This window comes from Kribbella sp. NPDC051770 (assembly GCF_040681455.1).
Taxonomy (GTDB): Bacteria; Actinomycetota; Actinomycetes; order Propionibacteriales; family Kribbellaceae; genus Kribbella.
In genome coordinates, this window is sequence record NZ_JBFAYT010000001.1 from 865,250 (window position 1) to 919,348 (window position 54,099).

Below are 54,099 nucleotides of genomic sequence, written 5' to 3' on the forward strand. Positions count from 1 at the left end.
CCCGCTGGTCACGGCCGCGGGCAAGCTCCTCGCCCGGCCCGCCGGATCCCCATTGCTTCCCCCATGGACCCGGCCCGAGTGGTACGACGACGCCCTGGCCTGGATCGACGAGCAGGTCGAGCACACCGGACCGCTGCAGCAAGTCCGCTCCTGGGGCCTCTCGAACGTGTTCCGGGTGCCGGAAGGCGTGTATTTCAAGGCGATCACGCACTCCTCGACCGTCGTCCCCGACCACGCCGACGCCCGCCCGCTGCTCTTCGCCCACGAGCCCGCCTTCCTCCAGCGCCTGTCCGCCGAACGCCCCGGTCTCGTCGTCGAACCGCTCGCCGTCGACGAGAAGCGCGCCTGGATGCTGCTCCCCGACCTCGGCGAACCGCTCGCGGTCCAGGACGACCTCGACCAGTGGTCGACCGCGATCCGCACCCACGCCCAGCTGCAGCGCAGCTACGTCGACTCCCCCGACGCCCTGCTCGCAATGAGCTGCACCGATCGCCGACTCAACCAGCTCGAAGCGGCGATCGACGACGTCCTCGGCGCGAACGAGCTGACCGCCGACCTCACCCCCGCCGAACGCGACCAGCTCGCCACTCGCGGCCCCGCACTGCGCGAGGCGATCGCCGAGCTCGCGGCGATCGGCGTACCGGAGACTCTCCTGCACGGCGATCTGCACCCGCGGAACATCGCCGTCCAGGACGGCCGGGCGCTCGCCTTCGACTGGACCGACGCGTGCCTCTCGCACCCGTTCCTGGATCTCGTCACCTTCGTCGAGGGCCGGTCACCGCACTCGCGCGATCCGCAGGTGCTGGACGCTTATCTCACCGCGTGGCTCGACTACGCGCCGATGCCTGCGCTGCGCCGCGCGCTCGAGCTGGCGAACGAGATCGGCGCGCTGCACCAGGCGGTCACCTACCTGCACCTGGTCGACAACCTCTCCGGCCCGAGCCGCGCGTCGATGCGCTCCGGCGGCGTCTGGTGGCTGCGCAAGATCGCGACCGGCGAGCGGCCCGGATAGGTTGGCCGTATGACCCTGCAGATGCGCCCGCTCGGCTCCTCCGGTATCGACGTCAGCACCATCGGGCTGGGGGCGTGGCAGCTCGGCCGGTCGTCGAGCTGGCCGACCGGGCCGGACCCGGACGAGGCGGTCCGGATCGTGCACGCCGCACTGGATGCCGGGATCAACTTCATCGACACCGCCCCGGCGTACGCCGACGGGCAGAGCGAGCTCAACGTCGGTACGGCGCTGCAGAGCGTCCCGCGTGAGCAGGTCGTGCTCTGCACCAAGGTCGGCCCGACGCACGACGGGCGCACCGACTGGTCGGTCGGCGCGATCGCGACGTCGGTCGAGGGCAGCGCGCGCCGGATGGGCGTCGAGCACATCGACGTCGTGGTCCTGCACAGCCCGCCGCCCGAGGTGCTGACCAGCGCCGAGCACTACGCCGCTCTGGAAACCCTGCGGAACAAGGGATTGATCCGCGCGTTCGGCGCGTCCGTCGACTGGGACGCCGACGTCCGGACGGTCCTGGCCACCGACTCCCAGGCCGCTGAGGTTCGGATGTCCGCGCTCTTCCAGGAGACCTGGCCGAGTGTCGCCGAGGCGCCCGCCCACGGCGTCGGCGTGATCGTCAAGGTCCCGCTGGAGTCCGGATGGCTCTCCGGCCGGTACGACGCCGGCAGCACGTTCGACGACGTCCGGTCGCGCTGGTCCGCCGAGGACGTCGCGCTGCGCGCCGGCCTGGTCGACGAGCTGCGCGAGCTGCTGCCGTCGGGCGTCAGCCTGGTCGACGCGGCGGTCCAGTTCCTGCTCGCCAACGACGGTGTCTCCACGGTGATCCCCGGCACCCGCTCGGTCGACCACCTGGAGACCAGCATCGACTCGGCGGCCAACCCGCTCCCCGCAGAGACCGTCGAGGCGATCCGCGCTTGGTACGCGAACCGCCTCGGCAACCAGCACTTGGACTGGTAGTTACTTCAGCAGCAGCTTCCCCAGGCGCCGGGAGGCGACGTACATCCCTGCGGTGCCCATCGCGATCAGGTAGAGCGCGTTGATCAGCAGGGTCCAGCTCACCGTGCCCGTGGTCAGCGCGCGTTCCAGCGCGACGCCCTGGTACAGCGGGGTGATCTCGACCAGCCAGCGGATCGCGCCGGGGTAGGTCTCGATCGGGTAGAACGTCGCCGAGAACAGGAACATCGGCATCGTCGCCAGCTGGACGAACTCGAAGTCCTGCCAGCTGCGCATGAACGTCGTCATCGCCATCCCGGCGCCGGCGAACGCGTACCCGATCAGGACCGAGGCGGGCAGCGCGAGCAGCGCCCACCACGACTCGACCAGGCCCATGATCAGCATCACCACGATGAACGCGGCCGAGTAGCAGGCGCCGCGCAGCAGCGCCCAGGTCACTTCGCCGGTCGCGACGTCCCACGGCCGCAGCGGTGTCGCCAGCATCGAGTCGTACAGCCGGGCGTACTTCATCCGGAAGAAGATGTTGTACGTCGAGTCGAAGATCGCGCCGTTCATCGCCGAGCTGGCCAGCATCGCCGGCGCCACGAACGCGGCGTACCCGATCGCGGTCCCGTCGGCCAGCGTGAAGTCGCCGACCAGCTGCGCGACGCCGATCCCGATCGAGAGCAGGTAGAAGACCGGCTCGAAGAAGCCGGAGACGAACACGATCCAGGACCGCTTGTAGACCAGGAAGTTGCGCTCGACCAGGTGCCGGCCGCTGCCGAGGCGGACCGGCAGCGGGAGCACGCGCGCGGTGAGAGTGGCCATCAGCTGATCAACCTCCGGGTCAGGCCGCGGACCGCGAACCACGTACCGACGACGAACCACGCGGCCAGGTAGGCCAAGTTGCCGAGGGCGGCGAGCGGGTCGACCGTGCCGAGGCTCAGGTCACGCGACAGCTCGACGCCGTGCCACAGCGGGCTCAGGTAGGCCAGCCACTCGATCCAGTTCGGCAGTTGGGAGACCGGGAAGAACGCGCCCGAGAACAGGAACGCCGGGACCACGCCGAACCGGAAGATCATCGCGAAACCGGAGTCGTTCTCCAGCCGGGTCGCGACCGCGCAGACCGGCGCGGACGCGGCCATCCCGACCAGCAGCGCGACCGGCAGCGCGAACAGCCCCCAGGCCGTCGCCAGCCCACCGAACGCCGCGATCACCACCAGGAACACCGTGCACGTGGTCAGCACCCGGAAGCCGACGAACGCCAACTGCCCGTACATCACGTCGGCCGGCCGCAACGGCGTCGCGATCATCGAGAAGTAGAACTTCTGCCACTTGATCCCGCCCATCACCGGGTACGTCGACTCGCCGACCGCGATCTGCAGCGCGGTCGCGGCGAGCAGGCCGGGCGCGATGAACTGCAGGTAGCTGATCCCGCCGAGCGCGCCGGACCCGTTGTCGTCGACGAACGAACCGAGCCCGATCCCCATCGCGGCCAGGTAGAGCAGCGGCAGCAGGAAGCTGCTGACCAGGCTGCCCTTCCAGGTCCGTTTGTAGACCGTCGCCCAGTAGTCGAACTGACGGCGGCCGTTCTCCACGACGACGCTCATCAGTCGACCAGCGTCCGGCCGGTCAGCCGCAGGAACACGTCCTCGAGCGTCGACCGCCGCACCAGTACGGCGGCCGGCTGCAGCCCGCGCTCGTGCACCGCGGCGACCGCGCGCTCACCGTCGTCGGTGTAGAGCAGCAGCCGGTCGGGCAGCACCTCGATCCGCTGCGCGAGGTCCACGACCTTCTCGGCCAGCGCGTCGTGGTCGGACGACATCACCTCGGGCCCGAACCGCAGCTCGGTCACCTCACGGGTCGAGTAGTCCCGGATCAGCTCGGCCGGCGACCCCTCGGCCGCGATCAGGCCGGCGTCCATCACGACCAGCCGGTCGCAGAGCTGCTCCGCCTCGTCCATGTAGTGCGTGGTGATGATCAGGGTGACGCCGGCCTGCTTGAGCCGGAACAGCTTGTCCCACAGCAGGTGCCGGGCCTGCGGGTCGAGGCCGGTGGTCGGCTCGTCGAGCAGCAGCAGGTCGGGTTTGCTGACCAGGGACCGGGCGATCGTCAGCCGCCGCTTCATCCCGCCGGACAGCTCGTCGACCTTCACCTTGGCCTTGTCGGTCAGCGCGACGAACTCCAGCAGCTCGTCGGCGCGCTCCCGGCAGTCGGCGCGGCTGAGGCCGAAGTACCGGCCGTAGACGGTCAGGTTCTCGTGCACGGACAGCTCGGTGTCGAGCGTGTCGTCCTGCGGGCAGACCCCGAGCCGGGCCCGGATCGCCGGCCCGTCGGTCGCCGGGTCCATCCCGAGGATCCGCAGCTCCCCGCCGCTGACCGGCGAGACCGCCCCGATCATCCGCATCGTCGAGGACTTGCCCGCGCCGTTCGGCCCGAGGAACCCGAACGCCTCCCCCTGCAGCACGTCCAGGTCGATCCCGCGCACCGCCTCGAAACCGCCGTACGCCTTGGTCAGCCCACGCGCGTGGACCAGGGACTCCCGCTGCTCACTCACACCGCCGACCCTAGACGCCCGCACCGACAAACTTCTTGTCGATTTGCCCCCACGCCGTCCGCCGCGCCGATCGCGGAGGGTGACCGCACACTGACTGTTAGGACCCGTCCGTCCGTTCTGCCTGGGGAGGCCTCGTGAAGTTCCGCCGTACGTCGTTCCTGCTCGCCCTCAGCACCGCCCTCGTCGCCCTGACCGCGTCACCCGCGTCCGCCGCATCGATCGTCGCCAGCGGCTTCGAGACACCTCGCCTGACCGTCGAGTTCAAAGGCTTCGGCCCCGGCCAGCAGCTCGACGGCTGGACCGTGACGTCCGGAGGCGTCGACCTGACCACCGACTGGCAGGACGCCGAGGGCCGCCAGTCCCTCGACCTGAACGGCTCGAGCCCGGGCGCGATCGCGCGCACGTTCGCCACGCAACTGCTGACGACGTACAAGGTGACCTACGCCCTGGCCGGGAACACCGAAGGCCCGCCGGCCCTGAAGTCCGGCCGCGTCGCGGTGAACGGCCAGGAGCTCGACACGTTCACCTTCGACATCGCCGGCAAGTCCAACGCGAACATGGGTTGGACCTACCGCACCTTCTACTTCACCAACCTGCTGGACAGCACGGCGACGCTGGAGTTCGCGAGCACGTCGCTGCAGGCCTGGGGCCCGGTGATCGACGACGTCAAGGTCGACAGCTGTCTACTGGTGCTCTGCCCGGCTTCGGCCTCGCAGGTCAACCGGATCAGCTGACACCGGTACGCCGGTCAGCCGCGGCCGGCGTACGGCATCCCCGCCGCCATCACCGTGAGGGTGGGGACCGCGACCGAGGTGGGGAGCAGGGCGACCCGGGCGACGAAGTCCGCGACGATGCGCGGGTCGAAGGTCGGCTCGACGGCGGTCGTGCCGTCGGGCTGGAGGGCGCCCTGCTCCATCCGCTCGGTCATCGCGGTGGCCGCGTTGCCGATGTCGATCTGGCCGGCGGTGATGCCGTGCGAGCGGCCTTCGAGCTCGAGACCCTTGGTCAGGCCGCTGACCGCGTGCTTGGACGCCGTGTAGGCGATGGCGTGCGGCCTCGGGACGTGGGCCGAGATCGAGCCGTTGTTGATGATCCGGCCGCCCTTGGGGTCCTGCCGCAGCATCAGCGCGAACGCCGCCTGGGCGCACAGGAACGAACCGGTCAGGTTGGTGTCGACGACGGCCCGCCAGTCGTCCTCGCCGACCTCCTCGACCGGTGCCGCCGGCATCCCGGTCCCGGCGTTGTTCACCAGGACGTCGATCCGCGACAGGCTCGCGAAGAACTCCCGGACCGCCGCGCCGTCGGTCACGTCGAGCACCGCCGTCCGGACCTCGCCGACCCCGGCGTCCCCGACCGCGTCGATCTCCTCGGCCGCCGCCGCGGTCTCGCGCAGCTTGGCCTCGGTCCGCCCGGTCACCGTCACCTGGAACCCGGCCGCGGCCAGCGCCAGCGCCATCTCCCGCCCGAGCCCGGACCCACCGCCGGTGACCACCGCGATCTTCTGCATGCCCGTCCCCAATCCGTTCGGTGACCGCCAGACTACGGGCGGTTAATCGTTGGCGATTCACCGGACATCCTAGGAAACTCATTTGCATGCATCACGCATGCATGTATATGCTTGCACCATGCATGTAAATGACGGGTACGTCCCGCAGACCCCGGTCGAGGGGGTCCTGCACGCGTTCACCCGGATCGGGCGGCGGCTGAAGGCCAAGCAGCCCGGTGACTCGCTCGACCAGAGCGCCCACCTGGTGCTCTTCGTCCTGCGGTGCAACGGCGCGCTGCGGCTGTCCGACCTGGCCAACAAGATGGAGATCGACGCCTCCACCGCCAGCCGGCACGTCCGCTCGCTGGAGCAGGCCGGGCTGGTCCAGCGCTCGGCCGACCCCGACGACGGCCGCGCCTTCCGGGTCGAGCTGACCGCCGAGGGCACCGCCTCCTGGGAGGAGAACGCGCGCCGCCGGATGGCGCTCCTCACCCAGGCCATGGAGGGCTGGTCCGAGCAGGACATCAAGAACTTCGAGCAGTTGATGACGCGGTTCGCCGACGGCGTCGCGAACCTCACCGACGCACGCGACGACAACTCCTGGGCCGACAAGGGCTGGGCCGCCGCCGCGCGACTGAACACCGAACAGAACGTGGAGAGCACCAGATGAGCACCACCGAGCCCGCCGTCAGCGGCGGAGCCCCGCCCGATCCGAACACCCCGAGCTACCTGTCCCACAAGCAGATCCTGGTGGTTCTCGGCGGCCTGATGGCCGGCATGTTCCTGGCCGCGCTCGACCAGAGCATCGTCGGGACCGCGCTGCCGCAGATCGTCAGCGAGTTCAACAGCCTGGACAAGCTGTCCTGGGTGGTCACGGCGTACCTGCTGACCTCGACCGCCTCCACCCCGCTGTGGGGCAAGATCTCCGACCTGTACGGCCGCCGCCCGCTGTTCATCGCGGCGATCGTCACCTTCCTGGCCGGCTCCGTGCTGGCCGCGCTGGCGCAGAACATCGAGATGCTGATCGGCTTCCGGGCCGTCCAGGGCCTCGGCGCCGGTGGTCTGATGTCGCTGGCCTTCGCCACCATCGGCGACGTGATCCCGCCGCGCGAGCGCGGCAAGTACATGGGGTACTTCGGTGCCGTCTTCGGCCTCTCCTCGGTGGCCGGCCCGCTGCTCGGCGGTCTGCTCACCGACGGTCCGGGCTGGCGCTGGATCTTCTGGATCAACCTGCCGATCGGCCTGGTTGCCCTGGGCATCGTCGGTGCCGTGCTGAAGCTCCCGCACGTGAAGCGTTCGCACAAGATCGACTACCTGGGCGCCGCTGTGGTCACCGCCGCGGTCACCACGCTGCTGCTGGCCGTCTCCTGGAGCGGCCCGGACAACGGCTGGGGCTCGGCCACGACGATCGGCCTGCTGGTCGCGGCCGTCGTGCTCGCCGTCGCCTTCGTCTTCGTCGAACTGCGGGTCGCCGAGCCGATCATCCCGATGGACCTGTTCAAGGGCCGGATCTTCTCCGGGTACGCCGGGTTCGCGTTCCTGCTCGGTTTCGCGATGTTCGGTGCGCTGATCTTCCTGCCGCTGTACCTGCAGGCGGTCAAGGACCTGTCGCCGACCAGGTCGGGCCTGGCGCTGCTGCCGATGATCGTCGGCATCTTCAGCGCCTCGATCCCGAGCGGTCAGCTGATGAGCCGGACCGGTCGCTACAAGATCTACCCGATCATCTCCGCGGTCCTGGTCGGCGGCGCGATGGTGCTGCTGTCCACGCTGAGCATGACCACGCCGTACTGGCAGCTCGCGATCTACATGTTCGTGATGGGTTCCGGCCTGGGCCTGTCGATGCAGATCACCGTCACCGCGGCGCAGAACAGCGTGCCCCGCAAGCACATGGGCACCGCGACCTCGACGATGACGTTCTTCCGCTCGATGGGTGGCGCGATCGGTACCGCCGTGTACGGCGCGGTGCTGACCAGCCGGCTCACCGACCACCTCGGCGACATCGTCCCGAGCTCGGCGCAGAACATGGTCGGCATGCTGGCCAAGGCGGCCAACAGCGTCCAGGCCCTGCACGCGCTGAAGGAGCCGATGAAGGGCTGGGCGCTGCTCGGCCTGGTCGAGGCGATGGGCGACGTCTTCCTGGTCTCGCTGCCGTTCCTGGCGATCGCCCTGGTGGTCGCGATCATCACCCCGGAGCAGCGCCTGGCCGGCCGCGACGAAGCCCCGAAGGACGGCGAGGAGCCGAACCTCGAGGCCTCCGCAGCCGCCGCCATGCACTGACCTGCGCAGTACGCCGAACGGCCGCCCCTGGGATCCCCGGGGCGGCCGTTCGTTCGTTCAAGTCAGCGCGGCTGCTGGCCCCCGCGCAAGTAGTCAGTCATCGGCGACTGGACCGTCGGCCACCGGCCGCCGCCGTACCGGTCTGCGCGGAATCGGCCGTGGCGGCTCCGGATCGACATCGTTGCCCGCGAGATGGTTGACGATCGTGTTCAGCACCGCCGCCGTCGGCACCGCGATCAGCGCACCGACGATCCCTGCCACGACCACCCCGGTGGCGATCGCCAGGATGACCGCGAGCGGGTGCACGCTCACCGCCCGGCCGAGCAGGAACGGCTGCAGGACGTGCGCCTCCAGCTGCTGCACGCCGATCACCACCGCGAGCATGATGATCGCGACCAGCGGGCCCTTGGCAACGAGCGCGACCAGGACGGCGACGATGCCGCTGACCAGCGCGCCCACGACCGGGACGAAGGCGCCGACGAAGACCAGGATTCCGATCGCGCTCACCAGCGGCAGCCCGAGGATCGCGGCCCCGAGCGCGATACCGATCGCGTCCACCGCGGCCACGATGATCGTCGCCCGCACGAACGCGGTCAGCGAGACCCACGCCTTCCGGCCGGACGAGTCCGCCTTCTCGCGGGCCTGGCGCGGGAACAGCCGGACCAGCCAGGCCCAGATCTGCTCGCCCTGGTACAGGAAGAAGAACAGCGAGAACAGCGCGATGAACAGGCCCGCGACGACGTGCGTGGCCGTCGTACCGACCTCGGCGGCGCGCTGGCCGATCGCGCCGCCGGACATCACGGTGTCGCGGAGCCGGTTGAGCGCGTCGGTGATGTCGGCGTCGGTGACGTTGAGGTTGATCCGGGCCAGGTCGCGCAGCTTCTGCACACCCTCGCCGACCTGGGTCGACAGGTTCTCGAACTGGGTCGCGATCTGCGCCCCGACCAGCGTCAGCAGGCCGGCCACGAGCACGATCGTGAAGACCACCGTGATCCCGGCCGCGGGCCCGCGGGCGAGCTTCGCCTTCTGCAGCGCGTTGGTGATCGGGATCAGCAGCGCGGTGAGCAGGATCCCGACGGTCACCGGGACGACGACCTCGGACAGGTAGCGCATCGCGTACGCGATCACCAGGACCGCCGCGACCACGACCAGGAACCGCCACGCCCAGGCGCTGGCGATCTGCATCCCCGGCGTCACCCCGGTGTCGACGCGGCCACGGCTCGACGAGACCGTCAGGTGATCCTCCGCGGCAGCCGGTACGACGGTGTCGCTGACCCCCTCGGCGACGTCGTTGTCGGCGACCGGACTCGGCTCGTCCCGACCCACCTCCGGTACGTCGGACCGCTCCTGCTCCGGCTTGTCCGGTTCGCTCATGGCACCTCCCCAGGGCTCGTCCCTGACCCTAGTGCCCGGTGGCGACCGATCCATGTAGGTCGGCGCCGATCCCGCGCGCCAGTCCCTCGGCAGCCACCGGATCCACCTCGGCGAGCAGCCCGACGCCCGCGAGTACGTAGTCCTTGTCGACACAGACCTTGGCGGTCGTCGGGACCAGCCAGCCCTCCTCCTGCGCGTTCCGCCCGACGGCTCCGAGGATCCGCTCGGCCACCTCGGGCCGGTTGTGCCGCAGCACTCCCCCGGACCCGACCAGCAGATCGACCTCCCGCAAGTCCTTCCCCGAGCGCTCGATCACCCGCCCTCCCGAGCTGAACACGACGCGCTGCCGCCCCGCGTGCCGCCGGAGCGCGACCGTCGCCGCGATGGTCGCCAGCTGCTCGTCGTACGCCGCCTCCTGCGCGGTGTCGGGTAGGTACGCCGGGTTCGCCCGTCGCCGCTCCGCCGCCTCGGCCAGCCCCGCATCCGCCGCCTCGGCAGCCGCCGCGGGCTTGGCGCTCGCTGCTGCTTCCACCAGCCCGGCCGCCACACCGGCTTCCACCACCGGAACCGCACTCCACCGCATCCCCAGATCCCCCTCGACCGTGCGCGTCACCGGATGCGTCGCGACCACCTCACGCCCCAGGTTCGCGTCCTCCGGGTCGAGCTCGATCACCGAGTGCACGTCCGTGGTCGCCCCGCCGATGTCCACCACCGCGACATCCCCGTGCAACCCCGCCAGCACCTCGACACCCCGCAGTACGACGTCAGGCGTCGCCGCCCGCACCATCCGCGCGAACGCCGGATCCTTCGACAGGTTCTTCCCGCCGATCACGTGCGCCAGGAACATCTCCCGGATCGCCGCCCGCGCCGAGTCCGGCGCGAACACCCCGATCTCCGGCACCACGTTGTCCGCCAGCACCGCCGGCACCCCACCGTCAGCCAGCAGCCCGGCCACCTCGTCCCGCGCCTCAACGTTGCCCGCAGCAACCACCGGCTTGCGCCACTTGTACTTCGCCAGCACCCCCGCCGCACCGGTCAGCACCGCCGAGTTTCCCCCGTCGGTCCCACCCAGCAACAACACCACATCAGGCTTCTCACCCCTGAGCGCCTTCACCGACGAGGCAGTCAGCCCCCCACTGACAACCGCCACCACCCGCCCCCCACTGGACAACGCAACCCGCCGCCCAGCCTCAGCAGTCACCAACTCCTCGTTCCCCACCACAGCAATCCGCAGCCCACCCCCAGCCGACGAGCAAGCCAACACCTCAGCCCGCTCGACGCCCCGATCAACCGCCAGCAGCTGCTCCCGACAAGCCATCCACCCATCGAGCACATCAGTCTCAACAGTCGTCCGATACTCAGCCCGCCCAACCAGCTCTCCAGACCCCGCGTCCACAGCAATCGCCTTGGTAAACGTCGACCCGAAGTCCACCGCCAACAGCAAACCCACGCCGACTACCGCCCCTCACCGACAACGCGCCACGCCACCAACAACCGCACGTCAGCTACCGCAGAGCGCGTCCCATCACCAGCAGCCCCACACCGGCTACCGCGCTCCACCACAGCGCATCCCGCCACCAACAACCCCACGGCCCCTACCGCCTTCCGCTTTTCTCCGGCCGCAGCGGCCTCAGCCCCCACGACCTCCCCGGCCGCATCCCCGCCGGCCTTAACCCACCGCAGAAACACCAACGCGACCCGCCACCAGCAAGGCAACGGGTCGCGCGGCACTCAAAGCAATCACCCCATGGCGCGGTCAAGATCCTGCAGCAGATCGTCGACAGTCTCGATCCCCACGCTCAGCCGGATCAGATCCGCCGGCACCTCCAGCGGCGTACCGGCGACCGAAGCATGCGTCATCTTCCCCGGGTGCTCGATCAGCGACTCGACACCACCCAGCGACTCACCGAGCGTGAAGACCTCCGCCTTGTTGCAGATGTCCAGCGCGTGCTGTTCGCCGCCGGTGACCCGGAACGACACGATCCCGCCGTACCGCTTCATCTGCTTCGCCGCGGTGTCGTGGCCCGGGTGACCCTCGACGCCCGGGTACAGCACCGACGTCACCGCCGAGTGCCGCTGCAGGAACTCCACGACCTTCTCGGCGTTGTCGCTGTGCCGGTCCATCCGCACACCGAGCGTCTTGATCCCGCGCAGCACCAGCCACGCGTCGAACGGCCCCGCGACAGCGCCGATCGCGTTCTGGTGGAAGGCGATCTTGTCCGCCAGCTCCGCGTCGCGCACGATCAGCGCGCCGCCGACGACGTCGGAGTGACCGCCCATGTACTTCGTGGTCGAGTGCACGACCACGTCGGCGCCGAGCTCCAGCGGCTGCTGCAGGTACGGCGAGGCGAAGGTGTTGTCGACGACCAGCAGCGCGCCGGCGTCGTGGGCGATCTGCGCGACGATCGCGATGTCGGCGACGTTCAGCAGCGGGTTGGTCGGGGTCTCCAGCCAGACCACCTTGGTCTTGCCGGGGCGGATCGCGGCCCGGATCGCCTCCGGGTGGGTGACCGCGGCCGGGGTCATCTCGACGCCCCAGTTCCCAAGCACCTTGGAGAACAGCCGGAAGGTGCCGCCGTACGCGTCGTCGGGGAAGACCACGTGGTCACCGGGCACGCACAGCGACCGGATCAGCGTGTCCTCGGCGGCCAGCCCGCTGGCGAACGCGAACCCGCGCTTCCCACCCTCGATCGCGGCCAGACACTCCTCCAGCGCGCTCCGGGTCGGGTTCGCCGACCGGGAGTACTCGTAGCCGTTCCGCAGCCCGCCGACACCGTCCTGCTTGTAGGTGCTGGTCGCGTAGATCGGCGGTACGACGGCACCGGTCGTCGGGTCGGGCTCGTTCCCCGCGTGAATGGCAAGCGTCTCGAAGCCGTAGGGCTGGTTCATGTCCACCGAACCAATGTACGGCGTGGTTCTATCCGTTCCCGAATCGTGCCATCGGTGCTGTGGACAACTTTGCCGTCAGATGCACCTCGGCCTGCCTGTGGACAACGCCGTGCGTTGACCCCGAAATGCACCTAAATTTGCTCAGGCTGAGCGAAAGGGATCCGGGATGAACACGCAGGACAGGCCGCTGGACGAGGACGACCTGGCGATGGCCGACCTCGCCGAGGTGCGGGACTGGACCGCCGTCGCCGGGCCGGACAGCGACGACACCGGGCCGGCCGTGGTGACCGCGCTGGTCAACCGGGTGATGGCGGCCACCGGCTGGGTGCCGTGGGACCTGGAGCCGGGCGAGACGATCGACGACTCGGCGGCGTCCTGGGGGTTCACCACCCGGCGCGGTACGACGATGATCGTGTTCGACGGCCTGGTCTTCGCCGACTGCCGCAACTCGGGCTGGTCGGCGTACCAGATCGGGCCGGACGACATCGCCGACGCCGAGGACGGCCTCGACGCGCACTGGCCGGACCATCTCGCGCTGGCCCGCAAGCATTGGGGTGAGCCGGACTACGTCGGTGACGAGTCCAGCCCCGACTTCCTGGACGCGTGGGGACCGGGCGCGGGCGCGGACCGGCGGCACCTGGCCGTCTGGGCCCGGCCGGGCGCGCAGCTGCACCTGTTCAGCAACAAGCCGACCAAAGACCCGCTGACTCCGGCGGTGGGCGTCAACTACGCGGTCTACATCGACTAGGAGATCCGATGAGCACACCGAACGAGGGACTGCAGCCCTGGACTCCCGGGGACGCGGCGGACGCCGCCCGCAAGTTGTCGGCGCTGAACCCCACCCAGCAGCAGGCGCTGGGGCGCGTGATCCAGGCCGCGGAGGCCATCGGACCGATCATCAACAACGTGGGACGCGCGATCCGCGTCGTCCGGAACACGATGACCCGGCTCAGCCAGCTCGCGCAGCGGCTCACCCGCACCGACCGCGCGCTCACTCCGCCGGAGCAGACCCAGTCGCAGGGCGGCCGGCACCGCGCCGAGTCCTCCGGGCTGAGCCTGCCGACGCGTGAGGCCGTCACCCAGGCCCGCGACACCGCGCTCGGGCTGGCGCGTGACGCCACCATGGCGACCGTACGGGCCACCGGCCGCGGGCTCGCCGCCGCGGGCCGTGGGCTCGCGGCGACCGGCCGCTGGGCCTGGTCGAAGGGCCGCGAGGGCCTGAGCGCCGCCGGCCAGTACGCCGAGGTTCAGGCGAACCGGGCCGACCAGTGGCTCGACCAGAAGCTGCAGCCGATCGCCGACAAGATCGACGAGAAGCTCGCGCCGATCGACGCCTGGGCGGACAAGACCTACGAGGCGGGCGCGGCCTGGGCCTCGGAGAACTACAACAAGGTGTCGACCGCGGTGAACCACCAGATCAGCAAGGGCGCCGCCCGGGCGAGCGCCGTACTGGCCGGTCTCGCCGCGAACCGGATGGACCCGACCGCCCGCGGCCAGCTCACCTCGCCGGACCAGAAGCTGCAGAAGCGCGAGACGCTGCTCGCGCAGAAGGCCGCCGAGTACTTCACCGCCCCCGAGAGCCAGCAGCCCGCCAAGGCCGCCGAGCTCGCGGCGTTCGTCCAGGCAGCGTACGCCAACCAGCAGAGCGGCCCGCAGCAGGGCGCGCCGGCCAACCGCGACGTGGAAGCCTCCCAGGCGATGTCCGCGGCCCTCACCGGGATCGCCCCACCCGGCAACCGCGCCGAGGGCGCCGAACAGGGCAACCAGTCCCCCGACCAACCAGGCACCGGCCGCCACCGCGCCCAGCCCGGCCAGGCCGCGAAGGATCCGGGCAAGGAAGTCTGATCCTGTGAAAGCACCGCCGAGGAGACTCGGCGGTGCTTTTTCATGGGCTCAGGAAGGGATATTGCCTCTTCCCGAGAGCACTGCGGTCGCCGCCTCCAGCAGCGTCTCGCGGATCTCCGTGTCGCTCAGCTGCGCCGGCTCCAGCCCGGATGACAGCACCGCGCCCACCACCTCCACCGCGGCCGCAGCCAGCACCCGGTCCTTCGGCTGCGGCTCCGGACCCGCCAGCCACAGCTGGAAGTTCCGGCTGCGCGCGATCAGCACGTCCAGGTCGTCGCCGAACGCCGCCAGCACCGCCGCGATGTCGCGCAGCACCGTCGGGCCGGTCCCCCGGTGCTTGATCACCACTTCCAGGTACGTCGTCAGCAGCTCCTGCTCGGCGGCCAGCGACCACGGGGTCGCCTCGACCCGCAGGAACACCGCGTTCATGTCGTCGAAGAACGTCCCGATGATCGCCTTCAGCAGGTCCTGCTTCGACGAGTAGTGGTAGTACAGCGACGCCTTGGTGATCCCCACCTGCTCGGCGATCTCGCGCAGGCTGGTCTTCTCGTACCCCTGCCCGCTGAACAGCTCGAGCGCCGCCCGGTGGATCTCGCCCTTGGTGTCGCGGGCTCTCGTCTCGTGCTGCATGTCACCTACTTTCTCATTTTACCTACCTACCGTGCGGCAGGTAGTCTACCAACCGACCGGCAGGTAGAGCCCGTACGACGGCGTACGGCAGAAGGGGGTCGTCGTGTTCAACCGACTCGGGCGGTTCGTCGTCCGCAACCCGTGGAAGGTGATCGCCGCCTGGGTGATCGCGGCGGTCGCCGTGCTCGCCTTCGCGCCGACACTCGCCGACGTCACCAGCAAGGACCAGGCCAGCTTCCTGCCCGACTCCTACGAGTCGGTCCAGGCGCAGAAGCTGGCCGCCGACGCGTTCGGCCAGACCAACGACGCGACCGCGAGCATCGTGGTCAAGCGCAGCGGCGGCGGCGAGCTGTCTGCGGCCGACCAGGCCGAGGTGACCGGTCTCGCGAAGGCGATCACCGACGCGAAGATCGAGCGCGTCACGGCCGCGGTCACCGGTCCGCAGGCGCTCTCGCCGAACAAGCAGGTCCAGCTCGTCAGCGTCGGCCTGAAGGGCCTCGCCGACGACCAGGCCGTGCTCGACGCCGTCCAGAAGGTTCGCGATGTCGCCGGCCCGGCGCTCGCCGACAGCGGCCTGGCGTACGGCGTGACCGGCGACGCAGCGCTGTTCCTGGACAACCAGGACGCCTTCGAGAACGCGTTCGTCGTGGTCGGCATCGCGACGCTGGTGCTGATCGTCGGCCTGCTGCTGTTCATCTACCGCAGTCCGGTCGCGGCGCTGCTGCCGATCCTGACCGTCGGCCTGGTCAGCGCGATCGCGCCCGGTCTGATCGCGCTCGCCGCGAAGGCGTTCGACCTGCAGGTCACCCAGGACCTGCAGACCATCCTGACCGTCGTCCTGTACGGCGTCGGCACCGACTACATCCTGTTCCTGCTCTTCCGGTACCGCGAGCGCCTGCGCGCCGGCGAAGAGCCGAAGCAGGCGCTGATCACCGCTGCCGGCCGGGTCGCCGAGGTGATCGTCTCCGCGGCCGGCGCGATCGTGGTCTCGTTCAGCGCGCTGCTGCTGGCCGTGTTCGGCGGGTTCAAGAGCCTCGGCCCGGGCCTCGCGATCGCGGTCGTGGTGATGGCCTTCGCCGCGATCACGCTGATCCCGGCGGTCGTCTCGCTGCTCGGCCCGAAGGTGTTCTGGCCGTCGAAGTCGTGGCAGCACACGCCGAAGGGCGCGACCTTCAAGCGGCTCGGCCGGTTCACCGCGAAGCGTCCGGCCCTGGTCGCGACGATCTCCGGCGGCATCATGGTCGCGCTCGCCCTCGGCACGCTGGGGATGAAGATCGACTACGACGCGTTCGCGCAGCTCCCGGCCGACACCGAGTCGGCGCGGGCGATCAAGGACCTGCAGACCGGCTTCCCGGCGGGCGCGCTGAACCCGACGACCGTGTACGTGAAGAGCACCGACGGCAGCCCGCTCGACCCGGCCGAGCTCACGGCGTACGCCGGCAAGCTCGCACAGGTCGACGGGGTCGGCGCCGTCCTGCCCGCCGCGGCCGACGGTTCGCCGGCGCTGCTCAGCAAGGACAAGACCGTTGCCCAGATCAACGTCGTGCTCGACGGCGCACCGTACGCCGCGGAGTCGCTCGATCTGGTCGACGGCGCCCTGAAGGACGCGGCGCACGCCGAGGCTCCGGCCGGTACGACGACGCTGCTCGGCGGCGTTTCGTCGTCGTACACGGACATCCGGGACGCCAACAGCCGCGACCTCTCGGTGATCTTCCCGGTCGCCGGCGGTCTGATCGCGGTCATCCTGGCGCTGCTGCTTCGCAGCCTGCTGGCGCCGCTGGTGCTGATGATCGCGGTGGTGCTGAGCTTCTTCAGCACGACCGGCGCCACGGTCCTGGTCTTTCAGGGCGCCGCCGGACACGCGGGCGTCTCGTTCTCGCTGCCGATCATGCTCTACCTGTTCGTCGTTGCCATCGGCACCGACTACAACATCCTGATGATCGCCCGGCTGCGCGAGGAGGCCGAGCAGGGCACCGATCCACGGACCGCGGCCGACCTCGCGATCGAGCACGGCGGCCCGTCGGTCGCCGCGGCCGGGCTGATCCTGGCCGGCACCTTCTCCTCGCTGATGCTGGCCGGGATGGCGCTGCTCACCGAGATGGGCTTCTCGGTCGCCGTCGGGATCGCGATCTCGGCGTTCGTGATGTCGATCTTCCTGGTCCCGAGCGTCACCGCGCTGCTCGGCCCGAAGGCCTGGTGGCCGCGGAAGCTGACGAAGCGCGAGCCGGTGACCGAGGACCGGGAGCTCGAACCGGTCGGGTGAGTTGGAGAGAGAGCTGCAGGCTGAGGGGTCCTGCACAGTGCGGCCCGGACCGTTCGCGGTCCGGGCCTCGCTGCGCTTATTCGGTGTCGGCGCGCGGCGGTCGGCTGCTAGAACACCGGTATGGCGGAGCGCAGCATTGTCGTGGTCGGTGCCGGGATCGTCGGGGCCTCGCTCGCTTATCACCTGAGCGGACAGGGTCGGCCGGTCACGCTGATCGACTCGGGTCTACCTGGATCAGGCGTTACCCGCGCGTCGTTCGCGTGGATCGGGCGGCCGGCGACCAGCGATCGGCCCTCGGCGCCACTGCGGTACCTCGCGGTCGACGAGTACCGGCGGCTGGAGGCGGAGCTGCCCGCCCTGGCGATCCGCTGGACCGGATCGCTGGTCTGGGACGGCTTCGACGACTCCCCCGGGCCGCTCACGGGCGACGCGCGGGCGCTGGAGCCGAACCTGATCGATCCGCCGGCCGAAGCGGCTCACCATCCCGACGACGCGGCGCTCGATCCGGTCGCGGCGGCCGAGGTGATGGTCGCCGCCGCGCGTGAGCGAGGCGCGAAGGTGCTGGTCGGTACGACGGTGACCGCGCTCGAACAGCACGCGGGAAGGGTGACCGGCGTACGGACCACCGCCGCGACGATCCCCGCCGACACCGTCGTACTGGCGGCCGGCACCGACAGTGTCGCACTGTGCGCGGGGGTCGGCGTCGAGCTGCCGGTCGAGCCTTCGCCCGCCGTCCTCGTGCGGTTGCGCGCGAAGCCCGGCGTGGTCCGGGCGATCGTGGCGACGCCGGCGCTGGAGGCCAGGCAGCTGGACGACGGGACCGTCCTCGCCCCCACGGTCTACTCAGGTGAGGCCGATCAGGCCGCGCTGCACGCGACCGCGCAGCGCGTACGGGATCGCTTCGCCGCGTTCTTCACCGGCGCCGGCGACGCTGAGGTGATCTCCGTCGAGGTCGGCTGGCGCCCGATGCCCGTGGACGACGAGCCGATCATCGGTGCACCGGCCGGCACCGAAGGCCTGTACGTCGCCGTGATGCACTCGGGGATCACCCTGGCCGCCGCAGCCGGCCGGCTCGCCGCCGCGGAGATCCTCAGCGGACGGCCGGCCCCCGAGCTCGAAGGTTGCCGACCCACCCGCTTCCACTGAGTCTCTACACCTTCGCGCGCTCAGGGAGCTGGACGGTGAAGAGCGGCAGCAGGACGTGGACGAGCGGTCCGATCGCCAGCGCGTAGGCGACGGTCCCGAGGCCGACCGCGCCCCCGAGCAGCCAGCCGATCGCGAGCACCGTCACCTCGATGCTGGTCCGGACCAGCCGCACGCTGAGGCCGGTACGGCGGACCAGGCCGGTCATCATGCCGTCGCGCGGGCCCGGGCCGAACTGGGCGCCGATGTAGAGCGCGCCGGCCAGCGCGTTCAGCACGATGCCGCCGACGGTCAGGAACAGGATCCGCACCCAGAGCGCGTCCGGCGTCGGGAGCAGCGACAGCGTCAGGTCGGTGACCAGACCGATCACGATCGCGTTGCTGATCGTCCCGAGCCCGGGCCACTGCCGGAGCGGGATCCAGAGCAGCAGCACCACGAAGCTCATCGCGATCACCACCGTGCCGAAGGTCAGCGGCAGGTGCTCGGTGATGCCCGAGTGCAGCACGTCCCACGGGTCCAGGCCGAGGTGGCTCTCGATCATCAAGCCCATCGAGGCGCCGTACAGGACCAGGCCGACGTAGAGCTGGACCAGGCGGCGCGGGAGGCGGCCGGCTTTCAGCTGCTCGATCGGGTTCAGCGCGGCGAGGGTCCGAGGGGGTGCGGTGGGTTCTGCGGTGGCGGTCACACGCTCCAGTTTGCGCATCAGTGGCCTGGTGATCGATAGCCAATTGCGCAATAGTGGACTGCATGAGTGGCCAACAACTGCCCGCGAGCACCCTGACCGGCCTGCTCGGCGGCTGGTCCGACGACGGCGGGCCGGCGTACCGGGCGCTGGCCGAGCGGCTTCGGCTGCTGATCGCGGACGGGCGGATCATGCCCGGCGCGCGGCTGCCGAGCGAGCGGGAACTGACCGACGCGCTCGGGGTCAGCCGGACGACCGTCGCGTCGGCGTACCGGGAACTGCGCGACCGCGGGTACCTGACCAGCCGGCGCGGGTCGGGCAGCGTGACCGCACTGCCGTCGCGGATCGAGCCCGAGCTCGGGAGGCATCACGCGCCGGGGATCGACACGGACGGGCTGTACGACTTCACCTGCGCGGCGTCGCCCGCCGTACCGGGGATCAGTACGGCGGTCGCGGCGGCGATGGAGGACCTGCCGCACCACCTCGCGACGCCCGGCTACCATCCGCAGGGGCTGCCTGAGCTGCGCGCCGAGATCGCGGCGTCGTACGAAGCGCGGGGGCTGCCGACGTCGCCCGACCAGATCATCGTCACCGCGGGGGCGCTGGCCGCGACGTCGATCGCGGTCCGCGCGATGACGCAGATCGGCGACCGGGTGCTGACCGAGAGCCCGACCCACCCGAACTCGGTCGACTCGATCCGGCGCAGCGGCGCCCGCGTCGTCGCCGCACCGATGAGCCCCGGCGGCTGGGACCTCCCGTTGCTGGAGGCAACGATCAGGCAGACCGCGCCGCGGGCGGCCTGGATGGTGGTCGACTTCCAGAACCCGACCGGTGAGCTGATGCCGGCCGCCGACCGGCAGCGGCTGGCGATCGCGTTCGCGCGCAGCCGGACCACCGCGATCATCGACGAGACCCTGTACGAGCTGCCGCTGGACGGGCAGGAGATGCCGCCGCCGTTCGCGTCCTTCGACCCCTCCGGGGTGATCACGGTCGGATCGGTGAGCAAGTCGTTCTGGGGCGGGCTGCGGATCGGCTGGCTGCGGGCGCCGGAGTCGCTGGTCGCGCGGATCCTGGACGCGCGGGCGTCGATGGACCTGGGAGCGCCGGTGCTGGAGCAGCTGGTCGTCGTACGGCTGCTGCGGGAGCGCGCTGCGATCTTGCCGGAGCGCCGGGCCGGGCTGCGGGAGCGGCGGGACGCGCTGGCGGCCGCGGTGCGGTCGGTGCTGCCGGACTGGCGCTTCACGCTGCCCGGCGGCGGGCTGTCGCTGTGGTGCGAGCTGCCGGCCGCTGTCGGGTCGTCGCTGGTGGGAGTGGCTCAGCGGAACGGGGTGCTGCTGGTCGCTGGGTCGCGGTTCTCGCCGGAGGGCGGGCTGGAGACGTTCATGCGGTTGCCGTACACGCAGGACCCGGACACGCTGCGTCACTCGGTGGAGCTGCTGGCGGCGTCGTACGGGCAGCTGACCGAGCGGGGGCCGGCTGCGCGTCGTACGGCGTCGGCTTTGATCGCCTGACGTCATCGTGGCGTAATCCCGGGCGGGAAGGTTCGCTCCTGGGGTCGTGTTGAGACACTATGAAAGTCATTCTGCGAGAGGCGTGAGATGTCGTTCTTCAAGCGCAACACCGCCCTGGTCGAGGAGTCGGCCGCCCTGCCCGGCCGCCCGGAGCCCGGCTACGCCGTCCCGGCGGACAACATCGTGCTCGGTACGCCGCAGACGGCGCCGGTGCCCGAGGGCCTCGAGGAGGTCTGGTTCGGCACCGGGTGCTTCTGGGGCACCGAGGAGATCTTCTGGCAGCAGCCCGGCGTGTACACCACGGCGGTCGGCTACGCGGGCGGGTACAGCCCCAACCCGACGTACGAGGAGGTCTGCACCGGCGGAACCGGCCACACCGAGGCCGTCCGCGTCGTCTACGACCCCACCAAGACCACCTTCACCGACCTCCTGAAGGTCTTCTGGGAAACCCACGACCCGACCCAGGGCATGCGCCAGGGCAACGACCTGGGCTCCCAGTACCGCTCCGCCATCTACTACACGACCGAGGCCCAGCGCGCGGAAGCCGAGCGCACCCGCGACCTGTACGCCCCGGTCATCAAGCCCCGAGGCTACGGCGACATCACCACGGAGATCGCGCCGCTGGGTGCGTTCTACTATGCCGAGGGGTACCACCAGCAGTACCTGGCGAAGAACCCGAACGGCTACCGGTGCCACAGCAACACCGGGGTTCCGTTCCCCGCTTAAGAGCCTGACCGAGGGCCTCACCGCGTTGCGGTGGGGCCCTCGCCGCGTTTCAGGCCAGGATCGGCAGAACGCTCTCGACGGCCTTTGTGCTGATGCCTGCGGCGCTCGTCCACCAGCACGCCGGATAGGCCTGGTCGATGAACCGGCGCGAGGGCAGGGTCCTTCGGCTCCACGGGACGAAGCCGTCGGAGTAGCCGTGGTGGTCGGTGGTGTCGAGGACGCCGCAGATGCCGAGGATGTCGAGGAGGACCTGGCGCTCGGACTTGTTCCCTTTCAGCGGGCGCAGATGGGTGACTGCTTGGGCTGCTGTGACACCAGGCGGGAGTTCGCGGAGTGTGGTGAGGATCGTTCGGCCGAGCTCGCGGTCGGCGGCGGTGGGCTCGAGGCGTGGGGCTCGGTGGAACTGCTGCAGGTCGAAGGCGGCGTAGATGATGCTGTCGTGGCGCGTGCCACCCCACTTGAAGCGCTCGAAGTTGAGGACGTTGAGGTCCTGGGCGAGCGCGTCGTCGTACAGGCCGCAGATCGCGCAGTGGCCTTCCGCGCCTGGTGTGAAGCTGTGGGCGGGCAGGTCGCGCGCGACCAGGTACGACGCCAGCGCCGAGCGGAGGTCAAGGCGGCGGCTGGTCAGGCTGGCACGAAGGCGGCTTCGACGGCCGGGAGGGTCGTCTCCCCCGCCGCCGCTCGTGCTGCTGCGACCCAGGCGTCGTGGCCGAGGACGGCCGGTTCCGCGAACATGACTCCTCGGTCGACTGCGGCGCTGAGCGCATCGGCGGTGGGCCATTGACCCGGCCGGCGCCAGCCCGCCGAGGACCAGAACGTGTCGAACAGGGGTTGGAGGCTGCTCGGCGACGGGTCGTAGGTGTGCACGGGTCAGATGATGCCTTTCAGTCCAGGTCGTCGGTAGCGTGTCGGATTCGGGGTGCGCCGTTCGTAGTACGGGTGACGGGTCACCTGGACAAGGAGTGTTGAGATGGCGAAGTACCTGATCTCGTTCGACAAGGGCGCGATGGATCACATCCCGGAGGAGGACTTTCCGGAGGTGGGGCGCGCGGGGCACGCGGTGTGTCGGGAGGCGAAGGAGGCCGGGGTGTTCGTGTACTCCGGTGGGCTGGACTACGACGCCGAGGACCCGAAGTACGCCGTTGAGCCCGCGGTGGTGGGGGTGGACGGGGTGGTCACCGACGGGCCGTACCCGGAGAGCAAGGAGTTGATCGGCGGGGTGTTCATCGTCGAGGTGCCGACCCGTGAGGAGGCGCTGGAGTGGGCGGCGAAGGTCGCGGCCGCGTGCCGGTGTGCGCAGGACGTGCGGAAGTTCATGTACGACCCGGACGAGGTCTGACGCAGGGCTGTCGCCGATCGATCGGCGAACCTACGCTGGCAGGGTGAGCACGAAGGTGCAGGACCTGATCTTCGGGGGCTTTCCGCTGCTGCGGTACGAGCCGACCGAGATGCGGGTCCGGGTCCGCGACGGGGAGTTGCTGGTCGCGGACACGGTGCGAGCCATGCTGGTCTGGGAGCCGCGCCGGATCGTGCCGTCGTACGCCGTACCGGTCGCTGATCTGCGCGCCGGGCTGACGGCGTCGTCGCTGCCGTCGATCCCGGCGCCGGATCGGATCCTCGACCCGGGGACGCCGTTCGCCGCGCACTCGTGCCCGGGCGAGGCGGTCGATCTCGTGGTCGGCCGGACGCGGTTCGCCGGGGCCGGGTTCCGGCCCGAGGACACGGAGCTGGCGTCGTACCTGGTGCTCGACTTCCGGGCGTTCGAGGAGTGGTACGGCGAGGACGACCGGCTGTTCGCGCACCCGCGCGATCCCTACCACCGCGTCGATGTGCGGCCGAGCTCGCGGACGGTGCGGATCGAGGCGGACGGCGTACTGCTTGCTGAGAGCAACCATCCGGTGCTGGTCTTCGAGACGAGTCTGCCGACGCGGTACTACGTGCCGCTGGACGACGTGGTCGCGGAGCTGACGCCGAGCGAGCGGACCAGCGAGTGCGCGTACAAGGGGCGGGCGTCGTACTTCTCGACGGCCGGCTACCGGGATCTCGCGTGGACGTACCCGGCGCCGCTCGACGGGGCGACGCCGCTGGCCGGGCTGGTCGCGTTCCTCGACGACAAGCTCGACGTGTTCATCGACGGGGAGCCGCGGCGGGCGTTGTCGGCGCCGGCCGCCGGGCTGTTCAACGACCGCTTCGGGCTGAAGCACGACGCCTGAGTCGGGCTGAAGCACGACGCCTGGCCGGCTCTCGGCGCGGCCAGGCGTCGTACGGCTCAGCCCATCGACTTCTGACCGTCGATCGTCTCCCGGATGATGTCGGCGTGCCCGGCGTGCTGCGCGGTCTCGGCCGTGATGTGCAGGAAGACCCGGCGGACCGACCAGAACACGCCCGGCGGCTGCCACGGCGCGGCCGGCAGCTCGTAGGTGACGTCGAGATCCAGCGTCTTCACCAGCTCGTCGGTCGCGGCCGCGACCTTCTCGTACTCCGCGAGCGCGCCGGCCAGGGTCTCCCCCTCGGTGAGCCGGAACTTGTCCTCCCACGCCGCGATCACCTCCGGCGTGAACTCCACCTTCGGCACCTCCGCGCCGCCCCCGTTCACCGCGAACTCGGCCCAGTGCTGCTCGACCGACGTCACGTGCTTGATCAGCCCGCCGACAGTCAGCGCACTGACGGTGCTCCGCGTGTTCGCCTGCTCGTCGGTCAGCCCCTGCGCGGTGTGCCGCAGGAAGTACCGGTGCTTCCCGAGAAACTCGAGGATGTCGACCCGCTCACCGGTCAAGGTCTGCTCGTTTGTCGTCATGGGAATGACTCTAGGAGGAGTAGCGGCCAGGTTGTGTCCTCTTCTCGAACCGCTTCGGCTGAGATCATCACGGGATGCCGGACGTGCCCGAAAGCTTCCGCCAGGACTGGCTCCGCCTGTGGAATCTCGCTGAACGCCTGAGCGCGTCGCACCCGCGGTCCCGGGTGTTCAAGGAGCCGGAGCACCCGTCGACAGTGCTCGGCTTCGCCGGGTTGTTCCTGGAGCCGCCGGACACCTCGAGCGCGCCGAGCGGCTGGAGTGAGTACGTCACCAGCCCGCGGAACGCGATCACGTTCGCGTCGACACACGTCGACGGCGTGCACTTCTGCGCCCTGTTCGGTGCCGCGGACGCGTCGACCACGACGATCGTGCTCTGCGTGCCGCTGGCCGACGAGCCCAACCAGGTCGTCGGCACCAGCCTGCCGGAGTTCCTCGCGCTGGGCTGCATGGTCGGATACCACCTCGATGACATCGCGTACACGGATCGCACGGTGCCCATCGGTGATCTCGAGCACCCGCTCGAGCCCGAGCTGGCGTTCCTGCTCGACGCGCTGCGCTCGGAGTTCGGCCTCACGCCTTGGCGCGACGTGAGGTCGCGCCTCGAGGAACTGCACGCGCGGTACGCCGCCGAGATCGTCTGGACGCCGTACGAGGCGTGAGCTCAGGCCGCGCGGTCGCCGTACGTCCTCGCGTCGGCGCGGAGTGTCCAACCCGGCTGCTGGAATGGGCCGGTGCGGAAACTGGTGCGGGATCGGATGCCGGAGATCATTCGGGCGAAGGGTGAGGAGGCGGTGGTCTACCGGGCTGGCGCTGCGGAGTACCGGCGGCGGCTGCGGGAGAAGTTGGTGGAGGAGGTCGACGAGTTTCTGGGCGAGGGCGAGCGGGAGGCCGCGCTGGAGGAGCTTGCGGATGTGATGGAAGTGGTGCGGGCGCTGGCTGTCGATCTGGGGGCGAGCGCCGAGGACGTCGAGCGGATCCGGGTGGCGAAGGCGGCGGAGCGGGGTGGGTTCGCGGAGCGGGTGGTGTGGACCGGGTGAGGTGTGCGCCCCCGTTGAGCGCACACCTCATGCGGTCAGCGGCGGATGAGGCACTTGGTTTTCACGTAGCCGGTGCGTCCGCCGGCGACGGTGACGGCCTTCCAGAGGTTGTTGCTGCCGCAGTCGACGTAGCCCTCGCCGGTGCCGTTGGTGCAGTTCGCGTCGAAGAGGATGCCGTTCGCGAGGCTGCCGAGGGTGCGGCCGACGGTGTTCTGCTCGTAGATGTAGATGCCGCCGGGGTGGTTCACCTGGTAGCGGCAGAGCGCGCCGGCCTTGCCGACGAGCGTGATGCCGTCCGGCACGGCGGCCCGCGCGGTGACCGCCGTACCGGTCAGGGTGAGCGCGGCCAGTACGCCGATTGCTGCCGTACGTCGTACTTGGGTGAGGTGCACGGTGTCTCCGTCCGGTCGAGTGGGTTCGCCGGGGAGTCAACCGGGGAGCGCCTTCAAAACGCTTTCACGTTTCAGCATGGTGGTTCACCGTACGGCGGACCGGTTTTGTCGGTGGCTGGTGGGAAAGTCTGTGCATGGATGCGGCGGACGGGTTGTTGGTGGAGTTTCTCGATGCTCAGCGGGGGCGGGTGTTCGAGGTGCTGGACGGGTTGGGTGACGAGGAGTTGCGGCGGGCTGTGTTGCCGTCGGGGTGGGCTCCGTTGGGGTTGGTGGAGCATCTGGGGCATGCCGAGCGGCACTGGTTTCAGCAGGTGACGTTGGGGGCGGCGGAGGCGTTGCCTTGGGAGCGGTTGCCGGAGGACGACGCGGACGGGCCGTTCACGACCTCGCGGAGTACGGAGGCGGTGTTCGGGTTCTACCGGCGGCAGATCGCGGTCGCGAACGAGGTGCTGGTGTCGACGTCGTTCGACGCCGCGCCGGTCGGCAAGCACGGGTTCGGGCCGGAGCCGGTGGAGTTGCGGGTGATCGTGCTGCACATGATCGAGGAGACGGCGCGGCACCTGGGGCATCTGGATGCGGCCCGGGAGTTGATCGACGGGGCGGTCGAGCTGGGGCGGGATCAGTGGTGACGGAGGGCGAGGCCGAGCAGGTCGAGAGGGGCGTCCACAGCAGCGTCGTACGGAGCACAGAGAGCCAATTGAATCTTGTACGGACTGCAACGGCGACGCTACGGCCCGTCGCGGAGGAACGGGAGAAGGTGGCTGGCATTCTCTGCGGATGGTGATCGAGCGGCGCAGTCCGTGGTGGCGGGGGTCGGTGAGTACTGATCTCGCGGAGTTCCTGGTGGTGTTCTCGCACGGGCAGGTGAGCGAGATCGTCGCGGCGCGCTGCGACGGGTGCGGCGACTCGGTGTTCGTGGTCGGCATCGACGAGCAGCACGGGTACGCCGTACGCCGGTGCGCCGGGTGCGACCGCCCGTGGGTGATGCTCGGCGGGACCGACTGGTCGGAGGTCCAGCGCGCGGTCTGCCCGTGCGGCGGCGAGCTGTTCGAGATCGCGGCCGGGTTCACCGAGCGGCTCGACGGGGAGCTCGGGTGGGTCTACCTCGGGCTGCGGTGCACGACGGACGACGTACTGGGGTTGTACGGCGACTGGCGGATCACGGCCCGACCGACGCGGAAGCTGCTCGACCTGGTCTGACGCGGCCGGCCGGCTGTGCCCGATTCTGGGGGTGGCGCCTGGCAGGATCCTCGGCACCGGATCGAGGAGGCCTGGATGGCGTTGCGGTGGTACTCCGTGGTGGTGGACTGCGCCGACGTGCGGGCGCAGGCGGCCTGGTGGGCCGAGGCGCTGGACTGGCGGGTGATCCACGCCAGCGACGACGAGTGCGTGATCATCCCGTCGTGGGTCGACGAGGCGGCGATGCGGGAGACGCCGTGGGAACGGGTCGGGCCGGGGATCGTGTTCGTGCCGGTGCCCGAGGGCAAGGCGGTGAAGAACCGGCTGCACCTCGACTTCGCGCCGCACACGAGCCAGCACCGCGAGGCCGAGATCGCGCGGTTGATCGCGCTGGGCGCGAGTCGCGTTGACGTCGGGCAGCCGGAGGGGCCGAGCTGGACGGTGCTGGCTGATCCGGAGGGCAACGAGTTCTGCGTGCTGAGCTCGCGGGACAGCTGACCGCGCGGGCGGTCAGTCGCCCGAGGTCAGCCGTAGGTCGACGAACGCGATGGTGTCGCCGGGGAGGACGTACCGGTCGGTCTCGACGAAGCCATGCCGCTCGGCGAAGCGGAGGCCTTCGGAGTTACTGGCGAGAACTATCGTCTCGATCTCGGAGGCGCCGAGTTCCTTGGCCTTTGTCAGTCCACGTCGATACAACACCTCGCCGTACCCGCGACGCCGGTACGCCGGAAGCACCCGCGCGATCACCGTGACAGCCCCATTCTCAGGCGGCCGCACAGTCGAGCACCCCACCAGCACCTCCCCCGCGTACAGCACCTCCAGATGATTCCGCCCCGCCCGCTCCCGCACCTCCGCGCTGGACAGCGCTGCCGTCGGGATGATCGCGTTGTGGACCTCCCGCCAGTCCTCGACCGCGCGCTCGTCGCCCGCCTCGACCACCACCACCCGCAGCTCGCTCATCCGCCCACCCAACCCGCCGAAGACCAACCAGGTCAACCGACTTCGGAGCCGCCCGTGCACAACCACACGCCGCCCGGCTACAGCTGCCCCTTCTGCCACCTGATCGCCGGCGGCGAGGACGCACTCACCACCCAGCACGACGTCGTACGCCGTACCGACGGCGCCCTCGCGTTCGTCGCCTCGCGCTGGTGGCCCAACAACCGCGGCCACGTCCTCGTCGTCCCCACCGAGCACCACGAGAACCTGTACGACCTCAGCCGCCCAGCCGGTCACGCCGTGCACGACCTCGTCCAGGAGGTCGCGATCGCCGTCCGCGCGACCTACGGCTGCGAGGGCATCTCCACCCGCCAGCACAACGAGCCCGCGGGCTACCAGGACGCGTGGCACTACCACGTTCACGTCTTCCCGCGGTACGCCGACGACAACCTCTACAACACCCGCCACCTCCCCGACCCCGCGACCGCCGCCGAGCGTGCGCCGTACGTCGCCAAGCTCCGCGACCACTTCGAGCAGCAGGAGAAGCACCGATGATCGGCCCCACCCACGAGCTATTGCCCGAGGCAACCAACCCCCAGCCGGGCCGGATCGTGTTCCTCAACGGCGCGTCGAGCTCCGGGAAATCCACCGTCGCCGAGGAGCTGCTGCGCACGCTCGACGGCGCCTGGTACCACCTGGCGGTCGACCACTACCACCGGGCCCGCTCACGGCACGACTGGTCGGAGGAGGAGTTCCTCCCGATCTTCCAGCGCACCGTCCGCGGCTTCCACCGCGTCGTGGCCGGGATGGCGTCGGCGGGGAACGACGTCGTCGTCGACCACATCCTCGGCGAGCGGTGGCGGGTCGTCGATTGCCTGGAGACGTTCGCGGGCCTGCCGGTCTACCTCGTCGGCGTGCACTGCGCGCTGCCCGAGCTCGAGCGCCGCGAGCAGGCCCGCGGAAACCGCACGATCGGCCGGGCCGCGCTGCAGTTCCCGATCGTCCACCAGGACCTGCGGTACGACGTCGAGGTGCACACCGACCAGCAGACTGCACAGGACTCCGCCGCACAGATCGCCGCCCGACTGAGCAAACCCCCGACAGCCTTCGAACAGCTCAGGGCCGCAGGACCTTCGCGCTCGTGAGCACGCGCTGGTTGTTCCAGGAGCTGTCGCGGTACCAGAACTTCACCACCACGTACGACGCCCCGCCGGGCGCGTCCGCGGCGACGTCGACGTTGAAGTCGACGACACCGTTGCAGGTGCCGCCGACCTCGGCCTGGAAGTCCAGGTCGCCGCTCGCGTTGTACGTCCACACCTCGACGAAGCGGCAGCCGCTGCTCGGGACGGCGCGTTCGACCCCGCTGACGTGCACCGAGCGGTTGTAGAACGTCACCTTGCCGCGCGCGTAGGTCGCGCCGTAGGTGATGTCGAACGACTTCGTCGGGTACGCCGCCTGCGCGGCCGGGGTCAGCCCGATCGTCCCGGCCAGCATGCTCACCGCGGCCACCGCCGCTGCCGTCTGACGTCGCATGGTCGTGCTCCTTCGTCTGTCGGGCCCCGAGTGCAGCTGAAGTCTGCGGCCCGGGCGCCGCGCCGGAGAAGCACTTTGCAGCTTGTGGCAACCAGCTAGTACTCCCCGCGCCGCCGCATTCGGCGCGGCCGCCCGTCCGGGTCGTAGACGTGGTCGAAGACCGGACGCGCCCACACTCGTTGCCAACGGCGTACTTCAGCGGGCCGATGGCAACGAATCTGCCCGGCCGGCCGCTCCCCGAGCCGACCGCCCAAAACCCAAGCATCCAAGGCCTCAGCCGTCCGCTGCCACAACGAGAAACCCTCGACCGGATCCAGATCACCAGGAACCCCGAGATGTTCCGCCCACAGCTCAGCACGTAACCCCCGAGCAACCTCAGGCGAAACCACAGCACACGTCAGCTCACTGTCGTTCGTCCAGGACCGCCGGTTGAAGTTGTCCGACCCGCAAGCGAACCACTCGTCGTCGATCACACAAACCTTCGCGTGCACGTAGATCGGCACCCCATCGACGTTCTCCAGGTCGTAAACAGCGACCCGAGGCGACTTCAGCAACGCCAGCGCCCGCCGCTGCCCGTCCAACGCCGGCGGCCCGGTGAACCGCCCGTCCGCATCAGGGAACCGCGGCACCACCACGATCACCCGCAACGACGGCGACCGCTCCAACGCCTCCTGCAACGCCGCCGCCACATCCCGCGACCAGAAGTACTGATCCTCGATGTAGATCAACGACCGCGCCCGCCGCAACGCCTTCAGATACCCGCGCGCAATGCTGTACTCACCCCGAGGCGCGAACGGAAACCCCGGATGCTTGTGCGCGTAGGTCCGCAGCACCTGCACCGCACTCCGCCCGGCAGCAGGCGGGTCAGGAAACGACTCAGGCAGAGCAGAAGGATGCCGGGGCATCCGCGACAACCGCTGCACGAGCAGCCGGTACGGCGTCCGCCGATCGAGCGGATGCGGATCGTCCCACCGCTCGACGAACGTCCGCAGCAGATCACCAACGACCGGCCCGTGGATCTCCAGCGCCACGTCGTGCCACGGCGTCCGCGACCCGTACCGCGGATCCATCGGCGCCTGCTGCGGATCCCCGCGATGCGTTGCGTCGTCCCGGCGCTGGTGCGACAGGTCGATCCCGCCGACGAACGCGACGTCACCCGAACGGTCGTCGCGGTGCTGGATCACGAACAGCTTCTGGTGGTGCGAAGCGAGCCGCCGTACCCGCTGATCGAGCAGCACCTCGGCACCCGCCTCGTTCAGCGCGGTCCCGAGCCGCTGGTTCTCCTGCGCGTTGAAGCTGACGTGGTCGGAGTGCGACCGCCAGAGCAGCCCGCGCACCTCGACGCCGTTGCGCGCGAGGTCGCACAGCACCTCGCCGACGCTCGTGCCGTCAGGGATCAGCGCCTCGTCGTGGTCCCCGCGCCAGTCGGTGAAGTAGACCCGGTCGCCCTTCTCGAGCCGGCACAGCTCGTCGTACAGACGCTGGAAGTACGTCGCACCGTGGACCAGCGGCCGGACCAGGTTGCCCTCGGACCAGGAGCCGTCCCGGTCGATGTCCGTCCCCGCGTTGCCACGCTCACTCGCCGTCAGGAACCAGTCGTGCTTCATCTCGTTCCAGTGCCCAGCCGGCAGCAGACCATGAGAGGCTGACCGGCGATGCGCACGCGAAACTGGCTCCTGGCCCTCGGTCTGCCCGCCTCGATGGCCTGGTCGGTCGTGGTGACCGCCGCGCTGCCGGACTGGCTCTCCCCGGCCGAGGACTGCGCCCTGACCGCCGGTCGCGCGTCCAGCGCCGGCGTGACCGTGCACGACTCCTGGTTCCCGCCCCGCGCGACCTGCGACTTCGGCGACGGCCAGGTCCACGAACTCATCTCGACAACACAATCAGCCGTCCTGACCGTGCTCGGCGTCCTGATCGCACTCGCTGTGCTCGCCGGACTCGCGCTCTGGGTCAAGAGCCCCCAGGACGAAACACCACGCACAGCCGAGAACGTCGACCTCCGCCAGCGTCGCCGAGCCCACCTCACCAGCGGTCTCGTCGTCGGCGCCCTCGGCACCGGCGCCCTGCTCACCCTGGTCGTCGTCGGTTTCGTCTTCGGCGGCCCACCCGGCGTGGTCAGCGCGGTCCTGATCGGCATCGTCGGTCTCACCGCCGCCACCACCGCGCTCGACCGCTCGGTCGGCCCGCTCCCGAGCACCCGAAAGCAGTCCCGCCGCCGCGGCGCGACCCTGACCGCCCTGATCCTCGTCTGCGCCTCGATCGGCGCGGTGCCCCGCTTCCCGGTCCCTCAGTTCGGCGTACTGGTCCTCGCCGCGGCCCTGTTCGGCGCGACCGTCCTGATCCAGTGGTCCATCAAGACCGAGGCTTGATGTTCTGGTTCAGCCGGAACACGTTGTCCGGGTCGTACTCCGCTTTCACCTGCGCCAGCCGCCGGTAGTTCTCCTCGCCGTACCCGGCGACCACCCGGTCCTGTCCCTCGTCCCCGATGAAGTTCAGGTAGACCGCCCCCGTCGACCACTCCCGCACATCGGCGCACACGTCCCGCGCCCACTGAATCCCCCGTACGTCGTCCGCCGGGTCCGACCACACGCCGAACGGGTGCACCACCCACGCCGCCGACCGGTGCGGCAACGGCCACTTGTCCGCCTCCCGCGCGACCGCCCCGCCCCACGGCACGATCATCTGCTGCGACGGAGACGGCGACAGCATGTCGCCCGCCCGGCTGCAGAACGCGGCGATCGCCTCGTCAGGCAGCTCGTTGAGGTGTTCGGCCGACCAGTAGTTCCGGAACCCCGGCGGGTCGTCGAGCGCCGACTGCAGCGCGGCGTACGGCATCTCGGCCACCATCACGCCCTCGGGCGTCAGGTCGAACAGCGGCCGCAGCACGTCCCGCGTCGCCGCCTCGTCACCCAGGTGCACCGCCGCCGCACCCACCAGCCGCTCCCCCTGCAGATGCAGCGGCACGAACTCCTCCGGCGGTCCGGTCAGGTAGAACACCCCTCCCCCGAGCTCCTCGGGCGCGCCGCCCTCGATCAGGTCCCGATACACCCGTACGACGTCCGGCCCGGCGGCCGCCGGCCAGAGCAGCAGCGCCAGCGTGACCACCGGCAGCACCTGCAACCGGAAGGTCAGCGCCGTCGCGACCCCGAAGTTCCCACCCCCACCGTGGAGCGCCCAGAACAGCTCGGTGTTGCGGGTCTCGTCCGCGATCACCAGCTCGCCGTCGGCCGTCACCAGCTCGACCGAGACCAGGTTGTCGCAGGCCAGGCCCCACTTGCGTTCCAGCCAGCCCGACCCGCCGCCGAGGGTCAGCCCGGCGACGCCGGTGGTCGACACCCGGCCGCCGGTCGTGCCGAGCCAGTACGGCTGGCACATGCTGTCGAAGTCACCCCAGGTCGCCCCGCCGCCGACCCGCGCGATCCGCGCGTCGGCATCGACCTGGACCGTGTTCAGCCGGCGCAGGTCGACGACGAGACCTCCGTCGCTGACCCCCGTTCCCGCCACGCCGTGCCCGCCCCCGCGGACCGCGATCTCGAGCCCCTGACCGACGCCGTACCGGACCGCGGCGGCGACGTCGGCGGCCGACTCGCACTGCGCGATCATCGCCGGCCGTTTGTCGACCATCGCGTTGAACACCGTGCGCGCCTGCTCGTAGTCCGGGTCCCCGGAGCGCAGCAACCGGCCCCCGAACCCGAGCGGACGCGTGATCATCGTGTCGGACATGGGAACTCCCCCTCGATCTCATCCCCAGCTGACAGGCTCGATGCTGCTCCCGCGGACGTCCCCGGTCAACGCCTCGATTCCCTTACTACGTTGGGTTTCCGGGCGGTCACCCCAGGCAGTCAGCCCGCGGCAATCGCTTACCAACTACCCTGGACCCATGCTCGACTCTTCTGTGATCGGCGACAGCACCCGGACGCTCACCGAGGACGAGGTCACCACCTTCGTCCAGGACTCGCTGGCCTCGGCCGGGCTGGACGGCCGCAGCGTCTGCGTGATCGTGCCCGACGCGACCCGCAGCTGCCCGCTTCCGCTGCTGATGAAGGCGGTCCACCATGCGCTCGCCGGGCGGGTCAGCAAGCTCACCGTGCTCGTTGCCCTCGGCACCCACGCCGAGATGTCGCCGGAGGCGCTGCGGGAGCACCTCGGCGGCGAGTACGACGTACTGAACCACGAGTGGTGGAAGCCCGAGACCTTCGCCGACCTCGGCACCATCGACGCGCGCCGGATCGGCGAGATCTCCGACGGGCGGCTGCACCAGGAGGTCAGCGTCAAGCTCAACCGCGCCGTCGTCGAGCACGACGTCGCGCTGGTCGTCGGCCCGGTCTTCCCGCACGAGGTGGTCGGCTTCTCCGGCGGCAACAAGTACTTCTTCCCCGGGGTCGCCGGCCAGGAGGTGATCGACCTGTCGCACTGGCTCGGCGCCCTGATCACCAGCGCGAGCATCATCGGTACGACGGGCACGACGCCGGTCCGCGCGCTGATCGACGAGGCCGCCGCGCTGATCCCGGCCGAGAAGCTCGCGCTGTCACTGGTCGTCGAGTCGGGCACCCACAACCTGCACGCCGTCGCCTTCGGCGACACCCAGTCCTCCTGGCGGGCCGCGGCGGAGATCTCAGCGCAGACCCACGTCCGCTATCTCGACCACCCGGTCCGCCGGATCGTCTCGCTGATGCCCGAGCGCTACCAGGACATCTGGACCGCGGCCAAGGGCTTCTACAAGGTCGAGCCCGTCGTCGCCGACGGCGGCGAGGTGATCCTGTACGCGCCGCACGTCCGGCAGCTGGCCGCGATGCACCCGGAGATCGAGGAGATCGGCTACCACTGCCGCGACTACTTCGTCGGCCAGTGGGAGAAGTTCCGCGACCTGCACTGGGGCGTGCTCGCGCACTCCACCCACCTGCGCGGCGCCGGCACCTGGGACCCGTCGACCGGCGAGCACCTCCGCGTCCAGGTGACGCTGGCGACCGGCATCCCCGAGGACGTCGTCCGCCGCGCCAACCTCAACCACCTCGACCCGGCCGAGTTCGACCTCGCGGCGTACGAGAACGACCCGGAGACCCTGGTCATCCCGAACGCCGGCGAGATCCTGCACCGCCTCCGTTAAGCCTCGGGGCTCAGCCTCGGCCCCGGGAGCTTGCTCTTCACCAGGTCGGCCTCGGCCTTGGCTGCCTCGACCGCCTGCCGCAGCGCGTCCACGACGTACGTCGGAACCCGCAGCCCCTTGCGCGTCGCCCACAGCAGCTCGTGCTCGACGCGGGCGATCTGCTGCGCGTGATGCACGACGTCGGAGTCCTGCTTGGACATCCCGAGCGCCTCCATCACGCGCCCGAAGTCGGCCCGCTGCCGCTTGTGGTCGACCCCGACCGGCGTGAAGGTGAGCCGCCGCAGCGACCGGACCAGCCACTTCTGCCAGCCGCTCATCTGCCCCCACAGCCCGCGCGAGGACATCTGGTAGAAGGCGAAGTGCCCCGGCTCCTGGCGGCGGATCGGCGCGATCACGGTCTCCGAGATCGCCCGCTCGTCCAGCTCCCGCAGCCCGTTGTGCAACTGCCCGTACGCCAGGACGGCGGACCGCTCGGTCGCCATGCCGGTCAGGTAGTAGAGCATCCGGCTGACGTCCTGCACCGGCCCGAACCGGCCGAGCGCGCCGAGCAGCCGGAGCCGGATCGACACCTGGGTCAGGTCGGCCTTGAGCGGGTCGAGGCCGATGATCGCCTGCAGCTTGTCGAGGATCTCGCCGTGGCGGGTCTCCTGCGGCATCCAGACGTCGGCATAGAAGTGCCGGTCGACCTCCGGTGGGTTGGGCAGCAGCGCGGCCAGCTCGAGCACGTTGCGCTCGACCTCGAGCTCGACCCGCGCCATGTAGCTGAGCACCGGGCCGAACCGGCGCGCGATCAGACCGGGCTGGTTCATCGTGTAGTCGACGCTGCCCAGCTCGATCGGCGGGTGCTCCTCACCGAGCTTGTCGACGTGCTCGGTCAGCCGCTCGTCCAACTTGTCGCGTCCGCTCATCCGACCGGCCCGTCGTGGGTCGTCGCAGCGTTCACGTCCGCCTCCTCACGAGACACCTGGCAGGGTCACCAGAATAAAGAACGGTTGTTCTTTAACCTAACGAGTATCGGGTCACCGAGCCAGTGAATCCGTTCACACTCCGGGGAGTGAGCACGCGGACCGGTGAGCGGGAGGTCTTCGGAGCCGACGGTGGACCGGATCGGAGCAAGCCGACCCTTACTTCCTAGCCTAACCCGCCGGTAACCTTCCGGTCATGGGTCAGACCGAGGTCGTTGTCATCGGGTCGGGGTTCGCCGGGTTGGGCATGGCGATCAAGCTGCGCGAGGCCGGGATCGAGGACTTCGTCGTCCTCGAGCAGGCCGACCGTCTGGGCGGCACGTGGCGGGACAACACCTACCCCGGTTGCGCGTGCGACGTCCCGTCGTACCTGTACTCGTTCTCGTTCGAGCAGAACCCGCGCTGGCAGCGGATGTTCGCGCCCTGGGACGAGATCCTGGCCTACCTCGAGCACTGCGCGACCAAGTACGGTGTCGCCGGCAAGATCCGGTACGGCGCGGAGGTGACCGAGGCCGCGTTCGACGAGGCGACCGGCCGCTGGACGGTGACGGTCAACGGCGACGAGACGATCGACACCCGCGTCCTGGTCGCCGGCGTCGGCAGCCTGCACCAGCCGAAGATCCCGGACCTGCCCGGCCTGGACACGTTCGCCGGGCCGGCCTTCCACTCCGCCCAGTGGGACCACAGCCAGGACCTGACCGGCCGCCGGGTCGCCGTCGTCGGGACCGGCGCGAGCGCGATCCAGTTCGTGCCGAAGGTCGCCGAGCAGGCCGCGCAGCTCGACCTCTACCAGCGCACGCCGCCGTGGATCACCGCCAAGCCCGACCGTGCGATCGGGCGCCGCGAGCAGGCCCTGCACGCCCGCTTCCCGACCGGGCAGCGGATCATCCGGGACGCGATCTTCTGGGGTCTGGAGGCCCGCGGCCTCGGCTTCGCGGGCAACCCGAAGCTGATGAAGGGCCTGGAACTGCAGGCCCGCCGCCAGCTCGGCAAGCAGGTGAAAGACCCGGTACTGCGGGCGAAACTGACCCCGGACTACCAGATCGGCTGCAAACGGATCCTGCTCTCCAACGACTACTACCCGGCGCTCACCCGGCCCACCGTCGACGTGGTCACCACCGGGATCAGCCGGATCACCCCGACCGGCGTGGTCGATGCCGAGGGCACCGAACGGCCGGCCGACGTACTGGTCCTCGGCACCGGTTTCGAGGTCTCCGGCAACCTGCTGCGGATGCGGATCCTCGGCCGCGACGGCACCGACCTGGCCGACCACTGGAAGCAGCAGGGCATCGGCGCCCACCTCGGCATCACCGTCGCCGGCTACCCGAACCTGTTCCTGCTGGTCGGCCCGAACACCGGCCTCGGTCACTCCTCGATGGTCTTCATGATCGAGGCCCAGGTCCGGTACGTCGTCCAGGCGCTGCGCCTGCTCGGCCGCGCGACCTCGATCGAGGTCCGCGAGGACGTCCAGGAACGCTTCGTCGACGAGGTCCAGTCACAGCTGGACGGGACGGTCTGGGAGTCCGGCTGCAACAGCTGGTACCTGGACGCCCAGGGCCGCAACTCGACCATCTGGCCGGAGTTCACCGTCGGCTACTGGCGCCGGACCCGGCGGCTGAAGCCGTCGGACTTCGTGCTCACCCGGGGATGACCCGGACTCCCTTGGTCGTAGCGCTCAGGGTCCGGCGTACGACCAAGGGATGAGCGCAAGACGGACCCTTGGGCCGATGTCCGGACAAGCCTGGCGGGGAACCATGGATGACATGAACCTCCTCCAGATCCTGAGCGCAGTCGTCATCGTCGGCGGTGTCGTGATCACCGCCCTGATCGCCATCGTCCCGACCGTCATCGACCGCTGAACCTGCACTTGCCGTAAGCAACGAATGCAGTAGCCGCAGGCAATCGTCCGTGGCTCAGTCGACGGCGATGTGGCTCAGCAGGTCCTGCCGGGTCAGTACGCCGACCGGCTTGCCGTCGTCGAGCACCATCAGCGCGTCCCGGCCCTCGAGCAGCGCGACCGCCTTCGACACCTCTTCGCCGGCGCCCAGCGAGGGCAGCGCCGGGTCCATGTGCAGCTCCACGATGTCGGCCAGCCGGGCCTTCCCGCTGTAGAGCGCATCCATCAGGGTCCGCTCCGAGACCGCACCGGCCACCTCGGCCGCCATCACCGGCGGCTCGGCCCGCACGACCGGCATCTGGGATACGCCGTACTCGCGCAGGATCTCGATCGCCTCGGCGATCGTCTCGTGCGGGTGGGTGTGCACCAGCGGCGGCATGCTGCCGTCCTTGCCGGCCAGCACCTCACCGAGCGTCGTGCCCTGCCGGGTGTGCGCCAGGAAGCCGTACTGGGCCAGCCAGTCGTCGTTGAAGACCTTGGTCAGGTAGCCGCGGCCGCCGTCGGGCAGCAGGACCACGATCACCGCGTCCGGGTCGTCGATCTCGTGCGCGAGCCGGATCGCCGCGGCCGCCGCCATCCCGGCCGAACCGCCGACCAGCATCGCCTCCTCGCGGGCCAGCCGCCGGGTGACCGCGAACGAGTCCGCGTCGGAGACCTCGATGATCCGGTCGGCGATCGTCTTGTCGTAGGTCTCCGGCCAGAAGTCCTCACCGACACCCTCGACCAGGTACGGCCGGCCGGAGCCGCCGGAGTAGACCGAGCCCTCCGGGTCCGCGCCGATCACCTGCACCTTGCCGCCGGAGACCTCCTTCAGGTACTTGCCGGTGCCGCTGATCGTTCCACCGGTGCCGACGCCCGCGACGAAGTGCGTGATCTTGCCCTCGGTCTGCTCCCAGATCTCGGGACCGGTCGACTCGTAGTGCGAGATCGGGTTGTTCTCGTTGGCGTACTGGTTCGGCTTCCAGGCGCCCTCGATCTCGCGGACCAGCCGGTCGGAGACGTTGTAGTAGGAGTCCGGGTGCTCCGGCGCGACCGCGGTCGGGCACACCACGACCTCCGCGCCGTACGCCTTGAGCACGTTGCGCTTGTCCTCACTGACCTTGTCCGGGCAGACGAACACGCACTTGTAGCCCTTCTGCTGGGCCACCATCGCCAGCCCGACCCCGGTGTTGCCCGAGGTCGGCTCGACGATCGTGCCGCCGGGCTTCAGCTCGCCGGAGGCCTCCGCGGCTTCGATCATCCGGACCGCGATCCGGTCCTTCACCGAGCCGCCGGGGTTGAAGTACTCGACCTTGGCGAGGACGAGCGGCGTGGCGCCGTCGGTCGTCTTCGTCAGGCGTACCAGCGGGGTGTTGCCGACCAGGTCCAGGAGTGAGTTCGCGTAGCGCACGAATCTCACTGTATGGGACACGGTGTGTTTCTCCCTATTTCACTTGCTTGAGCGTCACAGCGTGTAATCCTTGGGGATATGAGCACAGCCCGGGCCGCGAAGCGACTGGCCCAGGCCGCAGCCTTCGGTGGTGGGGGACTCGGACTGATCGGCGCCACGCTGTACGGCGTACTGACCGCGGAAGCGCGGTACGCCGCGCGCGTGATCGGGCCGATGAAGGCTCACCCGGCCAAGGGCGACGGCCTGTACGGCCGGTATCCAGGAAGACCGATCACGCTGGCGATGATCGGCGACTCCAGTGCGGCCGGATACGGAACGTCGTCGGCCGACGAGACCCCGGGCGTGCTGCTCGCCTGCGGTCTCGCCGAGCTCGCGCAGCGTCCGGTCCGGCTCGTCGACGTGTCGAAGGTCGGGGCCAAGTCCACCGATCTCGCGCCGCAGATCGACACCGCGCTGCTGTCCGGGCCGCACGTCGCGGCGATCCTGATCGGCGCCAACGACGTGAAGTCGCAGATGCCGCCGTCGGTCTCGGTCCGGCTGCTCGACCACGCCGTCCGGCGGCTGCGCGCGGCCAACTGCGAGGTGGTCGTCGGCACCTGCCCGGATCTCGGCGTGGTCCGGCCGATCATGCCGCCGCTGCGGCAGGTCGCCCGGTCCTGGAGCCACCGGCTCGCGGCCGCGCAGACGATCGCGGTCGTCGAGGCCGGCGGCCGGTCGGTGTCGATGGGGTCGCTGCTCAGCGAGGTCTTCCGAACCGACCCGCGGATGTTCGGGCCGGACCGCTTCCACCCGTCGGTGACCGGGTACGCCGCGGCCGCCGCGGCGTTGCTGCCGTCGGTCGCGGCCGCGATGGGGGTCGGGACGGAGTCGTTCGTCCAGCCGGAGGCGTTCCGCGGCGAGGCCGTGCTGCCGATCGCGGAGGCCGCCGTACAGGCTGCGCGCACGGCTGGTACGGAGGTGGCCGCGACGGAGGTCGCCGGGCGCGAGCGCGGGCCGCGCGGTCGCTGGGCGCAGCTGCGGCACCGGCGCCGGCACCCGAAGGCCGACATCGAGCGCGTCGACGAGGAGGGCTCGGAGGAGCTCGGCCCGGAGGCCGGCAAGTCGATGGCGGGCTCGCCTTCCTGAGCTCCCCGGGCTGGTCGCCCTGAGGCGTGCGCCCTGAGCTGACGGTTCATCCGCACCGGATCCCGGCGACGTTTCGCCAGGATCCGCGCTTATTCACATCTCTCGATTGGTAGCTCAATACGGTATCGCCGTACCGATTTCTACTCTCGAGGGGAACCACCATGACGCGAGTGCTCGACAAGGTCGCGCTGATCACCGGAGCCGGCCGCGGGCAGGGCCGCAGCCACGCCGTCCGGCTGGCCGAGGAGGGCGCCGACATCATCGCGCTCGACATCTGCGCGCCGGTCGACGGCATCAACTACCCGATGGCGACGCCGGAGGACCTGGAGCTGACCCGGGAGCTGGTCGAGAAGACCGGGCGCCGGATCGTCACCGCGGAGGTCGACATCCGCGAGCGGCACGCCCTGGGCGAGGCCGTGGACGCCGGTGTCGCCGAGCTCGGCGGGCTGGACATCGTGGTCGCCAACGCGGGCGTCGCGACCATCGCGCACTGGAACGAGTTCCCGCAGGCGCAGTGGGACGCGGTGATCGGCACCAACATCACCGGCACCTGGAACACCCTGCAGGCCACCGTCCCGCACCTGCTGGAACGCGGCGCCGGCTCCGTCATCGCGACCGCCTCGACGGCCGGCCTGGTGGGCATGCCGTTCCTGGAGCCGTACGCCGCCTCCAAGCACGCGGTGATCGGCCTGATCCGTTCGCTGTCGATCGAACTGGCCGAGCAGAACATCCGGTTCAACGCGGTCTGCCCGACCGGTGTCTCCGGCACCGGCCTGGACAACAGCCCCGGCGGCGAGGTGATCGCGGCCGCCAGCGAGCGGGTCCGGTCGGCGTACCTGAACGCCTTCGAGATCCAGACCGTGCAGACCATCGACGTCAGCAACGCGGTGCTCTACCTGGCTTCCGACGAGTCCCGCTACGTCACCGGTACGGCGATGTCGGTGGACGCCGGACTGGTCGTGCTCTGAGCGTTTCGCCGGGGTTGCCGAGGGCCCGGATCTCCCGTGCAGGAAGGGCTGCGGTGAAATCGTGCGTCCGCTGAGCGGCGACTTTCATCAAGAGGCCCTTGCCTGCACGGATTTCGTGATGCACAGTCGATAGCACTACGCACGACCCCGACGACGGGAGGCGAAGATGGGCCTGAACCACTCCGAGGAGACGCACAAACGTCTGGTGGAGAAGGTGCCCCAGTGCACCGGACGCGAGATGACCGAGTGGTTCGGCCTGATGAACGACGGACCGTCGTTCTCACGCTTCGACGACAGGGTGAGATGGCTTTCCAGCGAGTACGCCCTCGCTCACGGGCACGCCACAGCCATCGTTCACGAATACGACCTGGTCAAAGCGCACCGGCGAATGGGCTGACGAGCCGAACAGGAGTCGAATTTTCGCGCGGGCCTGCCCTTTCAGGTGGAGGGGCAGGCCTGCTGCGTTTCCGGCCCGGCGCTGATCACTCGCGCAGGCGGGCGTTGTCGGCGGTGCCCTCGACCTCGACGATCTGTCCGTCGACGACCCGGTACAGGTCGAACTCGTCGGTCTCCACCTTGGAGCCGTCGCCGTCCGCGCCGAGGAACTCCCAGTGCCGCGTCCCGGTGTCGTACAGGTGCACCGCGAGCCACTCCCCCTCGACGACCGCGCGACGCAGCTCCCAGCGGTAGTCCGGGAAGATCATCGTCGTCCGCCGAACGCCGGCGACGTACTCGGCGCGTGAACGGGTCTCCCCGTTGACCAGCACCTGCTCGGCGACGAACGCCGCCACCGCCTCCCAGTCGCGCCGGTTGCACGCGTCCAGGTACTCGCCGTACCACCGCACGATCTCGTCCCGACTCGGCATCTGCTCATTGTCCCCGCCACCCCGCCCCCGGCGACAGCCCACGACCACCCCGACCCGGTCAGCACTTTGTGTCACGATCGATGACAGACAGTGGCAGCGATCACCGTGTTGGCCGCCTACCGTGAACGTGCTCCGCCCACTCCGAACGAAGGGACGGAAGATGCTTCGTGGCTTGGTGGTCACCACGGCCGCCTTCACTCTCGCCGCCGCACCGGTCGCCGCGGCCGCTCCGGTCACGGCCGCCGACAACAGCGGCTGCGACACCGACTTCCCGTACATCCTGTGCGTGGAGACGGTGTCCAAGGGCGGCGACGTCAACGCGGTGCGGGCGCGGTTCCAGAACAACTGGGCCAGTTCGACGATCGTGGCCCATGTCGAGCTGTCGTCGGGGGGCTGGCGCTTCTCGACCAGCGACAAGACTTACGAGCTGAACTTCCTCAAACCCCGCGAGATCACCGAGTACTTCTACCCGGAGAAGTACACCCCGACGAAGGTCTGCGGGACGTTGTGGCAGAAGACCGCTCCGGGCTCGTACAAGCGCCTCGTCACGACCTGCATCTGGCCGGACGACTAGCGCCGGACGAACTGGCACCTGACGACGACTGGCGCCGAACGGCGGAAGGGCCGGTCTCCACCTGGAGACCGGCCCTTCCGTTGCTGGTGCTAGTTGTCTCCGCGCAGGATCGCGAGGATGCGCAGCAGGTTCCAGTACAGCCAGACCAGGGTGACGGTCAGGCCGAACGCGGCCCGCCAGGCCTCGTTCTGCGGGGCGCCGTGCTTGACGCCCTGCTCGATCATGTCGAAGTCGAGGATCAGGTTGAACACCGCCAGGCCGGCGCCGATCGCGGCGAACAGCAGGCCCATCGGGCCGAAGCCGCCGATCCCGGAGTTGAAGCCGAACAGGCTGGCGACGAAGTTGATCAGGATCACTCCGGCGAAGCCCATCGTCGCGATGATCACCATCTTGGTGAACCGCGGCGTGACCTTGATCGCGAAGTACTTGTACGTCGCCAGCGTCATCCCGGCGGTGACCATCGTCGCCAGCACCGCCTGCACGACGACGCCGGAGTCACCGACCCAGTTCGCGATGAACTTGCTGCCGATGCCCAGGAACACACCCTCGGCGGCGGCGTACAGCATCACCAGCACCGGGTTGATCTTGCGCGAGAACGACAGCACCATCGCCAGGGCGAACGCGACCAGCGCGCCACCGAGGAAGGCCGGCGTGACCAGCGAGGTCGGGATCTTCCACCAGGCGACCGCGGCGGCCGCGACGACGACACCGAGCGTGATCGCGGTCTTCACGATCACGTCGTCCAGCGTCATCGGCCGGCTGTCGGCACCGGAGTACTGCTGCTGCGGGGGCATCCCCTGCCCGCCGTAGCCCTGGCCCGGCTGGCCGTAGGGACCCGGCTGACCGTACGGAGCGGCCCCGGGGTAAGCCTGGCCCTGGCCAGGCGCGAACGCACTCGACCGGTTCAGAACCGGGTTACTGCTCTGCATGACGTCCTCCTGATGACCCACTGTGGGTCGTACCGGAATAGTACGGTCCCACCCTTAACAACTGCTGAGGAAGAACCCACTGTTCCCCAACCGAAATCGCAGCGGGGAAAGCGGTTGCGAACCCCAACCGGTTCAGGCGCTGAGCAGCCCGAGTCTGCGCAGCCGGTCGGCCGGCGGCTGGGTCGCGCCCTGCCAGAGCCAGCGCAGATTCTTCGGCCAGGGCTGGCACTCGTCCAGCCAGTGCAGCGCCGACCGCATCTCGTCGCCGCCCAGAATCTCCGTCACCATCCGGTCCGACCGCCAGATGTACCGTCGCCGCCAGACGGTGTTGAACACCCGGATCCCCAGGTAGTAGATCGCCATCAACACGATCCACACCACCCAGCCGGGCCAGTCCGTGGCGGTTCCGAGGGCCAGGCCGCCCGCCAAGGCGATCGGGACGACCAGCCACTTGTGCTTGAGCCCGCCCTGCCTGGCCTGGACCAGTTCCTGGGTCACCAGGAAGTCGAACACCTGCGGCGGCAGCTCCTCGGCATGGCAACGCAGAATCATCGTCGGCCCGACCGCCCCGGCCTTGAGCTGGACCATCGGCGCCCGCTGATCGGTCCGCTCGATCGACGGCATCGGATACCCCACCCGGGTCGCCAGTTCCCCGACCCGCACATACATCTCCTGCTCGTTCACCAGCGGATGATCGCTCACGCACGGCCGGCGGCGCTAGCCGGTTCCGCCGGTGCCGGGCGCGGCGCGGCGTCGTACTCGTATGGGCGAGTACGACGCCGGCTTCCGTGGCCACCCAGGAGACGTACTTCCCGCAGGCCAGTCCTGGGGTCAGCCGCTCGGCTGCTGCTGCTCGGCCGGCGTGGAGAGGGCAGCGCCGACCTGGTCGGCGAGGGCCACCGCGACCAGGCGCTGCTCGAGGTCCGGGCGGGTCACCCTCGTCGCGGCGGTGAGCAGGAAGCGGCCGCGGGTGCGTCCGGCGTGCTGCACCGGCAGCTCGATCTCGGCGTTCGTGGGCAGGCCGTCGCGCTCGACCTTCAGCTCGTGCGACCCGCGGGTGACCGAGCCGTCGTGGTTCAGCAGCGGCCCGCGGCAGCGGAACTCACCCGGGACGAAACGGCAGCCGTCGATCCGCAGTACGACGATCAGCTGCGCGCCGACCTGGTCGATCAGCTCGGCCGTCGACGAACCGGAGGCGACCGCACCCGACGTCGTCAGGACGCCGTCCAGGTAGCCCTTCTGCCGGCTGGCCCGGGCTTGTTGCCGACGGCCCCAGATCGCGATCTGGGTGACCACGGCACCGATCAGCAGCAGCAGGACCGTCATCTCCAGGTCGTCGCGCCGGTCGATCGTCAGCCGGTAGTACGGCGGCGCCAGCAGCAGGTCGAACCAGACCGCGCTCGACAGCGCGGCAACGATCCCCGCCGACCGCAGCCCGGCCGCGGCCACGGCGACGATCACCAGCACCAGCAGCAGTGCGGCGTTCGCGTTGGCGAAGCCGTCCCGGAAGGGGATCAGCGCCGCGCAGACGACGAGCGGACCGGCGAAAGCCGCTGTCAGCACCCGTGCCCGGTAAGTTCCCACGACTCCATTGACGCGCGCCGATCGCCGCCGATCAACGCTTCTCACCGGACTCTGACAACAATTCGCCTGGCGGCCGGCTGTTCGCCGTACGCCGAACGGCTACTCGAGCCACTCCGTCTCGAACGACGAGTTCGCGTGGATGTGGACGGCCTCGTAGCCACCCGGCCCGGTCTTGAACTTGTGCGCCGTGTCGGCCGGCACCACCAGGATCTGGCCGGCCCGCCCGACCACCTCGACGGTGTCGACGGTGAAGGTCGCCGAGCCGCGCCGGATGATGAAGGTCTCCGGGTACGGGTGCTTGTGCAGCCGCGGCCCGACGCCTTCCTGCGTGGTCGATTCGAGGATGATCGAGATCCCGGCGGCGCCCGGCAGTTCCTCGTAGTTCTCGGTCCAGTCCTCGCCGTCGTCGCGCCCATCGGCACGGTTGACGACGAGCTCGCTCACGTCGGTCATCGGTTGACCCCCTCCTGGTGGCGTTCCGGGCACGCTACTGCGCGACCGGACCACCCGTGGAGCTTTTCGATCAGACCTTCACTGTCCGAGCCGCGCGGCGACGAAGTCCTCCCAGGTCCGCCCGGTGCCGTGTCCCGGGGACAGGTTCACCCCGGCCCGGTGCGCCGCGGCCGCCTTGCCGGGGGTGTGAATCGGCATCGTCAGCCGCCGCTTGCCGGCCGCCCGCAGGTAGACCTTGACCATCTCCTTGAAGGTGTAGGTCCGCGGCCCGGCGATGTCCGCGACCTGCCCCTGCGGCGCCGCCAGCGCGAGCTCGACCATCCGCTCGGCGACGGCACCGGAGTCGACCGGCTGGATCCTGAACCCGCTCGGAGCCGGTACGACGGGCAGCTTGGCCAGCTGCTCGGCCGCGGTGAAGGTCAGCTCGTGGAACTGGGTCGCCCGCAGGTTCGTCCACGGGATGCCGGACCGCTCGATCAGCACCTCGGCGGCGCGCTTGCGCTCGAAGTACCCGAACATCTTGCGGTCCAGCCCACTGACGACCGGGACCGTGTTCGCGCCGACGACGGAGATGTTGACGATGTGCCGCACGCCGGCCGGAACCGCCGCCGCGACCAGGCGCTCGGCCTTGACGTCGTCACCCGTCGCGGAGCCCGCGCAGTGCACGATCGTCTCGATCCCGTCCACGGCCTTCTCGACGCCCGCACCGGTCTCGAGGTCGCCGACCACGACCTGCACCCCGTCGTACGGCGCCTTGTCGGTGCGGCTCAGCACCCGGACGTCGCGGCCCGCGTCGAGCAGCCCGCGGACGACCTTGCGGCCCAGCGTTCCCGTTCCACCAGTCACCAGAATCATCGTCGTTCTCCATCGCTCGGTCGGCCCGATCTCTTCGGGTCTACTCCTGCGACGGATCCCGCGCGGAATGTGTGACTAGCTCCGGGCGAGGAATTCCAGGACCCGCTCGGTGGCCAGCGTCGCCGCCTTCTCGTCGTACGACGGCAGCGAGCTGTCGGCGAACAGGTGCTGGTCGCCGTCGTACAGGAAGAGCTCGGCGCCCTCGGCGACCAGGCCCTTGGCGGCCTCGGCGTCCTCGAGGTAGAACTCGTCCCTTTCGTTGGCGTGCACCTGAACGGGAAGGCCGTGCGGCCAGGTCCCGAACTCCGCCACAGGCAACGCCGAGTCGAAGAACACCGCGCCCTTCGCCCCCGGTCGGGTCTGCGCGAGCCGCTGCGCCGGGACGACGCCGAGCGAGAACCCGGCGTACACGAGCTCGGCCGGCAGCTTCTCGGCTTCGCGCGCGCCGCGCTCGGCGATCTCCCCGAACCCGACGCTCCGCACGTACTCCATTCCCTCGGGCAGGCTGCCGAACGTCCTGCCCTCGAACAGATCCGGCGTGTGCACCGTGTGCCCCGCGGCCCTGAGGGCGTCCGCGAAGGCCCGCACCCCGTCGGTCAGCCCCACCACATGATGAAACAGCAGCACCTCGGCCATGACCGTCCCTTCCGGTTGTATGATCCATCACCTTAGAACGATCCATGGATTTGGATCAATAGGCGAGTGCCTCCAGCTCGTCCACCACCGCATCCAGCGGCCCCGAGGTGTCGATCTCGAGATCGGCCGACGCCCTCAGCAGCGGCTCGACCGTGGCGAGGTGCTCCAGCACCAGCGCTCGCTCGGCGGGCGACTTCCCATACGGGTTGTCGCTGCGCGCGTCGATCCGCCGCACCATCACCTCGGCCGGCGCACTCAACAGCACCACCCGCTCGAACCGCGGGTAGAACAACCCCTGATTGCTCTTGCACCCGGCAACGAACAGGTCGGCGTACTGCGCGAGCAGCTCCTCCATGACATCGACCCGCCAGACCCAGTCTTCGTTCCCTTGCTCGTCGACGCCCCACTCGCACCACTCGTCGGAGTCGGTGTCCACGACGCGATGCCCACGAGCCTGCAGCGCCCGGAGCACGGTCGACTTCCCCGTCCCTGACATGCCCGTCACGAGAACCCTCACCGCCACACCTCCCCGGCCTCAGCCATCCCGCCGATTCAACACCCCGAGCCACCCCGACCCACCGGACCAGCTTGTATCGTCATTCCCTGCGCACCCCAGCCCGGGTGGCGGAACGGCAGACGCAGCGAGCTTAAACCTCGCGAACCGAGAGGTTGTACGGGTTCGAATCCCGTCCCGGGCACCGGCTCCGCGTGGGTTCACCCGCGTCCGGCCCACCCACCCCCGGCGGGCGCCGTACCGTTCTGTGTCCGGCTAGCGCCGGCGGTCTGCGGGCTGGGAAGTCGGTTGATCCGGGCGGGTGGCGGCCCGAGACTGAGCACCGTGGCCCGTCGAAAGCACCCCGTCTACCGGTTCTCAGGCACACCATCGCGGGATCCGTCCGCCCTTCGCGCCGTGCTGTCGAACGCGCGATCCGTACGGCTGTCGCTGGGCGGATACCTCATCTCCGCGGTGGATCCGGACGACGACGTCCTCGACGCGGCGACCGCGAAGTACGTGGGTGTTCTGCGCACAGAAGACGGCCCGCTCATCGACGAACCCCAAGCGGTCGCAGATCTCGTCGAGGCGCTCACGGTCACCCGCGTCACCGACGATCTCTGCATGTGCACCGGCGACGCCAGCGCCGAGTTCTTCGACGTCGACCGCGCGTTGATCGCCGTTGTCCGGATCGACTTCCCGGCCCAGATCGAGTGGCCGCACTGGCCCGGCAAGGCAGAGGTTGCCGATCCGGAGCACCTGCGCCGATGGTTCTCGACGTACTACAGGCGCCCGCAGTAATCGCTGCGCCCAGTACGCGCCACTGACACAGCCGGCAGTCAGCGTTTCTCCGCGCGCAGCGCCAGGATCCATGGCACCGGGTCGTTCCGCGGCTCGATCGCTCGGGTGATCGTCAAACCCGCCCGGGCGAACGCGTTGAGCAGGTCGGCGAGCGGGACGTGCCGCATGCCGAGCCGATGGCGGATGCCGTTCTCGCCCCACCACGGCGCGGCCGCGTGCCAGCCCGACGTCCGGTACGTCGGGTGAACGATGCGCCCCTCGTCGGCGCGGGTCTCCGTGTGCGGGCCGTTGAAGCACGGGTGGGCGCCGTAGAACGCCAGTACGCCGTCCGGCCGCAGGACCCGCGCCGCCTCCCGGACGACAGCAGCGAAGTCGTCGACATCCGTGGAGATCCACAGCATCGTGACCGCGGAGAAGACCGCGTCGGCGAACGGCAGGGCGGCCGCGTCGGCGCGGGTCAGCAGTTCACCGGGAGCGGAGCGTTTCCGCGCGAGGCGCAGCTGGTCGGCGGAGTACTCGAGGCCGACGACCGTACGGCCGGTGCTGCGCAGCGTCTGCAGGTTCTGGCCGGTTCCGCAGCCCAGGTCGAGGCACAGGCCCGTCCCCGGGCCCAGCAGGTCGAGCAGCGGCTCGCGGTTGTTGTCCGCCGCAGCCGCGTTGTGCTCGTCGTACCAGTCGGCGAGGCCGTCGTACCGGGCCATCAACTCAACAGGGTGTCGAGGTCGCGGACGGCGTAGCGGTGGTGCTCCCACTCCTCTTCGAGGATGACGTGGAGGCAGGAGAGCACGGTCTCCGGGTACTGCGGGGCGTGCGGATTCTTCCGCGGAGCCTGCAACATCTCGGGCGTCGCCTGAGCGATGTACTCGCGGACCATCGCCTGATGCTCGGCGCGAACCATCAGCACGTCCTCGTACGGCGGAACGCCGTCGACGAACAGCGAGGAATCGCGGTTCGAGTCGGTGCCCGCGTCCGCGAGCCCGAGCGGGTGGAACGGCTGCTCCTGCTCGTGGATCCCGCGGCCGAACCAGGTGTTGGTCGCCAGCACCAAGTGTCGCAGGGTCTGCGCGAACGACCACTCGCCGTCGACCGACTCGTCGACCTTCTCGGCCGGAGCACGCTCGACGGTCCGCGCCCAGGTCGCTTCGAGCACCGCCCAGGCCTCCCGCAGCCCCGCGGGATCCTCCGCCCGCCGCAGTTCGCGGCCGGGGAAGCGGCGGTTGAGCTCGCTCTCGACGTACGGCGCGACGTCCACACCGTTGACCCGCAACGTGCTCAACCACGGCGCGTCGATGTCCCCGGCCCCGATCTCCACCCCGCGCATCACCACCCCGGACAGATCGCACCCGACGAACCGGGCCTTCTGCAGATCCACCCCGCTGAACCGAGCGCCGCGCAGCTCGTCGGACCGATCGAAAGTCGCCATCGCCCCAGCATCGCCGACCGACGAGGTCGTGCGCGACCCCGCAGCGAAGTACTCGTTCATCCGCTCCACCTGCCGCCGCACCCGCCGGTTGGAGCCCCGCAGCGCGTACCCGCTGAGCCAGTTGAACAGCTCACCGTCGTCCTCCCCGGCAACCCGTACGGCGGGCACCCCCACGCTGTTGGCACTGGCCACCGCCTCGAACCCCAGCACCTGGTCCCACGGCACGTGGCGACGAGCAGGATCACGAAGCTCCAGATCCAGGCGCGCAGCACCAGCCGGCCCATCTACAGGTAGACCTTCCGCGGGTACACCGCGTGCGCCCCCGCCACCCGGTCCAGGAACAGCGCCCCGTTGCAGTGGTCGATCTCGTGCTGGAGGGCCCGTGCTTCGAAGGCGTCGGTCGACAGCGTGACGACCTCGGTTGTCCCCGGCAACACCCCCGACACCGTCACCCGCGTCGCGCGCTTCACGTCACCGGTCAGATCCGGCACCGACATGCACCCCTCGCGGGCCTTCTCGCGCCGGCTCGACTCGTCGACGACCGCGTTGCAGAGCACGAAGACCCCGTGGCACGTCCGCGTCTTCGGGTGCCCGGTCACGTCCAGCGCGAACATCTGTGCCGCGACCCCGACCTGCGGCGCGGCCAGCCCCACGCACCCCGGCGACACCCGCATCGTCGCCACCAAGTCAGCAGCCAGCGCGAGCATCACCGGATCGAGCGGGTCGACAACAGCACCCTCCAGCGCCAGCACAGGATGCGGCGCCCGGACGACCTCCAGGACATCCCCCGCCAAGCCGAGCTGCGCGGGCGACCAAGCGGCGAGGGTCTGGTTCAGGTGACCGATCACAGGTCGTCGCTCTCCGCGGGATGCAGCGTGACGCCGACGCCGAGCTCCTCCGCCGTGATCTCCAGGGCGCGCAGCAGCATCGGCAGTTCCGCGGCCGGCGGGATCTCGACCTCCGCGGTCAGCACGTACAGCTCTCCGCTCAGCCGCGTCGTCAGGTCCGTGATCGTCCCGCCGACCGACGCGATCATCCGCGTCACCGCCGACACGATCCCAGGCCGGTCCGCGCCGTGCACGCTCAGCAGGTACGGCGCCCCGAGCGGCGCGTGCGCCGTCTCCGGGCCCATCTCGCGGACCGTGATCACCAGCTCGCCGCGCAGCGGTTCGAGCGCCTCCTTGACCGGGCCGAACGGCCCGCTGCAGACGATCATCATCGCGAAGTGCCCGCGCAGCAGCGTCATCGTGGAGTCCTCGAGGTTCACCCCGACCTGGGCGAGCGCCTCGGTGACGTCGGCGATGATGCCCGGACGGTCGGGCCCGATCACGGTGACAGCCAGCTGAGTCATGGACGCACCGTACCCAACCGAAAGTCTCGACCTGCCCCGACTTCGGTATCCGGACCGCCGCTTCACGCCGTACGGCGGCCGCCCGATCGCTATCGTCGGACCCGTGGACCAGTCGCTCAGTCGCAAGCGCAGCGCCCGCGACTGGTTCGTCGACTCGGTCGTGTTCCTGTTCGCGCTGCTGATCGGCGTCGTCCTGTACGACGAGAACTCGACCGACGACATCCCGCGCTGGCTGTTCCTGGCCGACTTCGTCAGCGGCATCGCGCTGTGCCTGCTGCTGTGGTTCCGGCGGCGCTGGCCGATCCAGCTGGCGCTCCTGTCCGCGGCCGTGACGGTCTACTCCGAGACCGGCGGGATCGCTGCCCTGATCCTCGCGATGACCGTGGCGGTCTACTTCCCGCTCCGGGTGACGCTGCTGGTCGGCGCCGCGAACGTGGTCAGCGTGATCCTGTACTCGATCGTCCGCGAGACCACGGACCCCGACGTGCTGGTGTACGCCACCGCGATCCCGCTCTACATCGCGGCGGTCGGCTGGGGCTCCTACCTGCGGTCCCGGCGGCAGCTCCTGCAGACGTTGCGCGAGCGCGCCGAGCGGGCGGAGAGCGTCGCGCGGCTGGAGGCCGAGCAGGGTCAACTCCGGGCGCGGGAGGAGATCGCCCGCGAGATGCACGACGTGCTCGGGCACCGGTTGTCGCTGCTCAGCGTGCACGCCGGCGCGCTCGCCTACCGGCCGGACGCGTCGACGGAGGAGATCGCGGGTGCGGCGGAGATCATCCGGTCGAGTGCGCACCAGGCGCTGCAGGACCTGCGCGAGGTGATCGGCGTACTGCGAGCGCCCGTCGGCGAGCTGCCGCAGCCCGCGTTCGGCGACCTGCCGGTCCTGGTCGAGGGCGCGCAGCGGGCCGGCGTACCGGTGGAGCTGGAGCTGGACGCGCCGGGGTCGCTACCGGAGCACGTCGGGCGTACGGCGTACCGGATCGTGCAGGAAGGGCTGACGAACGCGATGAAGCACGCGCCGGACGAGCCGGTGCTGATCCAGGTGACCGGGGCCCCGGGCAACGGCCTGACCGTTGTCGTGAGCAACCCGGCGCCGCGGCAACGACCCGGTGACCAGGGCCAGGGCCTGAAGGGCCTGCGCGAGCGCGCGGCGCTCGTCGAGGGGCGGCTCGAGCACGGACGCACCCCGGAGGGCGACTTCCGGCTGTCGGCCTGGCTACCGTGGCCCCCGTGAACCCGAAGCGAGGACGCAGATGACCATTCGCGTGGTGATCGTCGACGACGACCCGTTGCTGCGGGCCGGGCTGAAGCTGATGCTCGGCGGCGCCCCGGACATCCGGGTGGTCGCCGAGGCCGACGACGGCGCCGGCGTGCAGGCCCTGATCGACCGCGAGTCGCCGGACGTCGTGCTGATGGACATCCGGATGCCCGGGATCGACGGCCTGACCGCGACCGAGTCGGTCCGGTCGCGGGCGGGCGCGCCGGAGGTCGTCATCCTGACCACGTTCGACGCCGACGAGCACGTCCTGCGCGCGCTCCGCGCGGGCGCGGCCGGCTTCATCCTCAAGGACACGCCCCCGGCCGAGATCGTCGAGTCGGTCCGCCGGGTCGCGAACGGCCAGCCGGTGCTGTCCCCGGCGGTGACGAAGCGGCTGATCAGCCGGGTCGCGTCGTCGGGCCAGGACCTGCGCAAGAACCGCGCGGCCACCCGGCTGGAGGAGCTCAACGAGCGCGAGCGCGAGATCGCCGTCGCGGTCGGCGAGGGCAAGTCGAACGCCGAGATCAGCGCCACGCTCTACCTGAGCGTCCCGACGGTGAAGACGCACGTGTCCCGGATCCTGACGAAGCTCGACCTGAACAACCGGGTGCAGATCGCGCTACTCGTCCACGACGCCGGATTCCTGGACGACAGCCGCTGATCACCCGCGCGTCACCGACCGCGCCTAGCCTGAGGAAGTCCGTCCGCTCCCGGAAGGTTTCCTCATGCGCCGCGTCGTCGCCGCCCTCACGGGTCTGGCTCTGCTCTTGCCCGCACTGCCCGCTCAGGCCCAGCCGCTCGACGGCGCCGCGAGCACCGATCCCGCTGCCTCGGTCGACCCGCTGATCGGGTCGGCGCGGGACGGCAACACCTGGCCGGGCGCGGTCCGGCCGTTCGGGATGATCTCCTGGAGCCCGACCAGCACGCGCGGCGACCAGACCAGCACCGGTGCCGCCAACGGCTACCAGTACGACACCACCCGCGTCCGCGGGTTCAGCCTCACCCACGTCAACGGCGCGGGCTGCAACCCGGGCGCGGCCGGCGACGTACCGATCCTCCCGTACACCGGTACCGTCGACTCCTCGCCGACGGCCGACACGAAGGACGCCAAGTACGCGAGCGACTTCAGCCACGCGAACGAGAAGGCGGTCCCCGGCCGCTACACGGTGAAGCTCGACAACGGCGTCCAGACCGATCTCGCCGTCACCACCCGCGCCGGCGTCGGCGACTTCACCTTCCCGGCCGACCAGCCCGCGAACCTGCTGTTCCGGACGTCGAACTCGCTGAACGGCAGCGAGGACGCCGAGATCACCATCGACGCCGCGCACCGCAAGGTCACCGGCTCGGTGCTCACCGGCGCCTTCTGCGGCCGCCGCGCGAACGGCGGCGTCAACAACCGCAAGACCTACTACCGGCTCTACTTCACCGCCTCCTTCGACCAGCCGATCGTTGCCAACGGCACCTGGAAGGACGCGGAGCTGACGCCGGGCAGCACCCACACCACCGGCGGCGAGGGCTACGCGACCGGCGCCGACCGGGCCGGCAAGGGCTCCGGCGGGTACGTCACGTTCAAGCCCGGCGCCAAGGTCCGGACCCGGATCGGCATCTCCTACGTCAGCCTGGCCGGCGCCGAGCGCAACCTCGCGACCGAGCTCCGGCCGGACGCGACGGTGAACCGGATCGCCGCCGACGGGTACCGGGAGTGGAAGAACGAGCTCCAGGACGTCGAGGTCACCGGCGGCACCGACGCGCAGCGGACCACGTTCTACACCGCGCTGTACCACGCGTACCTGCAGCCGAACATCTTCAGCGACGTCGACGGGCGCTACCTCGGCACCGACCAGGCGATCCACCGGCTGACGCCCGGGCAGAAGGCGCAGTACGGAACGTTCTCCGGCTGGGACCAGTACCGCGCGCACATCCAGCTGCTCGCGCTGCTGAAGCCGGACATCGCCGGCGACTTCGCGCAGTCGATGTACCAGTTCGCCCAGCAGAACAACGGGATCTGGGACCGCTGGCTGCACAACAACGGCGCCACCCACGTGATGACCGGCGACCCGGCCGCGCCGACCCTCGCGACCTTCGCCGCGATGGGCGTCCGGAACTTCGATGCCTCCGGCGCCTATGCCTCGCTGTTGCACCAGGCAACTGTTCAGAACGCCGAGGCGACGAACGACGTCGGTTGCCCCGGACAATGCACCGGGCAACGACCGGCGCTGGACACCTACCTG

Annotated in this window: 61 protein-coding genes and 1 tRNA gene (2 of these 62 only partly in view); 32 read left to right on the forward strand and 30 right to left on the reverse strand. The window is 70.0% G+C overall.

Annotated features, from left to right (window positions below; genetic code table 11):
- Both AB0M01_RS04085 and AB0M01_RS04090 read left to right on the forward strand, forming a co-directional pair.
- Positions 1–1,012 carry the 3' portion of an aminoglycoside phosphotransferase family protein gene (locus AB0M01_RS04085; RefSeq protein ID WP_363665387.1) on the forward strand. 281 nt of this gene lie to the left of the window's left edge, so 1,012 of the gene's 1,293 nt are visible here — the last part of the coding sequence; the start codon falls outside the window, past its left edge; it ends in the stop codon at positions 1,010–1,012.
- Positions 1,013–1,021: 9 nt separating this feature from the next.
- Positions 1,022–1,963 carry an aldo/keto reductase gene (locus AB0M01_RS04090; RefSeq protein ID WP_363665388.1) on the forward strand — a complete coding sequence of 314 codons (942 nt, stop codon included), beginning with the start codon at positions 1,022–1,024 and terminating at the stop codon, positions 1,961–1,963.
- Here the strand turns inward: AB0M01_RS04090 and AB0M01_RS04095 are convergent, their stop codons facing one another.
- From AB0M01_RS04095 to AB0M01_RS04105, 3 genes are read right to left on the reverse strand one after another with little or no spacing between them, the layout of a single operon-like run.
- A complete protein-coding gene (locus tag AB0M01_RS04095) occupies positions 1,964–2,767 on the reverse strand; it encodes an ABC transporter permease (protein ID WP_363665389.1) in 804 nt (267 codons plus the stop codon).
- Positions 2,767–3,549, reverse strand: a complete 783-nt coding sequence (locus tag AB0M01_RS04100) for an ABC transporter permease (RefSeq protein ID WP_363665390.1) — start codon at positions 3,547–3,549, stop codon at positions 2,767–2,769. Before AB0M01_RS04100 ends, AB0M01_RS04095 begins: the two co-directional genes overlap by 1 nt.
- Positions 3,549–4,496 carry an ABC transporter ATP-binding protein gene (locus AB0M01_RS04105; RefSeq protein ID WP_363665391.1) on the reverse strand — a complete coding sequence of 316 codons (948 nt, stop codon included), beginning with the start codon at positions 4,494–4,496 and terminating at the stop codon, positions 3,549–3,551. Before AB0M01_RS04105 ends, AB0M01_RS04100 begins: the two co-directional genes overlap by 1 nt.
- A gap of 134 nt (positions 4,497–4,630) precedes the next feature.
- Between AB0M01_RS04105 and AB0M01_RS04110 the strand changes: the two genes are divergently transcribed.
- A complete protein-coding gene (locus AB0M01_RS04110) occupies positions 4,631–5,230 on the forward strand; it encodes a choice-of-anchor C family protein (protein ID WP_363665392.1) in 600 nt (199 codons plus the stop codon).
- A gap of 14 nt (positions 5,231–5,244) precedes the next feature.
- Here the strand turns inward: AB0M01_RS04110 and AB0M01_RS04115 are convergent, their stop codons facing one another.
- Positions 5,245–6,003 carry an SDR family oxidoreductase gene (locus tag AB0M01_RS04115; RefSeq protein ID WP_363665393.1) on the reverse strand — a complete coding sequence of 253 codons (759 nt, stop codon included), beginning with the start codon at positions 6,001–6,003 and terminating at the stop codon, positions 5,245–5,247.
- Positions 6,004–6,121: 118 nt separating this feature from the next.
- Here AB0M01_RS04115 and AB0M01_RS04120 point away from each other — a divergent pair, with 118 nt between their 5' ends.
- Together AB0M01_RS04120 and AB0M01_RS04125 are read left to right on the forward strand one after the other, a co-directional pair.
- A complete protein-coding gene (locus AB0M01_RS04120; RefSeq protein WP_363665394.1) occupies positions 6,122–6,652 on the forward strand; it encodes a MarR family transcriptional regulator in 531 nt (176 codons plus the stop codon).
- Complete coding sequence (locus AB0M01_RS04125; RefSeq protein ID WP_363665395.1) at positions 6,649–8,259, forward strand: MDR family MFS transporter; 1,611 nt, start codon at positions 6,649–6,651, stop codon at positions 8,257–8,259. The genes AB0M01_RS04120 and AB0M01_RS04125 overlap by 4 nt, the downstream gene beginning before the upstream one ends.
- Positions 8,260–8,352: 93 nt before the next feature.
- On the opposite strand, the gene AB0M01_RS04130 is transcribed toward AB0M01_RS04125, so the two are convergent.
- The 3 genes from AB0M01_RS04130 to AB0M01_RS04140 form a co-directional block, all read right to left on the reverse strand.
- Positions 8,353–9,633 (reverse strand): AI-2E family transporter, encoded by a 1,281-nt coding sequence (locus AB0M01_RS04130; RefSeq protein ID WP_363665396.1) that lies wholly within the window; start codon positions 9,631–9,633, stop codon positions 8,353–8,355.
- A gap of 28 nt (positions 9,634–9,661) precedes the next feature.
- Complete coding sequence (locus AB0M01_RS04135) at positions 9,662–11,083, reverse strand: glutamate mutase L (RefSeq protein WP_363665397.1); 1,422 nt, start codon at positions 11,081–11,083, stop codon at positions 9,662–9,664.
- Positions 11,084–11,373: 290 nt separating this feature from the next.
- Positions 11,374–12,522, reverse strand: coding sequence for a cystathionine gamma-synthase (locus AB0M01_RS04140; protein ID WP_363666196.1), 1,149 nt, complete (start codon positions 12,520–12,522; stop codon positions 11,374–11,376).
- 166 nt (positions 12,523–12,688) lie between these two features.
- Here AB0M01_RS04140 and AB0M01_RS04145 point away from each other — a divergent pair, with 166 nt between their 5' ends.
- A complete protein-coding gene (locus AB0M01_RS04145) occupies positions 12,689–13,270 on the forward strand; it encodes a hypothetical protein (protein ID WP_363665398.1) in 582 nt (193 codons plus the stop codon).
- An 8-nt stretch (positions 13,271–13,278) separates the two neighbouring features.
- A complete protein-coding gene (locus tag AB0M01_RS04150) occupies positions 13,279–14,367 on the forward strand; it encodes a hypothetical protein (protein WP_363665399.1) in 1,089 nt (362 codons plus the stop codon).
- A 48-nt stretch (positions 14,368–14,415) separates the two neighbouring features.
- On the opposite strand, the gene AB0M01_RS04155 is transcribed toward AB0M01_RS04150, so the two are convergent.
- Positions 14,416–14,997, reverse strand: coding sequence for a helix-turn-helix domain-containing protein (locus AB0M01_RS04155; protein WP_363665400.1), 582 nt, complete (start codon positions 14,995–14,997; stop codon positions 14,416–14,418).
- Positions 14,998–15,100: 103 nt separating this feature from the next.
- Between AB0M01_RS04155 and AB0M01_RS04160 the strand changes: the two genes are divergently transcribed.
- Both AB0M01_RS04160 and AB0M01_RS04165 read left to right on the forward strand, forming a co-directional pair.
- Positions 15,101–17,260, forward strand: coding sequence for an MMPL family transporter (locus AB0M01_RS04160; protein ID WP_363665401.1), 2,160 nt, complete (start codon positions 15,101–15,103; stop codon positions 17,258–17,260).
- 120 nt (positions 17,261–17,380) lie between these two features.
- Entirely contained in the window at positions 17,381–18,406 is a 1,026-nt protein-coding gene (locus AB0M01_RS04165; protein WP_363665402.1) for an FAD-binding oxidoreductase, read from the forward strand.
- 4 nt (positions 18,407–18,410) lie between these two features.
- On the opposite strand, the gene AB0M01_RS04170 is transcribed toward AB0M01_RS04165, so the two are convergent.
- Positions 18,411–19,088 carry a hypothetical protein gene (locus AB0M01_RS04170; RefSeq protein ID WP_363665403.1) on the reverse strand — a complete coding sequence of 226 codons (678 nt, stop codon included), beginning with the start codon at positions 19,086–19,088 and terminating at the stop codon, positions 18,411–18,413.
- 62 nt (positions 19,089–19,150) lie between these two features.
- Here AB0M01_RS04170 and AB0M01_RS04175 point away from each other — a divergent pair, with 62 nt between their 5' ends.
- Complete coding sequence (locus tag AB0M01_RS04175; protein ID WP_363665404.1) at positions 19,151–20,596, forward strand: PLP-dependent aminotransferase family protein; 1,446 nt, start codon at positions 19,151–19,153, stop codon at positions 20,594–20,596.
- 87 nt (positions 20,597–20,683) lie between these two features.
- Positions 20,684–21,322, forward strand: coding sequence for a peptide-methionine (S)-S-oxide reductase MsrA (msrA, locus tag AB0M01_RS04180; protein WP_363665405.1), 639 nt, complete (start codon positions 20,684–20,686; stop codon positions 21,320–21,322).
- 49 nt (positions 21,323–21,371) lie between these two features.
- Here msrA and AB0M01_RS04185 read toward each other — a convergent pair whose 3' ends face one another.
- The gene (locus AB0M01_RS04185) at positions 21,372–22,103 is read right to left on the reverse strand and encodes a hypothetical protein (RefSeq protein ID WP_363665406.1); all 732 of its coding nucleotides are present in this window, start codon (positions 22,101–22,103) and stop codon (positions 21,372–21,374) included.
- Positions 22,104–22,292: 189 nt separating this feature from the next.
- Here AB0M01_RS04185 and AB0M01_RS04190 point away from each other — a divergent pair, with 189 nt between their 5' ends.
- Both AB0M01_RS04190 and AB0M01_RS04195 read left to right on the forward strand, forming a co-directional pair.
- On the forward strand, positions 22,293–22,661 hold the full coding sequence (locus AB0M01_RS04190) for a YciI family protein (RefSeq protein ID WP_363665407.1): 369 nt from the start codon (positions 22,293–22,295) through the stop codon (positions 22,659–22,661).
- A 43-nt stretch (positions 22,662–22,704) separates the two neighbouring features.
- A complete protein-coding gene (locus tag AB0M01_RS04195) occupies positions 22,705–23,535 on the forward strand; it encodes a DUF427 domain-containing protein (protein WP_363665408.1) in 831 nt (276 codons plus the stop codon).
- Positions 23,536–23,591: 56 nt separating this feature from the next.
- On the opposite strand, the gene AB0M01_RS04200 is transcribed toward AB0M01_RS04195, so the two are convergent.
- A complete protein-coding gene (locus AB0M01_RS04200; RefSeq protein WP_363665409.1) occupies positions 23,592–24,119 on the reverse strand; it encodes a DinB family protein in 528 nt (175 codons plus the stop codon).
- A gap of 74 nt (positions 24,120–24,193) precedes the next feature.
- Here AB0M01_RS04200 and AB0M01_RS04205 point away from each other — a divergent pair, with 74 nt between their 5' ends.
- A complete protein-coding gene (locus AB0M01_RS04205; protein ID WP_363665410.1) occupies positions 24,194–24,778 on the forward strand; it encodes a hypothetical protein in 585 nt (194 codons plus the stop codon).
- A 72-nt stretch (positions 24,779–24,850) separates the two neighbouring features.
- A complete protein-coding gene (locus AB0M01_RS04210) occupies positions 24,851–25,156 on the forward strand; it encodes a nucleoside triphosphate pyrophosphohydrolase (RefSeq protein ID WP_363665411.1) in 306 nt (101 codons plus the stop codon).
- A 35-nt stretch (positions 25,157–25,191) separates the two neighbouring features.
- Here AB0M01_RS04210 and AB0M01_RS04215 read toward each other — a convergent pair whose 3' ends face one another.
- Positions 25,192–25,548 (reverse strand): hypothetical protein, encoded by a 357-nt coding sequence (locus AB0M01_RS04215; protein ID WP_363665412.1) that lies wholly within the window; start codon positions 25,546–25,548, stop codon positions 25,192–25,194.
- A 134-nt stretch (positions 25,549–25,682) separates the two neighbouring features.
- Between AB0M01_RS04215 and AB0M01_RS04220 the strand changes: the two genes are divergently transcribed.
- The 3 genes from AB0M01_RS04220 (at position 25,683) to AB0M01_RS04230 (ending at position 27,225) form a co-directional block, all read left to right on the forward strand.
- Entirely contained in the window at positions 25,683–26,177 is a 495-nt protein-coding gene (locus tag AB0M01_RS04220; RefSeq protein WP_363665413.1) for a DinB family protein, read from the forward strand.
- Positions 26,178–26,325: 148 nt separating this feature from the next.
- Complete coding sequence (locus tag AB0M01_RS04225) at positions 26,326–26,748, forward strand: hypothetical protein (protein WP_363665414.1); 423 nt, start codon at positions 26,326–26,328, stop codon at positions 26,746–26,748.
- Between the two features lie 75 nt (positions 26,749–26,823).
- The gene (locus tag AB0M01_RS04230) at positions 26,824–27,225 is read left to right on the forward strand and encodes a VOC family protein (protein ID WP_363665415.1); all 402 of its coding nucleotides are present in this window, start codon (positions 26,824–26,826) and stop codon (positions 27,223–27,225) included.
- A gap of 12 nt (positions 27,226–27,237) precedes the next feature.
- On the opposite strand, the gene AB0M01_RS04235 is transcribed toward AB0M01_RS04230, so the two are convergent.
- A complete protein-coding gene (locus AB0M01_RS04235) occupies positions 27,238–27,687 on the reverse strand; it encodes a GNAT family N-acetyltransferase (RefSeq protein WP_363665416.1) in 450 nt (149 codons plus the stop codon).
- A 54-nt stretch (positions 27,688–27,741) separates the two neighbouring features.
- Here AB0M01_RS04235 and AB0M01_RS04240 point away from each other — a divergent pair, with 54 nt between their 5' ends.
- Together AB0M01_RS04240 and AB0M01_RS04245 are read left to right on the forward strand one after the other, a co-directional pair.
- Complete coding sequence (locus AB0M01_RS04240) at positions 27,742–28,218, forward strand: HIT family protein (RefSeq protein ID WP_363665417.1); 477 nt, start codon at positions 27,742–27,744, stop codon at positions 28,216–28,218.
- Positions 28,215–28,808, forward strand: coding sequence for an AAA family ATPase (locus AB0M01_RS04245; RefSeq protein ID WP_363665418.1), 594 nt, complete (start codon positions 28,215–28,217; stop codon positions 28,806–28,808). Before AB0M01_RS04240 ends, AB0M01_RS04245 begins: the two co-directional genes overlap by 4 nt.
- On the opposite strand, the gene AB0M01_RS04250 is transcribed toward AB0M01_RS04245, so the two are convergent.
- Entirely contained in the window at positions 28,780–29,196 is a 417-nt protein-coding gene (locus tag AB0M01_RS04250; protein WP_363665419.1) for a hypothetical protein, read from the reverse strand. The genes AB0M01_RS04245 and AB0M01_RS04250 overlap by 29 nt on opposite strands.
- Positions 29,197–29,291: 95 nt before the next feature.
- Positions 29,292–30,803 (reverse strand): phospholipase D family protein, encoded by a 1,512-nt coding sequence (locus AB0M01_RS04255; protein WP_363665420.1) that lies wholly within the window; start codon positions 30,801–30,803, stop codon positions 29,292–29,294.
- A 48-nt stretch (positions 30,804–30,851) separates the two neighbouring features.
- Between AB0M01_RS04255 and AB0M01_RS04260 the strand changes: the two genes are divergently transcribed.
- Positions 30,852–31,565 carry a hypothetical protein gene (locus AB0M01_RS04260; RefSeq protein WP_363665421.1) on the forward strand — a complete coding sequence of 238 codons (714 nt, stop codon included), beginning with the start codon at positions 30,852–30,854 and terminating at the stop codon, positions 31,563–31,565.
- Here the strand turns inward: AB0M01_RS04260 and AB0M01_RS04265 are convergent.
- Positions 31,549–32,919 (reverse strand): FAD-binding oxidoreductase, encoded by a 1,371-nt coding sequence (locus AB0M01_RS04265; protein WP_363665422.1) that lies wholly within the window; start codon positions 32,917–32,919, stop codon positions 31,549–31,551. The genes AB0M01_RS04260 and AB0M01_RS04265 overlap by 17 nt on opposite strands.
- A 157-nt stretch (positions 32,920–33,076) precedes the next feature.
- On the opposite strand from AB0M01_RS04265, the gene AB0M01_RS04270 reads away from it, so the two are divergent.
- Positions 33,077–34,303, forward strand: a complete 1,227-nt coding sequence (locus AB0M01_RS04270) for a lactate racemase domain-containing protein (protein ID WP_363665423.1) — start codon at positions 33,077–33,079, stop codon at positions 34,301–34,303.
- Here AB0M01_RS04270 and AB0M01_RS04275 read toward each other — a convergent pair.
- On the reverse strand, positions 34,300–35,211 hold the full coding sequence (locus tag AB0M01_RS04275) for a GTP-binding protein LepA (protein WP_363665424.1): 912 nt from the start codon (positions 35,209–35,211) through the stop codon (positions 34,300–34,302). The two genes, AB0M01_RS04270 and AB0M01_RS04275, sit on opposite strands and share 4 nt — an antisense overlap.
- Positions 35,212–35,464: 253 nt before the next feature.
- Here AB0M01_RS04275 and AB0M01_RS04280 point away from each other — a divergent pair, with 253 nt between their 5' ends.
- Positions 35,465–36,919, forward strand: coding sequence for an NAD(P)/FAD-dependent oxidoreductase (locus AB0M01_RS04280; protein WP_363665425.1), 1,455 nt, complete (start codon positions 35,465–35,467; stop codon positions 36,917–36,919).
- Between the two features lie 262 nt (positions 36,920–37,181).
- Here AB0M01_RS04280 and AB0M01_RS04285 read toward each other — a convergent pair whose 3' ends face one another.
- Complete coding sequence (locus AB0M01_RS04285; RefSeq protein ID WP_363665426.1) at positions 37,182–38,555, reverse strand: cystathionine beta-synthase; 1,374 nt, start codon at positions 38,553–38,555, stop codon at positions 37,182–37,184.
- A gap of 78 nt (positions 38,556–38,633) precedes the next feature.
- Here AB0M01_RS04285 and AB0M01_RS04290 point away from each other — a divergent pair, with 78 nt between their 5' ends.
- The 3 genes from AB0M01_RS04290 (at position 38,634) to AB0M01_RS04300 (ending at position 41,045) form a co-directional block, all read left to right on the forward strand.
- Positions 38,634–39,680: an SGNH/GDSL hydrolase family protein gene (locus tag AB0M01_RS04290; RefSeq protein ID WP_363665427.1), complete on the forward strand. Its 1,047-nt coding sequence runs from the start codon at positions 38,634–38,636 to the stop codon at positions 39,678–39,680.
- Between the two features lie 161 nt (positions 39,681–39,841).
- Positions 39,842–40,648: a mycofactocin-coupled SDR family oxidoreductase gene (locus tag AB0M01_RS04295; protein ID WP_363665428.1), complete on the forward strand. Its 807-nt coding sequence runs from the start codon at positions 39,842–39,844 to the stop codon at positions 40,646–40,648.
- Positions 40,649–40,814: 166 nt separating this feature from the next.
- Positions 40,815–41,045 (forward strand): DUF4287 domain-containing protein, encoded by a 231-nt coding sequence (locus AB0M01_RS04300; RefSeq protein ID WP_184797718.1) that lies wholly within the window; start codon positions 40,815–40,817, stop codon positions 41,043–41,045.
- Positions 41,046–41,130: 85 nt separating this feature from the next.
- Here the strand turns inward: AB0M01_RS04300 and AB0M01_RS04305 are convergent, their stop codons facing one another.
- A complete protein-coding gene (locus AB0M01_RS04305) occupies positions 41,131–41,514 on the reverse strand; it encodes an ester cyclase (RefSeq protein ID WP_363665429.1) in 384 nt (127 codons plus the stop codon).
- A gap of 160 nt (positions 41,515–41,674) precedes the next feature.
- Between AB0M01_RS04305 and AB0M01_RS04310 the strand changes: the two genes are divergently transcribed.
- Positions 41,675–42,088, forward strand: a complete 414-nt coding sequence (locus tag AB0M01_RS04310; RefSeq protein ID WP_363665430.1) for a hypothetical protein — start codon at positions 41,675–41,677, stop codon at positions 42,086–42,088.
- An 89-nt stretch (positions 42,089–42,177) separates the two neighbouring features.
- On the opposite strand, the gene AB0M01_RS04315 is transcribed toward AB0M01_RS04310, so the two are convergent.
- The 7 genes from AB0M01_RS04315 to AB0M01_RS04345 form a co-directional block, all read right to left on the reverse strand.
- Positions 42,178–43,017 (reverse strand): Bax inhibitor-1/YccA family protein, encoded by an 840-nt coding sequence (locus tag AB0M01_RS04315; RefSeq protein ID WP_363665431.1) that lies wholly within the window; start codon positions 43,015–43,017, stop codon positions 42,178–42,180.
- 132 nt (positions 43,018–43,149) lie between these two features.
- Positions 43,150–43,701 carry a hypothetical protein gene (locus AB0M01_RS04320; RefSeq protein WP_363665432.1) on the reverse strand — a complete coding sequence of 184 codons (552 nt, stop codon included), beginning with the start codon at positions 43,699–43,701 and terminating at the stop codon, positions 43,150–43,152.
- 147 nt (positions 43,702–43,848) lie between these two features.
- Positions 43,849–44,580 (reverse strand): DUF4118 domain-containing protein, encoded by a 732-nt coding sequence (locus AB0M01_RS04325; protein ID WP_363665433.1) that lies wholly within the window; start codon positions 44,578–44,580, stop codon positions 43,849–43,851.
- Positions 44,581–44,700: 120 nt separating this feature from the next.
- Entirely contained in the window at positions 44,701–45,054 is a 354-nt protein-coding gene (locus AB0M01_RS04330) for a cupin domain-containing protein (protein WP_363665434.1), read from the reverse strand.
- Between the two features lie 78 nt (positions 45,055–45,132).
- Positions 45,133–45,909 (reverse strand): NAD(P)H-binding protein, encoded by a 777-nt coding sequence (locus tag AB0M01_RS04335; protein WP_363665435.1) that lies wholly within the window; start codon positions 45,907–45,909, stop codon positions 45,133–45,135.
- Between the two features lie 75 nt (positions 45,910–45,984).
- Positions 45,985–46,569 (reverse strand): dienelactone hydrolase family protein, encoded by a 585-nt coding sequence (locus tag AB0M01_RS04340; RefSeq protein ID WP_363666198.1) that lies wholly within the window; start codon positions 46,567–46,569, stop codon positions 45,985–45,987.
- A gap of 31 nt (positions 46,570–46,600) precedes the next feature.
- On the reverse strand, positions 46,601–47,062 hold the full coding sequence (locus tag AB0M01_RS04345) for an AAA family ATPase (RefSeq protein ID WP_363665436.1): 462 nt from the start codon (positions 47,060–47,062) through the stop codon (positions 46,601–46,603).
- Between the two features lie 98 nt (positions 47,063–47,160).
- Between AB0M01_RS04345 and AB0M01_RS04350 the strand changes: the two genes are divergently transcribed.
- Both AB0M01_RS04350 and AB0M01_RS04355 read left to right on the forward strand, forming a co-directional pair.
- A tRNA-Leu gene (locus AB0M01_RS04350) sits at positions 47,161–47,243 on the forward strand.
- Between the two features lie 212 nt (positions 47,244–47,455).
- On the forward strand, positions 47,456–47,839 hold the full coding sequence (locus tag AB0M01_RS04355) for a hypothetical protein (RefSeq protein ID WP_363665437.1): 384 nt from the start codon (positions 47,456–47,458) through the stop codon (positions 47,837–47,839).
- 38 nt (positions 47,840–47,877) lie between these two features.
- On the opposite strand, the gene AB0M01_RS04360 is transcribed toward AB0M01_RS04355, so the two are convergent.
- The 4 genes from AB0M01_RS04360 to AB0M01_RS04375 are packed head-to-tail and all read right to left on the reverse strand — an operon-like array spanning position 47,878 to position 50,613.
- On the reverse strand, positions 47,878–48,540 hold the full coding sequence (locus AB0M01_RS04360) for a class I SAM-dependent methyltransferase (RefSeq protein ID WP_363665438.1): 663 nt from the start codon (positions 48,538–48,540) through the stop codon (positions 47,878–47,880).
- Positions 48,540–49,487: a DinB family protein gene (locus AB0M01_RS04365; protein WP_363665439.1), complete on the reverse strand. Its 948-nt coding sequence runs from the start codon at positions 49,485–49,487 to the stop codon at positions 48,540–48,542. The genes AB0M01_RS04360 and AB0M01_RS04365 overlap by 1 nt, the downstream gene beginning before the upstream one ends.
- Before the next feature lie 59 nt (positions 49,488–49,546).
- Positions 49,547–50,110, reverse strand: a complete 564-nt coding sequence (locus tag AB0M01_RS04370) for a peptide deformylase (RefSeq protein ID WP_363665440.1) — start codon at positions 50,108–50,110, stop codon at positions 49,547–49,549.
- Entirely contained in the window at positions 50,107–50,613 is a 507-nt protein-coding gene (locus AB0M01_RS04375; RefSeq protein ID WP_363665441.1) for an ACT domain-containing protein, read from the reverse strand. The genes AB0M01_RS04370 and AB0M01_RS04375 overlap by 4 nt, the downstream gene beginning before the upstream one ends.
- 103 nt (positions 50,614–50,716) lie before the next feature.
- Between AB0M01_RS04375 and AB0M01_RS04380 the strand changes: the two genes are divergently transcribed.
- The 3 genes from AB0M01_RS04380 to AB0M01_RS04390 form a co-directional block, all read left to right on the forward strand.
- Positions 50,717–51,844: a histidine kinase gene (locus AB0M01_RS04380; protein WP_363665442.1), complete on the forward strand. Its 1,128-nt coding sequence runs from the start codon at positions 50,717–50,719 to the stop codon at positions 51,842–51,844.
- Between the two features lie 19 nt (positions 51,845–51,863).
- Positions 51,864–52,529, forward strand: a complete 666-nt coding sequence (locus tag AB0M01_RS04385) for a response regulator transcription factor (protein ID WP_363665443.1) — start codon at positions 51,864–51,866, stop codon at positions 52,527–52,529.
- A gap of 64 nt (positions 52,530–52,593) precedes the next feature.
- Positions 52,594–54,099: the 5' portion of a GH92 family glycosyl hydrolase gene (locus AB0M01_RS04390; RefSeq protein WP_363665444.1), read on the forward strand. 855 nt of this gene lie beyond the right edge of the window; only the first 1,506 of its 2,361 coding nucleotides appear in the window; its start codon is at positions 52,594–52,596; its stop codon lies beyond the right edge, outside the window.

What these genes read in the sequence shown, in the direction of transcription:
- AB0M01_RS04090 (WP_363665388.1), top strand. Translation starts at nt 1,022, where the DNA reads ATGACCCTGCAGATGCGCCCGCTCGGCTCCTCCGGTATCGACGTCAGC.
- AB0M01_RS04095 (WP_363665389.1), bottom strand. Translation starts at nt 2,767, where the DNA reads ATGGCCACTCTCACCGCGCGCGTGCTCCCGCTGCCGGTCCGCCTCGGC.
- AB0M01_RS04100 (WP_363665390.1), bottom strand. Translation starts at nt 3,549, where the DNA reads ATGAGCGTCGTCGTGGAGAACGGCCGCCGTCAGTTCGACTACTGGGCG.
- AB0M01_RS04115 (WP_363665393.1), bottom strand. Translation starts at nt 6,003, where the DNA reads ATGCAGAAGATCGCGGTGGTCACCGGCGGTGGGTCCGGGCTCGGGCGG.
- AB0M01_RS04120 (WP_363665394.1), top strand. Translation starts at nt 6,122, where the DNA reads ATGCATGTAAATGACGGGTACGTCCCGCAGACCCCGGTCGAGGGGGTC.
- AB0M01_RS04125 (WP_363665395.1), top strand. Translation starts at nt 6,649, where the DNA reads ATGAGCACCACCGAGCCCGCCGTCAGCGGCGGAGCCCCGCCCGATCCG.
- AB0M01_RS04130 (WP_363665396.1), bottom strand. Translation starts at nt 9,633, where the DNA reads ATGAGCGAACCGGACAAGCCGGAGCAGGAGCGGTCCGACGTACCGGAG.
- AB0M01_RS04140 (WP_363666196.1), bottom strand. Translation starts at nt 12,522, where the DNA reads ATGAACCAGCCCTACGGCTTCGAGACGCTTGCCATTCACGCGGGGAAC.
- AB0M01_RS04145 (WP_363665398.1), top strand. Translation starts at nt 12,689, where the DNA reads ATGAACACGCAGGACAGGCCGCTGGACGAGGACGACCTGGCGATGGCC.
- AB0M01_RS04150 (WP_363665399.1), top strand. Translation starts at nt 13,279, where the DNA reads ATGAGCACACCGAACGAGGGACTGCAGCCCTGGACTCCCGGGGACGCG.
- AB0M01_RS04155 (WP_363665400.1), bottom strand. Translation starts at nt 14,997, where the DNA reads ATGCAGCACGAGACGAGAGCCCGCGACACCAAGGGCGAGATCCACCGG.
- AB0M01_RS04165 (WP_363665402.1), top strand. Translation starts at nt 17,381, where the DNA reads ATGGCGGAGCGCAGCATTGTCGTGGTCGGTGCCGGGATCGTCGGGGCC.
- AB0M01_RS04175 (WP_363665404.1), top strand. Translation starts at nt 19,151, where the DNA reads ATGAGTGGCCAACAACTGCCCGCGAGCACCCTGACCGGCCTGCTCGGC.
- msrA (WP_363665405.1), top strand. Translation starts at nt 20,684, where the DNA reads ATGTCGTTCTTCAAGCGCAACACCGCCCTGGTCGAGGAGTCGGCCGCC.
- AB0M01_RS04185 (WP_363665406.1), bottom strand. Translation starts at nt 22,103, where the DNA reads ATGGCCCACCGCCGATGCGCTCAGCGCCGCAGTCGACCGAGGAGTCAT.
- AB0M01_RS04190 (WP_363665407.1), top strand. Translation starts at nt 22,293, where the DNA reads ATGGCGAAGTACCTGATCTCGTTCGACAAGGGCGCGATGGATCACATC.
- AB0M01_RS04200 (WP_363665409.1), bottom strand. Translation starts at nt 24,119, where the DNA reads ATGACGACAAACGAGCAGACCTTGACCGGTGAGCGGGTCGACATCCTC.
- AB0M01_RS04205 (WP_363665410.1), top strand. Translation starts at nt 24,194, where the DNA reads ATGCCGGACGTGCCCGAAAGCTTCCGCCAGGACTGGCTCCGCCTGTGG.
- AB0M01_RS04220 (WP_363665413.1), top strand. Translation starts at nt 25,683, where the DNA reads ATGGATGCGGCGGACGGGTTGTTGGTGGAGTTTCTCGATGCTCAGCGG.
- AB0M01_RS04225 (WP_363665414.1), top strand. Translation starts at nt 26,326, where the DNA reads ATGGTGATCGAGCGGCGCAGTCCGTGGTGGCGGGGGTCGGTGAGTACT.
- AB0M01_RS04230 (WP_363665415.1), top strand. Translation starts at nt 26,824, where the DNA reads ATGGCGTTGCGGTGGTACTCCGTGGTGGTGGACTGCGCCGACGTGCGG.
- AB0M01_RS04235 (WP_363665416.1), bottom strand. Translation starts at nt 27,687, where the DNA reads ATGAGCGAGCTGCGGGTGGTGGTGGTCGAGGCGGGCGACGAGCGCGCG.
- AB0M01_RS04245 (WP_363665418.1), top strand. Translation starts at nt 28,215, where the DNA reads ATGATCGGCCCCACCCACGAGCTATTGCCCGAGGCAACCAACCCCCAG.
- AB0M01_RS04250 (WP_363665419.1), bottom strand. Translation starts at nt 29,196, where the DNA reads ATGCGACGTCAGACGGCAGCGGCGGTGGCCGCGGTGAGCATGCTGGCC.
- AB0M01_RS04255 (WP_363665420.1), bottom strand. Translation starts at nt 30,803, where the DNA reads ATGAAGCACGACTGGTTCCTGACGGCGAGTGAGCGTGGCAACGCGGGG.
- AB0M01_RS04260 (WP_363665421.1), top strand. Translation starts at nt 30,852, where the DNA reads ATGCGCACGCGAAACTGGCTCCTGGCCCTCGGTCTGCCCGCCTCGATG.
- AB0M01_RS04265 (WP_363665422.1), bottom strand. Translation starts at nt 32,919, where the DNA reads ATGTCCGACACGATGATCACGCGTCCGCTCGGGTTCGGGGGCCGGTTG.
- AB0M01_RS04270 (WP_363665423.1), top strand. Translation starts at nt 33,077, where the DNA reads ATGCTCGACTCTTCTGTGATCGGCGACAGCACCCGGACGCTCACCGAG.
- AB0M01_RS04275 (WP_363665424.1), bottom strand. Translation starts at nt 35,211, where the DNA reads ATGAGCGGACGCGACAAGTTGGACGAGCGGCTGACCGAGCACGTCGAC.
- AB0M01_RS04280 (WP_363665425.1), top strand. Translation starts at nt 35,465, where the DNA reads ATGGGTCAGACCGAGGTCGTTGTCATCGGGTCGGGGTTCGCCGGGTTG.
- AB0M01_RS04290 (WP_363665427.1), top strand. Translation starts at nt 38,634, where the DNA reads ATGAGCACAGCCCGGGCCGCGAAGCGACTGGCCCAGGCCGCAGCCTTC.
- AB0M01_RS04295 (WP_363665428.1), top strand. Translation starts at nt 39,842, where the DNA reads ATGACGCGAGTGCTCGACAAGGTCGCGCTGATCACCGGAGCCGGCCGC.
- AB0M01_RS04300 (WP_184797718.1), top strand. Translation starts at nt 40,815, where the DNA reads ATGGGCCTGAACCACTCCGAGGAGACGCACAAACGTCTGGTGGAGAAG.
- AB0M01_RS04305 (WP_363665429.1), bottom strand. Translation starts at nt 41,514, where the DNA reads ATGCCGAGTCGGGACGAGATCGTGCGGTGGTACGGCGAGTACCTGGAC.
- AB0M01_RS04310 (WP_363665430.1), top strand. Translation starts at nt 41,675, where the DNA reads ATGCTTCGTGGCTTGGTGGTCACCACGGCCGCCTTCACTCTCGCCGCC.
- AB0M01_RS04315 (WP_363665431.1), bottom strand. Translation starts at nt 43,017, where the DNA reads ATGCAGAGCAGTAACCCGGTTCTGAACCGGTCGAGTGCGTTCGCGCCT.
- AB0M01_RS04330 (WP_363665434.1), bottom strand. Translation starts at nt 45,054, where the DNA reads ATGACCGACGTGAGCGAGCTCGTCGTCAACCGTGCCGATGGGCGCGAC.
- AB0M01_RS04335 (WP_363665435.1), bottom strand. Translation starts at nt 45,909, where the DNA reads ATGATTCTGGTGACTGGTGGAACGGGAACGCTGGGCCGCAAGGTCGTC.
- AB0M01_RS04360 (WP_363665438.1), bottom strand. Translation starts at nt 48,540, where the DNA reads ATGGCCCGGTACGACGGCCTCGCCGACTGGTACGACGAGCACAACGCG.
- AB0M01_RS04375 (WP_363665441.1), bottom strand. Translation starts at nt 50,613, where the DNA reads ATGACTCAGCTGGCTGTCACCGTGATCGGGCCCGACCGTCCGGGCATC.
- AB0M01_RS04385 (WP_363665443.1), top strand. Translation starts at nt 51,864, where the DNA reads ATGACCATTCGCGTGGTGATCGTCGACGACGACCCGTTGCTGCGGGCC.